This is a genomic window from Pseudomonas sp. RL_105y_Pfl2_101, assembly GCF_963970585.1.
In the GTDB taxonomy this organism is placed as follows: Bacteria; Pseudomonadota; Gammaproteobacteria; order Pseudomonadales; family Pseudomonadaceae; genus Aquipseudomonas.
In genome coordinates, this window is sequence record NZ_CAXAPG010000002.1 from 54,345 (window position 1) to 110,650 (window position 56,306).

The following is a 56,306-nucleotide window of genomic DNA, read 5'->3' on the forward strand; positions in this document are numbered from 1 at the left end:
CTGAAGTTCTTCAATGCCCAACTCAAGTACGCGGCGGAACCGGGCAAGTTCAACGTGCAGATCGGCCTGGACTCCCAGGAAGTGAAGCAGCAAAGTTTTGAGTTGCTCTAACCCAACAACACTGCATGACCCTGTGGGAGCGGGCTTGCTCGCGAAGACGGTGTATCAGTCAGCAAGTGAGTCTGCTGACACACCGCCCTCGCGAGCAAGCCCGCTCCCACATTGGGTTCCAGTGATTTCAAAGATTGCGGTTAGCCCCGCCGACCCAGCAGATTCACCACCAACCGATCCACCAACCCCCACGCCCGCTGCTTGAAGCGCTTCCACAACGGTCGGCGCTGCCAGGCGTCGAGGCTGACTTGCAGGCTCTGGGTGAAGTCCCGCTCAAAGCTGGCCGCCACTGCACGGCTGAGCCTGGAGTCCAAGGCTTCGAGGTTGGCCTCCAGGTTGAAACGCAGATTCCAGTGATCGAAGTTGCAGGAGCCGATGCTGACCCAGTCGTCCACCAGCACCATCTTCAGGTGCAGGAAACACGGCTGGTATTCGAAAATCTGCACGCCGGCCTTGAGCAGTCGCGGGTAGTAACGGTGCCCGGCGTAGCGCACGGACGGGTGATCGGTGCGCGGGCCGGTTAGCAGCAGGCGCACATCAATGCCGCGGGCGGCAGCCTTGCGCAAGGAACGGCGTACGTTCCAGGTCGGCAGGAAATACGGCGTCGCCATCCAGATGCGTTTCTGGCCGCTGTTCAATGCCCGGGACAGCGACTGCAGGATATCGTGATGCTGGCGGGCGTCGGCATACGCCACCCGGCCCATGCCCTCGCCCACCGGCGGTACGCGCGGCAGGCGCGGCAAGCCGAAGTTGGACGCCGGTTTCCAGGCTCGCCGATGGCGGTTGGCGAGCCACTGGCGGTCAAACAGCAACTGCCAGTCGAGCACCAGCGGGCCGACAATTTCCACCATCACTTCGTGCCACTCACTGCGGTCGTCGAGAGGATTCCAGAATTCATCGGTCACCCCGGTGCCGCCGACCACGGCCAGGCGTTGATCCACCAGCAGCAGCTTGCGGTGATCCCGGTAAAGGTTGCGCACCCAGCGGCGCCAGCTCAGGCGATTGTAGAAACGCAACGCCACCCCAGCCTCGATCAGACGCTTGCGCAGGGCCAAGGTAAACGCCAGGCTGCCGTAGTCATCGAACAGACACCGCACACGAACGCCACGCTCGGCGGCCTGCACCAGCGCCTGAACCATCGCCTCGGCGCAAGTGCCCGCTTCCACCAGATAGAGTTCCAGCTCGACCTGTTCCTGGGCACGGGCGATTTCCACCAGCATGCGCGGGAAGAACTGCGGGCCATCGATCAACAGCTCGAAGCGATTGCCTTCACGCCAGGGAAATACCGGGCCACTCATATCAGCGCGCCGTGAAAATCAGCACCGCATTCACTGGCACCGAGAGGCCGATGGCCGACAACCCGGCCAGGTTTCGCAGCTTTTCCAGCCCCGGCACCAGATCGAAATCCGCAGCGTTGAGCACCACCGGCTCCAGGGTCACCACTTGGAAACGGCGCTCGTCCAGGCGCGTGGCCAGCAACTCGACGGGGTAATCATGCTGCTTGCCGTGCAGGTTCACCGTCAGCGGCAGGCGCAATTCCAACTGCGCGCCGTTGGCCAGGTCCTGGATCGGCGCCAGGTCGATCTTTGCGGTGACAGTGGCTTCGGCAAATTGCTTGATCTCGAACAGCTCGGCCCGCATGCGCTCATCGCGCAGGGGAATGCCACCGTTGATGGACTCAAGTTCCACTTCCAGGCGCGCCAAGCCCTCGGGCTGGACTTGACCGTGCAGCACCAGGAACCGCTGGACCTCGGAAACGTTGCCGTTTTTGCTGCTGATAAACGACAGCCGCGACGACTCGCCGTCCAGGTACCAGTTGGCCTGGGCTGGTAGCGCGGCGCAGGCCAGCAGCAAGCTGGCGGCAGCGTGAGGGAAAAACCGCTTGAACATACACACTCGCAGGGCACATAAACCTGTGGCGAACCTTAACCGGGCCGAGGGCGCTTGCAAACTGTCTGTTGCAACAACTGCCCAGCAATACAGAGAACCTGGGGTGAAGGGGTTTATCTGTGGGAGCAAGGCCATGTTGCCAAAGGTTGGTTCAGGGCTCCAACCGACACCCCTGCCGCGCCCCCATCCACCGCGCGCTGTTGCTACGCCCCAACCCGCTGACGGTGATGCGTTTCGCTTCAGCGGTCTCGAGAAAATCACTGGTGGGCACTGACTGCTGCACATAACCACGGCAATACTCGGCCGGTTGCTGCATCACGTAGCGACACGAGCAATATTCCTTGGCGGTGTAGGCGCTGATGATGTCGGGAAAGGTCCGCAATGCCACCCGCTCCAGCCAGACCCAACTGAACAGGACGATGAGCAGCCCCGACAGCAGGCTAAGCAACACTCTGCGCTTCATGGCTGCACCGTCCCGGCGAACGCCGCTATGGCGCGCTTGAGCAGTTCGTTATGGCGATAGCTGCCGTCGCGGTCGTCGCCATAACGCACGATCACCAGTTTGGCGCTGGGGATAATGTACAGCGCCTGGCCCCAATGGCCCAGCGCGGCAAAGGTATCCGCTGGCGCATCGGGCCAGGGGTGGATCGCCGGATCGGCGGCGCGGTTGAGCCACCAATGCCCACCGGGCACGGCTTCATCCTGGCCGGCCTGGAAGTGGGCGAACGGCTGGCGATTGAACGCGACCCACGCCTTGGGGATCAGTTGCCGTTCGCCCCAGCGACCGTCCCGCTGCATCAACAACCCGACACGCGCTAGGTCTCGCGCGGTGAGGTAGGCATAGGACGATCCCACGAACGTGCCGCTGGCATCGGTTTCCCAGGTGGCGTGGTGGATGCCCAGGGGTTCGAACAAGGCCGTCCAGGGGTAGTCGGGGTAGCGCGCCGGGCCGACGATGGTTCTCAAGGCCGCCGCCAGTAGGTTGCTGTCACCGCTGGAATAACGGAACGCCTGCCCCGGCGGGTTGACGCTTGCATGCTGCGCAGTGAACGCCGCCATGTCATGACGCCCACGGGTATAAAGCATCGCCACCACCGAAGAGTTAAGCGGCGCGTATTCGTAGTCTTCCTGCCAGTCCAGGCCGGAGGCCCAGTGGAAAAGATCGGCCAGGGTCAGGCCCGGGTGCCGGCTCAGTAGCGGGTAGTACTTGGCTGCCGGATCATCCAGGGCAAAGCGCTTTTCCCCGTAGGCCACGCCGAACACTGTCGCCAGCAGGCTTTTGCTGATGGACCAGCTCAGGTGCGGGGTCTGGGCAGTGGTCGGGCCGGCGTAGCGTTCGTAGACCCGCCGACCGTCCTGGATCACCAGCAGCGCATCGGTGCGGATGCCCTCGCGGCTCGCATCGTCCCGGGGTGGGAAGGCGTATTGCGCCAAGGCTTCGATGGCCGGCCCGCTCGGGGTCGGGCCACTTGACCATTGCTCGCCGGGCCAGTCTTCGGCGTGGACGCTCATGCTGAGCAACAGCAGCGGGATCAGGAACCAGCCTTTGGACATGCTCGGGGCTCGCAGGATTGAACCTTCAGAGCCTATTCAGACTTGATGACAGTTTCGAGGCTTGTGTCGACAGTCCCAATGCCTTGGCCAAGCGCTTGGCCCGCGCCCCCGCCGCAATCTCCATCACCCCTTTATCCCGCTGCCACATCTCGTGCCACACCGCAGGCCCGGCGTTCAACGCATCGTTCAGTTCGCCGTCGAGCCCCTGGAACTGAGCGAACAACCCGCCCAGCAGCACATGCCCGGCCGCACTGGAAGGGTTATGCCGACTCACCTCCGCGCAACCGGCGAGCAACGCCAGCAGGCGCAATTGCAACGCTTGGGGCCAGGCACACTCTTGCCCGACGCCATGCAACCAGGCGGTCATCGCGCTGAGCACATAAAGGTCTTCCAGGGTGCGGAACGGTTTGACGTAGGCGTCCCAACCGTCGCCTGCCAGTAACTCGCACAGCGCGCCGTCGAGCAGGACGCGGCCATGGCTGATGTCCGGCATCAGGGCAATGGCGGGCAGTTTTTCCAGGGTTACGCCGGGCTCACCCGCATAGGCCACGGCCAAGTTCAGCCGTGGCGTTTCACCGGGTGCTTCGCAGCGAGCGGCAATCAGCAGCCACTCGGCGGCGTCGCCAGCGGTGACGAAATCCTTGCGTCCACTCAGGCGCAAGTCGTCGAGGCGGGTTTGCATGTCCGCCGGGCGCAGGCGGCGCTGTTCGGTGGCACACAAGGCGCCGAGGCTCGGGGGGGCGCTGGGCCAAAGCACCCGCAGCGCCGCCTGGTACCCCACCAGGAACGCCAGTCCCGGTGTCGCCATCAACCGCGCCCCGGTTACGGCCAGCTCGAACGGCGTTACCGGCCCCAAGCGTTGCAACAACGCTGAATATCCTTCGGCCAGGTCCGGATGGGCGGGCAGGCGCTCGCCGCGTTCGATCAGGGTGTGCCAAGGCATGAGAGGGCTCCTTGAAGGCTGTCATATAAGCATCACCAAAGCTTCATGGCGATGACACCGGGGCTACATAGCCTGACTTTGCACAACATGGCCGCATAAAGAAAGTCGATTGGCTCACCCCTAGACGGTGGACAGCCCGCACGGAGATTCGCTATGACCCAGATCGCCCGCATCAGCGACACCGGCAATGAACGCCGCCTGCAAGCCGAACGCCTGATCGGCGCCCAAGCCTTGCAAGAAGCACAGGCCCTGCGTTTCAACGTCTTCAGCGGCGAATTCAACGCCAAGCTCAAGGGCGCGGAAATGGGTCTGGACATGGATGACTATGATGTTCACTGCGCCCACATCGGGGTACGCGACCTGAACACCGGCCGCCTCGTGGCGACCACTCGCCTGCTCGACCACCAGGCCGCCAGCAGCCTGGGCCGGTTCTACAGCGAAGAAGAATTCAGCCTCCACGGCCTGGTCCATCTCAAGGGCCCGATCCTGGAAATCGGCCGTACCTGCGTCGACCCGGCCTATCGTAACGGTGGCACCATCGCGGTGCTCTGGGGCGAACTGGCCGAAGTCCTGAACGAAGGTAGCTACAGCTACCTGATGGGCTGCGCGAGCATTGCGATGCAGGACGGCGGTATCCAGGCCCAGGCGATCATGCAGCGTCTGCGCGAACGCTACCTGTGCACCGAACACCTGCAAGCGGTACCAAAAAAACCCTTGCCGACCCTGGACGTGCCGTCCAACGTCATCGCCGAGATGCCGCCACTGCTCAAGGCCTACATGCGCCTGGGCGCGAAGATTTGCGGTGAGCCGTGCTGGGACGAGGATTTCCAGGTGGCCGACGTGTTCATCCTGCTCAAGCGCGACGAACTCTGCCCGCGCTACGCCCGCCACTTCAAGGCAGCGGTCTGATGAGCCGGCTGCGGGTGTACGCGCGAATCGCGCGAGTATTGCTGGTGGTGACGCTGGGCCTGAGCATGGCCTGCGTGTTCGGCCTGTTTGAACGTGCCGGGATCGCCAACTCGATGGTCCGTCGCCAGCGCTGGTCGCGGTTCTTCATGGCACGGCTGAGCCGTGCCCTGCCCTTTTCAGTCACCGTCCACGGTCAACTGCCGCAACGGCCGATGCTGTGGGTCAGCAACCATGTGTCCTGGACCGACATCCCGTTGCTGGGGATGCTCACGCCGCTGTCGTTCCTGTCCAAGGCCGAAGTGCGCACCTGGCCGGTCGCCGGATGGCTGGCCGCCAAGGCCGGCAGCCTGTTTATCCGGCGCGGTTCGGGTGACAGCCAATTGATCCGCAAGCAAATGAGTCGCCATCTGGAACAGGCCCATCCGTTGCTGATGTTCCCGGAAGGCACCACCACCGATGGTCGCACCCTGCGCACCTTCCATGGTCGCTTGTTGTCGGCGGCCATCGATGCCGATGTCGCGTTGCAGCCGGTGGCGATCCGTTACCTGCGCAACGGTGAACCGGATTCACTGGCACCGTTCATTGGCGATGATGATTTGCTGTCGCACCTGATGCGGCTGTTCGCCAACGATCGCGGCGACGTCGAAATCCATCTGCTGGAGCCGATTGCCTGCCATGGCCAGGAGCGTGCGGCGCTGGCGTTTCAGGCGCAGCAGGCGGTGCACAGGGCGTTATTCGGCGAGATGCCAGAGAAACAGCAAGCGCCGATGCGACCTGCTGCGATTGCGGCCTGATTCGGATTTCTGTGAAGCCCCGTTGTGGGCTTGCTCGCGAAGACGGCAGTACATTCAACACAGATGTTGACTGACCCAGCGCCTTCGCGAGCAAGTCGAGCGCCGAACCGCCGCTCCCACATTTAGTTATTTGGTGTGACCTGGTTCAGCGCAAAATCCTGCAACTGCGGATAGAACAACCGAAAGTCTTCGCTCAACGGTTCATAGAGCCTGACCAGCTCTTCCTTCGCCCCGGCCAGTTCCTCTGGCCGGGACAGGCGCCGCGAGATGCCACGCAATACTTGCCCGATCACTTCGAACTCTCGATAAGACCCCAGCCAGTCATCCGCCGCCATGTACGGTGCTATATGCGCCAAGCGTCCCGGCAGTTGCGGTTCGGCGGCGAGGACTTGATAGACCTGGGAGGTGAATTCCATCAGCGGACCCTCGCCGTACAACGTCCAATCCCGCGCTAGGCAATGGTCGAAAAACACATCCAGCACGATCCCGGCATAACGCCGCCGAACCGTGGAAAAACGTGACAGGGCGATATCCACCAACGGGTGGCGGTCGGTGTACATGTCGATGCGTCGATGCAAAGCAATCGCCGCCTCGATCCGCGGGTCGAATTGCCCTTGAAGCGGCCCTTTGACGAAATCGCCATAAAGACTGCCGAGCAGTTGTTCCCGGCCAGGGCCGCCGAGGTGTAGGTGCGCGAGATAGTTCATGGTCCGCAGCTTAGCACCACCCCGCCAATATCGTTATAACCCGATATAGCGATCTTCTCGATGCTCAGATCAAATCCATATTTGTATATCGTAAAATAACGATTTAAGGTTCGTTCCATCGCGATATAGCGTTTTACTCACTCCGAGCTTGCCACCATGACCCTCGACCTCGACGAAATAATAAAAGCCCTGGCGCACCCAGTACGGCGAGACATCCTCAACTGGCTCAAAGACCCCAAGGTCCAGTTCCCCGAACAGTTGCACAACCACGAATTCGGCATTTGCGCCGGACAGATCGACCAGCGTTGCGGCCTGTCGCAATCCACGGTGTCTGCGCACTTGGCGGTGTTGCAACGGGCGGGGCTGATCACCAGCCAGAAGGTCGGTCAATGGCACTTCTTCAAACGCAACGAGGACCTGATCCAACAGTTCCTCAAGCAAATGAGCCAAGAGCTCTGACCTGACAAGGATCCATCATGCCCCTCTCACTCCTGATCCTGGCCCTGAGCGCATTCGCCATCGGCACCACCGAGTTCGTCATCATGGGCCTGTTGCCCGACGTGGCGGCGGACCTGGGCGTGTCGATTCCCGGTGCCGGCTGGCTGGTGACCGGCTACGCCCTGGGCGTGGCCATCGGTGCGCCGTTCATGGCCCTGGCCACCGCGCGACTGCCGCGCAAGGCCGCGCTGGTGGCGCTAATGGGGATCTTCATCATTGGCAACCTGCTCTGCGCCGTCGCAAGCGACTACAACGTGCTGATGTTTGCGCGCGTCGTCACCGCCCTGTGCCACGGTGCGTTCTTCGGCATCGGTTCGGTGGTTGCCGCCGGCCTCGTAGCGCCGAACAAGCGTGCCTCGGCCGTGGCCCTGATGTTCACCGGCCTGACCCTGGCCAACGTGCTCGGCGTACCGCTGGGTACCGCATTGGGCCAGCAAGCCGGTTGGCGTTCGACCTTCTGGGCGGTGACTGTCATTGGCGTAGTTGCGCTGATCGGCCTGATCCGTTTCCTGCCGGCCAAGCGCGATGAAGAAAAACTCGACATGCGTTCGGAACTGGTATCACTCAAAGGCGCCGGCCTGTGGCTGTCCCTGAGCATGACCGCGCTGTTCTCCGCCTCGGTATTCACCCTGTTCACCTACGTCGCCCCGCTGCTGGGTGAAGTAACCGGCGTATCGCCCCGTGGCGTGACCTGGACCCTGGTGCTGATCGGCCTGGGCCTGACCCTGGGCAACATCATCGGCGGCAAGCTGGCGGACAAAAGCCTGGCGAATACGCTGATGGGCGTCTTCCTGACCATGGCGGTGGTGTCCACCGTATTGAGCTGGACCAGCGTGGCGCTGATCCCGACCGAGATCACACTGTTCCTCTGGGCCACTGCCTGCTTCGCCGCGGTGCCGGCACTGCAGGTCAATGTGGTGACCTTCGGCAAAGACGCGCCCAACCTGGTTTCCACCCTGAACATCGGCGCCTTCAACATTGGCAACGCCTTGGGCGCCTGGGTCGGCGGCAGCGTCATCGACCATGGCCTGGGCCTGACGGCAGTGCCCCTGGCGGCGGGCGCGCTGGCCGTGCTGGCGCTGCTGGTCACCCTCATCACTTTCCGCCAGGGCGCTCATGCCGACCTGGCACCTGCCACTCACTGACTTTTAATCCTTCACTTGCGAGGTTGTATTTCATGGCGACAATTTTCGACCCCATCAAACTCGGCGATATCGAGCTGAAGAACCGCATCATCATGGCTCCGCTCACGCGCTGCCGCGCTGACGCAGGCCGCGTACCCAATGCCTTGATGGCCGAGTACTACGTGCAACGCGCCTCCGCCGGCCTGATCCTCAGCGAAGCCACCTCGGTCACGCCGATGGGTGTGGGCTATCCGGACACCCCGGGCATCTGGTCCAACGACCAAGTGCGCGGCTGGTCCAACGTCACCAAGGCGATCCACGGCGCTGGCGGCAAGATCTTCCTGCAACTGTGGCACGTGGGCCGGATCTCCCACCCGTCGTACCTGAACGGCGAAACCCCGGTGGCGCCCAGCGCGATTCAGCCCAAAGGCCACGTGAGCCTGGTGCGTCCGCTGGCCGACTTCCCGACCCCACGCGCACTGGAAACCGCTGAAATCGCCGACATCGTCGATGCGTACCGCGTCGGTGCCGAGAATGCCAAGGCCGCCGGTTTCGACGGTGTGGAAATCCATGGCGCCAACGGCTACCTGCTCGACCAGTTCCTGCAAAGCAGCACCAACCAGCGTACCGACAGCTACGGCGGCGCCTTGGAAAACCGAGCCCGCCTGCTGTTGGAAGTGACCGACGCGACCATTGAAGTCTGGGGCGCCGGCCGGGTTGGCGTGCACTTGGCACCACGCTCCGACTCCCATGACATGGGGGACGAGAACCGCCTGGAAACCTTCAGATACGTAGCTCGCGAGCTGGGCAAGCGCGGCATCGCCTTCATCTGCTCCCGTGAGAAGGAAGGCGATGACAGCATCGGTCCGCAACTCAAGCAGGCTTTCGGCGGCCCATACATCGCCAATGAACGCTTCACCAAGGACAGCGCCAATGCCTGGCTGGCCGAGGGCAAGGCCGATGCCGTTGCCTTCGGAGTGCCGTTCATTGCCAACCCGGACCTGCCGGCACGTTTGAAAGCCGATGCACCGTTGAACGAAGCGCATCCGGAAACGTTCTATGGGAAAGGGCCGGTGGGTTATATCGATTATCCGGTGATGTAAATAACCTGCACTAATAAAAAGCCCCGACTTTAAATAGCCGGGGCTTTTTTATGACTTAAATATTTAGTCAACATCAATGGGTTTTAAAACAAACCGTCACCCCTCATATTGTTCTCGTTGCCCCAAACAAACAGTCGACCAACAACTTTCAATAACCGATACAGAGAGAACAATATGAGTAATACCCCACAAACAACCGAACAAAGCCAACCGACCGATTCGACAGAACTGGAAAGACTCCATGAATATTACGACAAGCATATCCAAGCCCTGGAGGCCGCACCGAGCCAACGGAACAAGACCCGATTCATTCTGAAGGTCATAAACAATTCCGAGCGGGGTCTCGCTGTCAGTGAACATAGCCTTAATCTAAACGCCGAAATCCTGGCGTCCCTGCAACTATCCGATAAAGATGTCATCGCGTTCGCACAGGACTTCCCTTATATCCGCAACCTGGGTTCGCCCAGCAAGACCCTATATCGCCACTTTATTGTATTCGGCGACCAGACACGGGGAGCACGCGTTGAATTTGGTTTGCGTGTGAACACTACGTTCGGTGTCTTTACCCCAACGATAACACCGGTGCGAACGTGCAAAGTTACGTCTATAGGTGCTACCCCAATCGCTTGCACTGCGCGAATCACACGCGCATTACAGACAGAACCCTACAGCTTCAGCATGGAGGTCACGCTGGGCTGATCAATTCACTTCAGGCGTAGCGATGGATCAACCGGAAGCTTGGCGGCACGTCAGCGCAACAATTTCAGTACAAAATTTAGCCCTGACCCTCTATCAGCGCTCCTGTATGGCCTTATAAAGTATCCCGCCCATGGCAACCATGACGGCGTACGACCGGGTTCGGCTATTGACACAAACCGGCGCAATTACGCATTTTGTTTCATTTGCGCAGGCTGGGGCTCAAGTGCAGCATGTCCAGCCCGATCTCTACCCATCGCTCGGCCTCAGCCGCCAGGGCGAAGCTGTCAGGAGCCAGTAGCCACTGGTACAAGATGCCGTCGATGTAGGCATGAATGGCAACTGCCGCCCTTTCGGGATTCAGATCATCCGGCAACTGGCCGCGTTTCATCGCATTTCGCAACGACAGGGCAATGCGCACATTGCAGTCGAGGCTGACCTCGCGTCGCTGCTGGCGCAAATCGCACATTTCATCGGTGAATTCACACTTATGGAACAGGATCTCATTAATACGCCGGGTTTTCGGGTCCAAGGCCACCTGCTGGAACAAGCGCACCAGCAGCTTGCGAATACAGCCCAGCGGGTCAAGTTCCTCTTCATTCTCACTGGCACGGGCCAACTCATCGAGCGGCTCGTGCAGGGTATCGAGCATGGCCTGGAGCAGGTCCGCCTTGTTGCTGAAATGCCAATAGATGGCGCCGCGCGTCACTCCGGCCAGTGTCGCGATATCGGCCAAGGTCGTACGCGCCACGCCTCGCTCGAAAAAAGCCTTTTCGGCCGCTTCGAGTATCTGGCTGCGAGTCTCTTGGGCTTCCTCTTTGGTACGACGGACCATGGCAGTAAACACCTCAATCAGGATGCGTCAGCAATGCGTAAGAATCAGCTGAACAAAGTATGGGGCGACGTTTCTTTGGAACGCGTCCCCGATCTACTCAGGCCTTTGTCAGGCTTTTGTAAATCCCGATATTACGCAATTCGGCTGTTTACAAACAGCCGTGTACGTAAGTATATTTCTTAGCATCCTATTAATTCAATTACTGCTGCTTTTTTACCTTTCCACTTTTCGAGTGCGCCCGTTGCGCGCCTGAACCCGAGGATTTCCATGCAATTCAAGCCAGCTGTTACTGCCCTGGTTACTGCCATCGCCCTGGCATCGCTGCTCAGCGGATGCAAAAAGGAAGAGGCTGCCCCTGCTCCTCCGCCTCCTCAGGTCGGCGTCGTAACCCTCAAGACCCAGCCCTTCACCCTGACGTCGGAGCTTCCGGGGCGCACCAGCGCATTCCGCGTCGCGGAAGTACGGCCACAGGTCAACGGCATCATTCTCAAGCGCCTGTTCAAGGAAGGCGCTGACGTCAAGGCCGGTCAGCAGTTGTACCAGATCGATCCGGCCGTCTATGAAGCGACCCTCAAGAGCGCCGAAGCCAACCTGCGTTCCACCAAGTCGATTGCCGACCGCTACAAGCAACTGGTGGATGAACAGGCGGTGAGCCGTCAGGAATACGACACCGCCATGGCCAATCGCCTGGAGTCGGAAGCCAATTTGCAAACCGCCCAGATCAATGTGCGCTACACCAAGGTCTACGCACCGATCTCCGGCCGTATCGGCCGCTCCTCGGTGACCGAGGGAGCACTGGTAAGCAACGGTCAGGCCGACGCGCTGGCGACCATCCAGCAATTGGACCCGATCTATGTCGACGTGACGCAGAGTTCGGTCGAACTGCTACAACTGCGCCGCGAGCTGGAAAGCGGTCGTTTGCAAAAGGCCGGTGAAAACGCTGCCATGGTCAAGCTGACCCTGGAAGACGGTAGCCAGTACCCGCACGAAGGCACGTTGGAGTTCTCCGAAGTCTCGGTCGACCAAACCACCGGTTCCGTGACCTTGCGCGCCGTGTTCCCCAACCCTGACCACACCCTGCTGCCGGGCATGTTCGTCCATGCACAATTGCAGGCGGGGGTGAACAGCGCGGCGATCCTGGCACCGCAGCAAGGCGTGACCCGTGACCTCAAGGGTATGCCGACCGCCCTGGTCGTTGGCGCTGACAACAAGGTGGAACTGCGTCAGCTCAAGGCCAGCCGTACCGTCGGCAGCCAATGGCTGATCGAAGACGGGCTCAAGGCCGGCGATCGCCTGATCACCGAAGGGTTGCAGTTCGTACGCCCGGGCGTGGAAGTCAAAGCCACCGAAGCCACTAACGTCGATACCAAGAACCCGGCCCCCGCTCAGGCAGCTGATAAAGCAGCCGGCGGCAAAGGGGAGTAAACCATGTCGAAATTTTTTATCGACCGTCCGATTTTCGCCTGGGTGATTGCCCTGGTGATCATGCTGGTCGGGGCTCTATCGATCCTCAAGTTGCCGATCAACCAGTACCCGAGCATCGCGCCGCCAGCCATTGCGATCCAAGTGACCTACCCGGGCGCCTCCGCGCAAACCGTGCAGGACACCGTGGTGCAGGTGATCGAGCAACAGCTCAACGGTATCGACAACCTGCGTTACGTCTCCTCGGAAAGTAACTCCGACGGCAGCATGACCATTACGGCGACCTTCGAACAAGGCACCAACTCCGATACCGCGCAGGTCCAGGTCCAGAACAAGTTGAACCTGGCCACCCCGCTGCTGCCGCAAGAAGTGCAGCAACAGGGGATCCGCGTGACCAAGTCAGTGAGAAACTTCCTGATGGTGATCGGCGTGGTGTCGCGCGACGGCAGCATGACCCGGGAAGACCTGTCCAACTACATCGTGTCCAACATGCAGGACCCGATCTCGCGGACCGCTGGTGTCGGTGACTTCCAGGTCTTCGGTGCCCAGTACGCAATGCGAATCTGGCTCGACCCGGCCAAGCTGAATAACTACAACCTGACCCCGGTGGATGTAACGACCGCCATTTCCGCGCAGAACGTCCAGATCGCGTCCGGCCAACTCGGCGGCCTGCCTGCCCTGCCCGGTCAGCAACTGAACGCCACCATTATTGGCAAGACCCGCCTGCAGACCGCCGAACAGTTCAAGGCCATCTTGCTCAAGGTCAATCCGGACGGCTCGCAAGTGCGTGTCGGCGACGTGGCGGATGTCGCCCTGGGCGGCGAGAGCTACAGCATCAATGCCCAGTTCAACGGCGCCCCGGCCTCCGGTCTGGCAGTGAGACTGGCCACCGGCGCCAACGCCCTCGACACGGCCAAAGCCCTGCGCCAGACCGTCGAAGATCTCAAGCCGTTCTTCCCGCAAGGCCTGGAAGTGGTGTTCCCCTACGACACCACACCGGTGGTGAGCGAGTCGATCAAGGGTGTGGTTGAAACCCTGATCGAAGCGGTCGCACTGGTGTTCCTGGTGATGTTCCTGTTCCTGCAAAACTTCCGCGCCACCATCATCACCACGATGACGGTGCCGGTGGTACTGCTCGGCACTTTCGGGATCCTCGCGGCATTCGGCTTCAGTATCAACACTCTGACCATGTTCGGCATGGTGCTGGCCATCGGTTTGCTGGTGGACGATGCCATCGTCGTGGTGGAGAACGTCGAACGGGTCATGAGCGAAGAGGGCCTGTCACCCAAAGAAGCCACCAAGAAATCCATGGGCCAGATCCAGGGCGCCCTGGTGGGTATCGCCCTGGTGCTGTCTGCGGTGCTGCTGCCGATGGCGTTTTTTGGCGGCTCCACCGGCGTGATCTACAAGCAGTTCTCCATCACCATCGTCTCGGCCATGACCCTGTCGGTACTGGTGGCCCTGATTTTCACTCCGGCCCTTTGCGCCACCATGCTCAAGCCCATTCCCAAGGGTGAGCACGGCACGCCGAAACGCGGTTTCTTCGGCTGGTTCAACCGCACCTTCGACCGCGGCGTCAGAAGCTACGAGCGCGGCGTGGGCAACATGCTCAAGCACAAGGCGCCGTACCTGCTGGCCTATGTGATCATCGTGGTCGGCATGGTCTGGCTGTTCACCCGCATCCCAACGGCGTTCCTGCCGGAAGAAGACCAGGGCGTGCTGTTTGCCCAAGTACAGACACCGGCCGGTTCCAGCGCCGAGCGGACCCAGGTGGTGGTGGACAATATGCGCGAGTTCCTGCTGCGTCCAAGCAAGGATGGCGGTGAAGGCGATGGCGTGGCCTCCGTGTTCACCGTGACCGGCTTCAACTTCGCCGGTCGTGGCCAGAGCTCCGGCCTGGCGTTCATCATGCTCAAACCGTGGGAAGAGCGTGACGCTGAGAACACCGTGTTCAAAATCGCTGGCCGCGCCCAGCAACACTTCTTCACCTTCCGTGACGCAATGGTGTTCGCCTTCGCTCCGCCGGCGGTGATGGAACTGGGTAACGCCACCGGTTTCGACGTGTTCCTGCAGGACCGCGCCGGCATCGGCCATGAGAAGTTGATGGAAGCCCGTAACCAGTTCCTCGGCATGGCTGCCCAGAGCAAGATTCTGTCCCAGGTGCGTCCGAACGGCCTGAACGACGAGCCGCAGTACCAGTTGGAAATCGATGACGAGAAGGCCAGCGCCCTGGGCATCACCCTCTCGGACATCAACAGCACCCTGTCGGTTGCCCTAGGCAGTAGCTATGTGAACGACTTCATCGACCGTGGTCGGGTGAAGCGAGTGTACGTCCAGGGTCAGCCGAACGCGCGCATGAGTCCCGAAGACCTGCAGAAGTGGTATGTGCGCAACAGCGCCGGGACCATGGTGCCGTTCAGCGCATTCGCCAAAGGCGAGTGGGTCTACGGCTCGCCGAAGCTGGCCCGTTACAACGGCGTGGAAGCGATGGAAATTCTGGGGGCGCCGGCTCCGGGTTACTCCACCGGTGAAGCCATGGCCGAAGTCGAAGCCATCACCCAGAAGCTGCCGGCCGGCGTCGGTATTTCCTGGACGGGCCTGTCCTACGAGGAGCGTCTGTCCGGCTCCCAGGCACCAGCGTTGTACGCCTTGTCGCTGCTGATGGTATTCCTCTGTCTGGCGGCGCTGTATGAAAGCTGGTCGATTCCGATCGCGGTCATGCTCGTGGTACCACTGGGTATCATCGGTGCCTTGATGGCGACCAGCCTGCGCGGCCTGTCCAACGACGTGTACTTCCAGGTGGGCTTATTGACGACCATCGGTCTGGCGGCGAAAAACGCCATTCTGATCGTGGAGTTCGCCAAGGAACTCCACGAACAGGGCCGCACACTGGTGGAAGCCGCCATTGAAGCCTGTAGGATGCGTCTGAGGCCGATCATCATGACGTCCCTGGCGTTCGTCCTCGGCGTGGTGCCGCTGGCGATTTCCACCGGCGCAGGTTCAGGCAGCCAGCACGCCATCGGCACCGGTGTAATCGGCGGTATGTTGACCGCCACCATCCTGGCGATTTTCTGGGTGCCATTGTTCTTCGTGACCGTGTCGTCGATAGGCCGTCGCAGAAACACCGACCTGCACGACACTCCTGAAACTTCCAAAGAGGCTGGCCAATGAGCAAGTCGCTACTCTCCCTGACCATCGCCGCCGTACTCAGCGGTTGCTCGCTGATCCCCGACTATCAGCGACCCGAAGCACCGGTCGCGGCGCAATACCCGCAAGGGCCGGCCTACGAGTCGGCCAATGCGCCCGACCAGGCCGCCGCCGAGCAAGGCTGGAAACAGTTTTTCCATGACCCGGCATTGCAACAGCTGATCCAGGTCGCCCTGGAAAACAACCGTGACCTGCGTGTCGCAGCGCTGAACATCGATGCCTATGCCGCGCAATACCGCATCCAGCGCGCGGACCTGTTCCCGGCGGTCTCGGCCACCGGCTCCGGCAGCCGCCAGCGGGTGCCGGCACGGGCTTCGCAAACCGGTAACGCGGCGATCAGCAGTTCGTACTCGGCCACCCTGGGTATCAGCGCCTATGAACTGGACCTGTTCGGTCGGGTTCGCAGCCTGAGCGAGCAAGCGCTGCAAAGCTACTTCGCCACCGAAGAAGCCCGTCGCAGCACCCAGATCAGCCTGGTGGCCAGCGTCGCCAACGCCTACCTGACCTGGCAAGCCGACAAGGAACTGCTCAAGCTGACCCAGGAAACCCTCGGGGCCTACGAGCAAAGCTTCAAGCTGACCTCGCGCAGCGCCGAAGTCGGCGTAGCCTCGGCCCTGGACCTGAGCCAGGCTCGCACCGCGGTGGAAAACGCCCGCGTGCAACGGGCCCGCTACACCCGCCAGGTCGCCCAGGACGAAAATAACCTGACCCTGCTGCTGGGCACCGGCCTGCCGGCCAACCTGAACTCGCAACCGCTGAGCGATGACCTGCTCAGCGAAGTGCCGGCCGGGTTGCCGTCGGACCTGCTGCAACGTCGTCCGGACATCCTCCAGGCCGAACGCAACCTGCTGGCCGCCAACGCCAACATCGGCGCCGCGCGGGCTGCGTTCTTCCCGAGCATCAGCCTGACGGCCAACGCCGGTACCCTGAGCCCGGACCTGTCCGGCCTGTTCAAGGGCGGTTCGGGCACCTGGACCTTCGCGCCGCAAATCAACCTGCCGATCTTCAACGCCGGCAGCCTGCGAGCGAGCCTGGACTACGCCAAGGTCCAGAAAGACATCAACGTCGCGCAGTACGAGAAGTCGATTCAGACCGCGTTCCAGGAAGTCTCCGACGGCCTGGCCGCGCGCCAGACCTACAACGAACAGTTGCAGGCCCAGACCGACTTCGTCGCCGCCAACCAGGACTACTACCGCCTGGCCGAGCGTCGCTACCGCATCGGCGTCGACAGCAACCTGACCTTCCTCGACGCCCAACGCCAGTTGTTCAGCGCACAACAGTCGCTGATCACTGACCGCCTTGCGCAACTGACCAGTGAGGTCAATTTGTACAAGGCATTGGGCGGTGGTTGGAATGCCGAGACGGGCAAGAACGAACCGGTGGCGGAGAAAGCGCCGCCACTGAAGTTGTTCTGATTTGAAGTCTGAACGCTGAAACACAAAGCCCACCGGAAGGTGGGCTTTGTGTTTGTGTGTTTTAACGCCGGCCTGTATGGGAGCAAGGCTTGCCCGCGATAAAAGCGATGCGGTCTTTCAGGAACCTAGGCGCCTGTTTCGCGAGCAAGCTTTGCTCCCACAGCCCAGCGGGGCGATGCGACGTTTCACTGCATCTCCTCGCCCTACTTGGTTAACGCGGGTCCACGAGATCCAGCGCTTGATTGGCCAACAACTCACTCAAGTCAATCATCTGTGCCACGCCGAGCGCGACATGCCGGGGGAGCCTTTCAGATCGAACGTCAGGTCGTTGACCATGGCACTGGCTGAGGCCAGGGTTTCGCTGAGATTTGCTAGTAGGCACTCGGTGTCGAGGGTGTCGGGACCAGCCACAAATCTTGTGGGAGCGAGCTTGCTCGCGAAGAGGCCGGAGCATTCCGGCATAGAATCTCCCACAGGAGGATCAGTGCCGAGCACAAAATTTGTGCTCACTGAAGATCCCGTGTGGGAGCAACACTTGCTCCGACACGGATTGGCGGTGGATCTCAAGCCCGCGATTCGACGCCCAGTTCATCCCACACCGACTCGGCCAGGTGAAAGGTGGCATTGGCCGCCGGAATGCCGCAGTAGATGGCGCTCTGCATGATCACTTCCTTGATCTCGCTGCGGCTCACGCCGTTATTGGCGGCGGCGCGCAGGTGCAGCTTGAGTTCTTCATTGCGGTTCATGCCGATCAGCATGGCCAGGGTAATCAGGCTGCGGGTATGGCGCGGCAGGCCCGGGCGAGTCCAGATATCACCCCAGGCGTGGCGGGTGATCATCTCCTGGAATTCGCTGTTGAACTCGGTCAGGGCATTGAGGCTGCGATCGACGTGGGCGTCGCCCAGCACCGCGCGGCGCACTTGCATGCCTTCGTCGTAACGTTGTTTCTCGTCCACAAAAAACTCCTCAGGCACGGCCAGAATCAAGCAGGAAATCCAGCACCCGCGCGCTGAACGCGGCACCGGCCTGGACGTTAGACAGGTGAGCGGCGTAGAACTCGGCGTACTCAGCCCCACGGACCCGCTCCTGGATAAAGTGCCCTCCCGACGGCGGCGTCACGGCATCTTCGGTGCCAGCGATCACCAGCAGCGGCACGCGGATCGACGACAGTTGCTCGCGAAAATCGGCATCACGCACCGCGGCACAGTTGGCCGCATAACCCTGGGGCGAGGTGGAAGCGAGCATGTCGGTGATTTTTTTTGCCGCCGCAAGCTGGGCCTCGGCAAAGTCGGGGGTAAACCAACGGGCAATCGAGGCATCGCGCAGCGCCACCATCGCCGCCTTGCCGTCGCGCAACACGGTTTCGATGCGCGGGTTCCACACCGACGGATCGCCGATCTTGGCGGCGGTGTTGCACACCACCAGTTTGTGCAGCCGCTCGCCAGCATTGATCCCCAGCCACTGGCCGATCAACCCGCCCATGGACAAGCCACAGAAATGCACCTTGTCGAGGTTCAACTGATCAAGCATCGCCAGCACATCGCGGCCCAGTTGTTCGATGCTGTACGGTCCTTCGGTGACCAGCGACTGACCATGGCCGCGCGTGTCGAAGCGCAGCACGCGAAAGTGTTCACTGAAGGCCGCGACCTGTTCGTCCCACATGTGCAGATCGGTGCCCAGGGAATTGGAGAGCAGCAACACAGGGGCGTCTTTCGGCCCATCAAAACGATAGTTCAGATCGCCCTCGGCGAGTTTGACGAGTCCCACAACAATCTCCTTTCAGGCGTTCAAGGCAAGGTGTTCGGCCACGGCCCGGGCGACCCAGGTCTGGGCTTGTCCGAGGTAGTGCGCCGGGTCGAGCAGATGATCAAGCTCGGTCGCCGATAGCTGCGCAGTGACCTGAGGTTCATCCCCCAGCACATCGCGCAAATGCCGTTGCTCGGCCACGGCGCGCTTGCAACATTGCTCCAGCAGATGGTGTGCCGTGTCGCGCCCGACACGCTGGGCCAGGACGATGCTCACCGCTTCGGCCAGCACCAACCCCTGGGTCAGTTCCAGGTTGCGGGCCATGCGTGCCGCGTCCACTTCCAGCCCTTCGGCCAACAGCCGCGCCTGTTGCAAGGCACCGGATACCAGGCAGCAGATCTCCGGCAGGGTTTCCCATTCGGCGTGCCACAGGCCCAGGCTGCGCTCGTGTTCCTGGGGCATGGCGCTGAACAGCGTCGACAACAAGCCAGGCACTCGCGTCGCCGCACCGATCAGCACTGCCGCCCCCACCGGGTTGCGCTTGTGCGGCATCGTGGACGAACCGCCCTTGCCCGGTGCCGACGGCTCGAACGCTTCGCCGGCCTCGGTCTGCATCAACAGGCTGATGTCGCGGCCCAGCTTGCCCAGACTGCCGGCGATCAACCCCAGTACCGCGCCGAACTCCACCAGGCGATCGCGCTGGGTGTGCCACGGCTGTTCCGGCAGGTTCAGTTGCAATTCGGCGGCCAGGGCTTCGGCGACAGGCAGCGCCTGTTCACCCAACGCGGCGAGCGTCCCGGAGGCACCGCCGAATTGCAGTACCAGCAAGCGCGGCTTGAGTTCTTTCAAACGTTGGCGACTGCGGGTGATCGCCCCCAGCCAACCGGCGATTTTCATCCCCAGGGTCACCGGCGTGGCGTGCTGCAGCCAGGTGCGCCCGGCCAGTGGCGTGGCGGCGTAGCGTTCGGCTTGTCGGGCCAGGGTGATCGCCAGTTGCGCCAGCTCCGCCTCGATCAAGCCCAACGCCTGGCGCAGTTGCAGCACCAGCCCGCTGTCCATCACATCCTGACTGGTGGCGCCCAGGTGCACGTAGCGTTCCGCCTCGGCGCTCTCGATGGCGATGCGCTTGCCCAACGCCTTGACCAACGGGATCGCCGAATTGCCGGCGCTGGCGATCGCTTCGCTCAATGCCGAAAAATCGTACAGCTGGGCCCGGCAGGCGTTCTCGATCGGCGCCACCGCATCCTGGGGGATCAAACCTACCTGCGCCTCAGCCCGGGCCAGCGCGGCCTCGACATCCAGCATGGCCTGGACCCGCCCCGCATCACAGAACACCTCGCGCATGTCGCGGGCCGTGAAGTAGGCATCGAACAGCTGATTGCCCGGTCGTTCGCTCATAAACAGTCCTTGAGTGCGCCGGCCTCACGGCCGGTGCGGTTGGGTCAAAGGTCGTGGTGCAAATACGCCGGCTGCTTGGGCAGGCGCAGGCTGCTTGGGCAGGCGCAGGCTGAACAGGAACGCCACCCCCATCATCACCGTGACATACCCGTAAAAGGTGTTCTTCACACCCTGGGTCTTCTGGCTCAAGGCAACGTACTCGGCCGAACCGCCAAAAATCGCATTGGCCACCGCGTAGGCCAACCCTACTCCCAGTGCCCGCACTTCAGGTGGAAACATTTGCGCGCTTTTACCAGGCCGCTGATAGAGGTGTAGAAACTGACGATCGCCAGCGCCAACGTAATCAGGACAAACGCCAGGAACGGGCTGCTGGCGGCGCCCTTGTTCTCGCGCATTTCCTTGCTGCTGGTTTCCGTCAGGGAGTTTCGCAGGAACAGCGGTGCCCAGTAGGTGGGCAGGCAAGCGATGAGCAACGAGCCCAAGCACATCATCAGCACCGAGATCATCATCGAACTCTTGCGCCCGTGACGGTCCGCCACCCGGCGCGAAATAAATCGCGCAAAACCCATAGACGTAGAAATCGAACCATTCGACCAGGTTACCGGATGAGGCACCGACGATGGCGAAGATACGCTTGCTGCGTTCTTCACCGGTGTAGTGGCTGATTGGGATGGCCATGGGTTGCTCACTCGTTGGGGACTGACGAAGTCTAGACACGCTTAGTAATAGCCCCGTTCCACAAACAGACATTCAAGCAGCAGCGCCTGTACCGCCGCCATCGCGAGCAAGCTCGCTCCCGTAGGAGCTGTCGAGCGAAGCGAGGCTGCGATCTTTTCCCAATCACTTGAGTTTCAAGTGAAAGATCAAAAGATCGCAGGCTTCGCCAGCTCCTACAAAGCCAGCGGGAGCAAGGGATTCACTCAATAATCGAAGAACACCGTCTCGGCATCCGCACCCTGCAGGATCACATTCCACTGGTACACGCCCGACGCATCGGGTTTGCTCACGATCGTGGCGCGACGCTCCTCGGGTACGCAGGCCAGCAGCGGGTCGGTTTCGTTGGCCTGTTCACCGTCGAAGTAGATGCGCGTCAGCAAATGCTTGACCAGCCCGCGCGCGAACACCAGCACCACCAAGTGCGGTGCCTGGGTCGTCCCCTTCAACCCTGGCACGCTGCCCGGCTTGATGGTGGTGAATCGGAAGCGCCCTTCGGCATCCACCGGCACTCGGCCAAAGCCTTCGAAGTGCGGGTCCAAGGGTTTGTCCTGGTCGTCTTCCGGATGAGCGTATTTACCGGCGGCATTGGCCTGCCAGACTTCCAGCATCGCGTCGTTGACGAACTGACCATTGCCGTCGACCACCTGACCGGTGATCGCTACGCGTTGGCCGAGGGTTTCGGCGACGGTCAGGTCTTCGCGGTTCAGCCAGGTCAGGCCAATGTGGTAGTAAGGGCCAACGGTGTGGGACGTGGTGGCGGTGAGCGTCATCTTATTTCTCCATCGGCGTGGCATCGCGGCCGCGCAAGACGATGTCCCAGCGGTAACCGAGGGCGTAGTGAGGGACGGTTTTTTCCAGGTCGAAACGGGCGATCAGGCGTTCCTTGGCGCGGGTGTCCGGTACGCAGTTGTAGATCGGGTCGTAGGCCAGCAACGGGTCGCCAGGAAAATACATCTGCGTCACCAGCCGCGTCAGAATGCTCGGTCCGAACAGCGAGAAATGGATATGCGCCGGGCGCCAGGCGTTGTGGTGGTTACCCCACGGATAGGCGCCAGGCTTGATGGTCTGGAACTGATACCAGCCGTTGGCGTCGGTGACGGTGCGACCGGTGCCGGTGAAATTCGGGTCCAGCGGCGCGTCATGGTTGTCACGGTCATGGTTGTAGCGACCGGCGGCGTTGGCCTGCCAGATCTCCACCAGGATGCCCGGCACCGGCTGGCCATGCTCATCCAGCACGCGCCCGTGAATGATGATCCGCTCCCCCAGCGGCTCGCCGGCATGCTGGGCGGTCAGGTCGTGGTCCTTCTCTTGCACGCGGTCGGCACCGACAGTCGGACCGGTAATTTCCGACAGCGAATGAGGTAGGAACACCAACGGCTTGGACGGCGAGCGCAGGTTGGTGGACTGGTACGGTGGGTGCAGATATTCCGGCTGGGTGCCCGCTTGGGGGCGACGATAACCAGGTTTGTCAGTCATGCAGCGTTCCTCGATTTCTTATTAGTAGAACGACGCGTCAGACGCGTTCGATCGCCAGCGCCAGCCCTTGGCCGACGCCGACGCACATGGTCGCCAGGCCTTTCTTGCCGCCGGTCTTTTCCAGTTGGTGTAGCGCCGTCAGCACCAACCGCGCCCCGCTCATGCCCAGAGGATGGCCGAGGGCGATGGCACCGCCATTCGGGTTGACCTGGGGTGCATCGTCCGCCAGACCGAGGTCGCGCAACACCGCCAGGCCCTGGCTGGCAAACGCTTCGTTGAGTTCGATCACATCGAAATCCGCAACCGCCAGGCCCAGGCGCTCAATGAGCTTGCGCACCGCCGGCACCGGGCCAACGCCCATCACTCGAGGAGCCACGCCGGCACTGGCCATGCCCAGCACTTTGCCGCGGGGCGTCAGGCCGTGCTTCTTCACCGCTTCGGCCGACGCCAGGATCAGTGCAGCCGCGCCATCGTTGACTCCCGAGGCGTTGCCGGCAGTGACGGTCTTGTCGGAGCCGTTGACCGGTTTGAGTTTGCTCAGGGTTTCCAGCGTGGTATCGGCGCGAGGATGCTCATCCTGCTCGACCACGGTTTCACCTTTTTTATGGGTGATCCGCACTGGAACGATTTCTTCGGCAAAAAAGCCTGCCGCCTGGGCCGCTGCCGTGCGCTGTTGGCTGCGCAAGGCGAAAGCATCCTGGTCAGCGCGGGACACGGCGTAGTCATCGGCCACGTTATCAGCGGTCTGCGGCATCGCGTCCACACCGTACTGGGCTTTCATCAATGGGTTGATGAAACGCCAGCCGATGGTGGTGTCTTCCAGCTTCATGTTGCGGGAAAACGCCGCGTCGGCTTTGCCCATCACGAACGGCGCTCGGGACATCGACTCCACCCCACCGGCGATGGCCAGTTCCATCTCACCGCTGGCGATGGCACGGGATGCGGTGCCAATGGCATCCATGCCCGAGGCGCAAAGGCGGTTGAGGGTCACGCCGGGAATGCTTTCCGGCAGGCCCGCCAACAGCAGCGCCATGCGCGCCACGTTGCGGTTGTCTTCGCCGGCCTGGTTGGCACAACCGAGAAACACTTCGTCCACCGCGCTCCAGTCCACCGATGGGTTGCGCTCCATCAGCGCCTTGATCGGCACGGCCGCCAGGTCGTCGGCGCGCACGGCGGACAAACCGCCGCCAAACCGACCGATAGGGGTTCGAATCGCATCACAGATATAAACGTCGCGCATCAGGCTTCTCCCGGTGCCTGGCCGTGGGCCGCCGCGGTACGAGCTTCCAGGTCGCGCAGTGCGCGCAGCTCCACCTCGGTCGGCTCGGCGGTGGTTTGCACCTGGTCGGCGAAACGGATCGCCCACCCGGTGGCCGCAATGACTTGCTCTCGGGTCACGCCGGGGTGCAACGCGGTGACCACGAACTCATGGGTGCCGGCTTCCGGTTCCATAATGCACAAGTCGGTGATGATACCGACGGGACCGGCGCCCGGCAGGCCCAGGCGTTTGCGCGAATCACCGCCTTCACCGTGGCCGACTGAAGTGATGAAATCCAGCTTGTCGACAAACGAGCGAGCCGACTGCTTGAGGATGATCAACACACTCTTGGCAGAGCCGGCAATTTCCGGCGCGCCACCGGCACCCGGCAGGCGAACTTTCGGTTGATGGTAATCACCCACCACGGTGGTGTTGATGTTACCGAAACGGTCGACCTGGGCTGCGCCTAGGAAACCGACGTCGATACGCCCACCCTGCAGCCAGTAGCGAAAAATCTCACCGGTCGGCACGACAGTATCGGCGGTTTCCGCCAGCTCACCGTCACCGATGGACAGCGGCAGTACGCTGGGCTTGGCACCGATCGGGCCGGATTCGTAGATCAGCACGACGTCCGGCGACGAGGTCAGCCGCGCCAGGTTGGCCGCTTTCGACGGCAGACCGATGCCGACGAAGCACACGGCATTGTTCTTCAAGCGACGCGCCGCGGCGACGGTCATCATTTCGTTGGTGGAGTAGGTCATGGTTTCACCTGCGAAGCGGCTGCCAGTCTGGCCTGGAATTCACTGAAGTCTTTAGTGCCATGGATGTATTCGTTGATCCATGCGGTAAAGGTCTCACGGTCCCGGGCGATCGGATCCCACGCCTGGTAGAAACGGTTGTCACGCTCGGTGTAGCCGTGGGCGTAGGACGGATGGGCACCACCCGGCACGAGGCACACGGCGCTCAATGCCCAGGTCGGCAGTACACAAGCGTTCATCGGTGCATTGAGGTCGTCGACGATTTCTTCCACGGTGACGATGCAACGCTTGGCGGCCAGGGCCGCTTCTTTCTGCACACCGAGGATGCCCCACAGCAGCACGTTGCCCTTGCGGTCGGCTTTCTGGGCGTGGATCACCGTGATGTCCGGGCGCACCGAAGGTACAGCGGCCAATACTTCACCGGTGAAGGGACAGGTCACGCTCTTGATCAGCGGGTTGACCTTCGGTAAGTCGGAACCGGCGTAGGCCCGCAATACCGCGAACGGCAGCCCGGAGGCACCGGCGACGTAGGCGTTGGCCAGGTCGGCGTGGCTGTGTTCCTCGATCTCCAGCGGGCGCGGCCATTGTTTTTCCACGGCGTCACGCAAGCGGTGCAGCGACCCTACGCCAGGGTTGCCGCCCCAAGAGAAAATCAACTTGCGAGCACAACCGGCGCCGATCAACTGGTCATAGATCAGGTCAGGCGTCATGCGGACCAGGGTCAGATCTTTCTTACCCTGACGAATGATTTCATGACCCGCCGCCGTAGGAATCAGGTGAGTGAAGCCTTCGAGCGCGACGGTATCGCCGTCGTTGACGAATTGCTTCACCGCGGCGTGCAGCGAAAGGATTTCAGCCATGGGGCAGGCTCCCGTTTTCCAGTAGACCGACATGAAGAAAAAGGCGCGAGGTTAAGCGCCGGAGTGACTGAAGATTAAGCCTGGGGGAAAAGCCAAACAATCCGATAATCGACTGAGTGTTCGTTTATCGAACAGATTGTTGTTTGGCTATCGATCTATCCAAGTGCACAGAACCCTGTGGGAGCCTTGCATGCCACCATTTGTCTTACACAGGGTCATGCCGTTGGCTCAGGTCGCATCCGCATGACTGACCATGCCCTTGATCACCACTGCCGTGGTCGCCAGAGCTGCCGGGATGACCAGGGCGGTCAGGACCTGTTCGAAGTTCCAGCCCAGGCCCAGCAGGGTCGCGCCCATCCAGGCGCCGAGGATCGCGCCGAAACGACCGATGCCCAGCATCCACGAGACACCGGTGGCGCGGCCTTGGGTCGGGTAGAAACGCGCGGCCAGCGAAGGCATCGCCGATTGCGCGCCGTTGACGCACATGCCGGCCACCAGCACCAGGGTGGCGAGTAAGGTGATGTTACCCAGGCTCTGCCCCACCGCGTAGGCAAACACCCCGGCCATCAGATAGAAAATGCCGATGACCTTGTGCGGATTGAACCGGTCCATCGCCCATCCCACGCCTACTGCGCTCAATACGCCGCCGAATTGAAACAGCGCACCGATAAACGCTGCCTGCTCCATGCTCGCGCCGCTGTCGCGCATCAGGGTCGGCAGCCAACTGGTCAACAGGTAGACGATCACCAGGCCCATGAAATAGGTCAGCCACAGCAGCAAGGTGCCAGCGCTGTAGGTACCAGAGAAGATCACCGCCAGCACATTGCGGGCTTTTACGGTTTTCTGTTCCGGCACACTGAAACTCGCCGCTTGGGCGACCGTGTTCGGTTCGATCGGTGCCAGGGTCTTGCGCACCTTGTCGGTGCCGCGATTGCGCACCACCAGGTAACGCGCCGACTCCGGCAGCCAGAACAGCAACACGACCGCCAGGATCAACGGCAGGATCCCGCCAATCAGCAGCAGGCTGTGCCAACCGAATGCCGGTATCAGCTTGGCGGAGATGAAGCCACCGCCGGCCATGCCCAAGTTGAAGCCGCAGAACATGCCGGTCACCAACAGGGATTTCTTGCGTTCCGGGGTGTATTCCGACAGCAAGGTGGTGGCGTTCGGCATCCCGGCGCCTAATCCCAGGCCGGTCAGGAAACGCAATACCAACAATTGATCGACGTTGGCGCTGTAAGCCGACGCCAGGCTGAACGCGCCGAACAGCAGGACCGCGCCCACCAGTACGACTTTTCGCCCGAAGCGGTCAGCCAGCGGCCCTGAGCCCAGTGCGCCGAACACCATGCCGATCAGCGCGGCGCTCATCACCGGGCCAAGGCTGGCGCGGTCGATGCCCCAGTCCTGGGACAACGCCGGGGCGATGAAGCCCATGGCCGCTGTATCGAGGCCGTCGAGGAAAACAATCAGGAAACAGAGAATCACCACCCGCCACTGGTAGCGCGAAATGGGCTGGGCATTGATGAAGGACTGCACATCGAGGCAGTTGCCTACGGAGGTCTGGGGTTGATTCATTTTATTTTTATTCCACGCGATAAACGCAGGCGAACGATCAGGGACCGGCGAAACACGCCGGATGACGCTGCGCGACATTAATGAGGGCAGGCAAATACCGTCAATTCATCGCCGCCGACTGTGTGCGTTTATCGAACAGCTTAAGTGAACAATTGCGCGCTCAAGTCGCGACTGGCCCCCAGCAGGCCCGGCAGGAAGCGCTGTTCCAGCTCATTGCGGCTGACCCGCCCGGCATGGGTACTGACATTCAGCGCCGCGACCACCTGCCCGGAAGCGTCGTACACCGGCACGGCAATCGAACGCAGGCCCTGCTCCAGTTCCTGGTCGACGATGCACCAGCCTTGCTGTCGTACCTGTTCCAGGCATTCAAGCAATGCCTCGGGGGTGTGCAAGGTGCGGCTGGTCTTGGCTTGCAGATCGACGTGGTCCAGGTAGTCACGCAACGAAGCATCATCCAGGGCCGCCAGGAGAATTCTGCCCATCGAGGTGCAATAGGCTGGCAGACGCCCTCCGACCGACAGATCGACCGAAATAAGGCGCTGGGTGGTGGCTGACCTGGCGATATAGAGGATGTCGTCGCCTTCGAGCGTCGCCATGTTGCAGGCTTCGTGCAATTGCTCGCTCATGCGGTCCAGGTACGGCTGGGCAGAAACGGCCAGGGGCGTCGAGGACAGATAGGCGTGCCCCAGGGTCAGCACTTTGGGCAGCAGCGAATAGGTCCGTCCGTCCGTGGTGGCGTAGCCAAGCTTGATCAAGGTATGCAAGCAACGTCTGACGGCGGCGCGAGGGATTTCCGTGCGATGACTGATCTGGGCGATGGTCAGGTGCCGCTTGCGTTCCTGGAAGGCCTGGACCACGGCCAATCCGCGGGCCAGGGACGTCATGAAATCAGGATCGCCGGTCAGGGCCTGGATCCGCTTGGCCGGCGAGGCGACGATCGGTGGCGCGACTGAAGTGAAAGCATTGCGCAATTGGTCGTTCATGTCTGGTCCTTCCACGGGAATGACGGCTATTACAAGCGGCTGCCCGACGGACAGACAAGGGTCGGACCGCCAACAGCGTTCGATTATCGAACCGACAACCGATAATCGCAATCCTCCCCCGTGTCATGAATTCGTCGCCGTCGAACGCTCGACAACAAGTTGAGCGAAAGTGACAAGCGATGTGACGTGAAGGTGTGAGCGATATTGAACTTGTCGCCTTGAACGGCCTCAGGATATCGGCACTAGCAAGCATCTTCTGAAACCTGATTGACACAAGTTTGCACATACAAACATCGATTCACACAACAACAGGCCTCTTTAAATTTTTCCCGATAGTGTTATTCAGCTGGACCGCTATAATGCAATTCAGCGACGGTGCGGCCAATCGACCGCTCCCGTACGCAGGCACCTTGGTTAAGACTTGGCGCCCGAAGCACCTTTAGGGTCGCTTCCCCTGTATTGGCAACAACACGAAGCCCTGATGCTACGTCAGCTGTCAGCTCTGGTGCCGTGGCCGTCTGCATGTCTACATGCAGTGCGTATCACCAGATTCCATTTCAATTAATTAGGTAAAACTGTGACGAAAGACGAACTGCGCGCGGAACTTGAGCGCCAGGAACAACGTTACAAGGAAGTTTACGGCGGGGAAGTCACCACCTACGCCGCGCAACCTGAACCGGAACGCAAACCCTGGCGTAAGCGCGCCACCGTTCAGGATCAGGCCTTCACCCAGGAACTCCAGAAAATGGAAAAAGAACTCAAACCCGAAGAGCAGTGACGCTTTGGGCCTGATGTTCTTGTGAAGAGGTCTCCGGCCGCCACCCAGGCCGGGAGCCGCAGCCGCGCCCGCCATGAGCGGGCCGCCATCCGCTCCCGTCCGACGGGCGGGAAGGGTCATGGCCGACCTTCTTTCAGATATTTCATACAACCACCCGTAGTGCTTCACAGCGGGCGGCGATCAGGTTCCGGGACACTTTGCGCCCCTGAATCAAAGGGTTACGCACCCCGCGAAAAACCTCGTACCAGAGTCATTCCTACAAATTATTTCGTTGAAGAATGTTACCGATGAGCAGGCAATGCATCGATTGCCAAGGTTTTCTGGCATAATCGCGCCCCCTTACGACCGGGTCAGAAAACCTTCATGATCGATTTATTCAGCGGACTGGATGCTTGGGTGCTTGTGAGCCTCTTGCTCGCCCTGGCTTTTGTCCTCGCCTTCGAGTTCATCAACGGCTTTCATGACACCGCTAACGCGGTTGCCACTGTTATCTACACCAAAGCCATGCCGCCTCATCTGGCGGTGTTCTTTTCCGGTGTGTTCAATTTCCTCGGCGTGCTGCTGGGCGGTGTGGGGGTGGCGTATGCCATCGTTCACTTGTTGCCCGTGGAGCTGCTGATCAATGTGAACACCGGACACGGGCTGGCCATGGTGTTTTCGCTGCTCGCAGCGGCCATTACCTGGAACCTGGGCACCTGGTACTTCGGTATCCCGGCGTCCAGTTCCCACACGTTGATCGGTTCGATCCTCGGCGTGGGTCTCGCCAACGCGTTGATCAACGGTATCCCGTTGGCCGACGGGGTGAACTGGCAGAAGGCGATCGATATCGGCGCCTCCCTGGTGTTCTCGCCCATGGCCGGCTTTCTGGTCGCAGCCTTGGTGCTGATCGGCCTGAAATGGTGGCGTCCGCTGTCGAAGATGCACAAGACACCGGAACAGCGCCGCAAGCTCGACGACAAGAAGCACCCGCCGTTCTGGAATCGCCTGGTGCTGGTGATTTCGGCCATGGCCGTCAGCTTTGTCCACGGCTCCAACGATGGCCAGAAAGGCATCGGCCTGATCATGCTGGTACTGATCGGTATCGTGCCGGCGCAGTTCGTACTCGACCTGGGCAGCACCACCTACCAGATAGAGCGGACCCGTGACGCGACTCTGCACCTGAGCCAGTTCTACCAACGCAACAGCGAGTCCCTGGGAGAATACCTGGCGCTGGGCAAAAGCGTGAAAGGCGATCTGCCAGAGAAGTTCCGTTGCAATCCGCAGCAGACCGAACCCACCATCGATGCCCTGCTCGACACACTCAAAGGCGTGGCGGACTACCATTCGCTGCCGTCGGAAAGACGTATCGAGGTTCGTCGCTACCTGCTCTGCCTGGACGACACGGCGAAGAAGGTCGGCAAGCTGCCAGGCCTGGCAGCCCGTGAGAAAGACGACCTGAACAAGCTGCGCAAGGACCTGACCGCCACCACCGAATACGCCCCGTTCTGGGTAATCCTGGCGGTCGCCCTGGCACTGGGTCTGGGCACCATGGTCGGCTGGAAGCGTGTGGTACTGACCATCGGCGAGAAGATCGGCAAGCAAGGCATGACCTACGCCCAGGGCATGTCAGCGCAGATCACCACCGCGTGCATGATCGGCATGGCGAACATCTTCAGCCTGCCGGTTTCCACCACCCACGTACTGTCCTCGGGCGTGGCTGGCACCATGGTCGCGAACAAGAGCGGCCTGCAAGGTGGCACCGTGCGCACCATCCTGCTGGCCTGGGTGCTGACCCTGCCAGCAACGGTGGCGCTGTCGGCCGGGCTGTTCTGGCTGGCGTCCAAGGCCCTGGGCAGCTGATTCCAGCGGCTCAAAAAAGAAGGTGCGATCCTTGCGGGTCGCACCTTTTTTTATGCCTAACGCTGAACAACTTGTGGGAGCGGGCTTGCTCGCGAAAGCGTCGGTTCAGTCAGCTACTCAGTGGCTGACATACCGCTTTCGCGAGCAAGCCCGCACCCACAGTTGTTTTGTGCCGAACAGGGGAAATTTGCCAAAAAAAATGGGCGACCGAAGTCGCCCAAAATGCCTTGCGTGCTCGTTGTAGCCGGAAAGACCTACGGTTTTTTCCGCTTGTGTGCGTCTTTCCAGATGAATAATCCAAAGCCTGCGAAAAACACGACCATGAGGCCAACCGTCAACACTCCGGCAAACACCACATTATCGAAAAACATGACTGGCCTCCTGGTCTTGTCCCTGTTGCGATGGGTTCAAGTTAACCAATCAGGCCTGGATAAAAATTGACCGGGGTCAATAGCGCCCGCAACGGGGTGAAAAGGTGGGGAAATAACTGATCTGCATCAATGGATCGAGGGGGCTCAGCGCTTTTTCGGTTTGCTTTTCGGCTTTTTCTTGGGCTTGCCCAACGGCATGGCCTGCTCGAAAGCTTGGCGGACTTCATTGAGGCGTTTTTCGTTGAGGTCGTGAACGCGCTTGGCGCGCTCGGCACTGAGGTCGATCAGCTTGTCGTCTTGGCTCATGGCGTCTGGGCATCGTGCAGTGAATTGCGGATGCGCCCATGATGCGGGCTGTTGGCGGCGTTGACTAGCCTGCGTACGTCGGCAGACACCTGAATCATATCTGGATATCGACCCACAAGCCCTGGCGCGACTCTTCGTCTATCAGCGGCACCACCGGCACAGTGTTGTCGGCGTTGAGTTCGGTACCCGGTATGGCCAGGTGCTCTTCAGGGTCTTCATCGGCCTCGCGGCGGCGCCTGTTGCGTTCATGCTGGCGACGTTGTTCCTCGCGCAACAGCAGCGCAGCCTCTTCCGGGTCGCGGTTTTGCAGGTCGATGGTGCTTTCGTTGGAGCTTTGCTGCACCGGGACCACGGGCGGTATGTCCGGTCGCTGGCGAACCGGATCCTGTTGAGCGGTGATGGGTACGGCGCTCAAAGGGAGAATGGGTGGCAACATAAAGGTCTCCTGTCTTCAGGTTGTCGGCTGGAAAAGTGGCAGCTTGAACCGCCGGTCCGAAACTTGTGACCCAGTTGGTATTGCAGCAATCCCCTGGTCCGAGCTTGTTTGATCGCAGGGCAAGCGTAAGTTCCGTGCCGTCGCTAACGAATCAGCGTACGTAAATCCTTTGGTCTGAGGGATCCTTCCGTTAATATAACCGGCTTTTTCAAGGCGGGAGTCAGGCAGCATGGCGCAGCAGTATCAACCGGGGCAACGCTGGATCAGTGACAGCGAAGCCGAGTTGGGTTTAGGCACCGTTCTGGCACAGGACGGCCGCTTGTTGACCGTGCTCTATCCGGCCACTGGCGACACTCGCCAGTACGCGCTACGGAATGCGCCGCTCACCCGTGTACGGTTCTCGCCAGGCGATGTGATCACTCACTTCGAAGGCTGGAAAATGACCGTACGCGAAGTCGATGACGTCGACGGGCTACTGGTCTACCACGGCCTCAACGAGCAGAACGAAGTCGTCACCCTGCCCGAAACCCAACTGTCGAACTTTATCCAGTTCCGCCTGGCGAGCGACCGTCTGTTCGCCGGCCAGATCGACCCGTTGGCCTGGTTCTCCCTGCGTTACCACACCCTGGAACACACCAGCCGCCAGTTGCAGTCTTCGCTTTGGGGCCTGGGCGGCGTCCGTGCCCAGCCAATCGCCCACCAATTGCACATTGCCCGTGAAGTGGCCGACCGCATTGCGCCGCGGGTGTTGCTGGCGGACGAAGTGGGCTTGGGCAAGACCATCGAAGCCGGCCTGGTCATCCACCGACAACTGCTGTCCGGCCGTGCCAACCGCGTCCTGATCCTGGTGCCGGAAAACCTCCAGCACCAATGGCTGGTGGAAATGCGTCGGCGCTTCAACCTACAGGTCGCGCTGTTCGACGAAGAACGCTTCATTGAAAGCGATGCCGGCAACCCGTTCGAAGACACTCAACTGGCCCTGGTGGCGCTGGAATGGCTGGTGGACGACGAGAAGGCCCAGGACGCGCTGTTCGCCGCTGGCTGGGACCTGTTGGTGGTCGACGAGGCCCATCACCTTGTGTGGCACGAAGATCAGGTCAGCCCGCAGTACGCGCTGGTCGAACAACTCGCCGAGACGATCCCGGGCGTGCTGCTGCTGACCGCGACCCCGGAACAACTGGGCCAGGACAGTCACTTTGCCCGCCTGCGCCTGTTGGACCCGAATCGCTTCCACGACCTCAAGGCCTTCCGCGCCGAGAGCGAAAACTATCGCCCGGTGGCCGAAGCCGTGCAGGAGCTGCTGGACAAAGGCCGTCTCTCGCCTGAGGCCCACAAGACCATCCAAGGCTTCCTGGGCAATGAAGGTGAAGCCTTGCTGACCGCGGTCAGTGATGGCGATGTCGAAGCCAGTGCCCGCCTGGTGCGCGAACTGCTGGACCGCCACGGCACCGGCCGCGTGCTGTTTCGCAACACCCGCGCCGCCGTGCAGGGCTTCCCTGAGCGCAAGCTGCACGCCTACCCGCTGCCATGCCCGGACGAGTACCTCGAGTTACCCCTGGGCGATCACCCCGAGCTGTACCCGGAAGTCAGTTTCCAGGCCCTGCCGGACGCCAGCGAAGAAGAACGCTGGTGGCGTTTCGACCCTCGGGTCGAGTGGCTGATCGACACCCTGAAGATGCTCAAACGCACCAAAGTGCTGGTGATCTGTGCCCACGCCGAAACTGCCATGGACCTGGAAGACGCCCTGCGCGTGCGTTCCGGCATCCCGGCCACGGTGTTCCACGAAGGCATGAATATCCTGGAGCGCGACCGCGCAGCGGCCTATTTCGCCGACGAAGAGTTTGGTGCCCAAGTGCTGATCTGCTCGGAGATTGGCAGTGAAGGCCGTAACTTCCAGTTCGCTCATCACTTGGTGCTGTTCGATCTGCCGGCGCACCCGGACTTGCTCGAGCAACGTATCGGTCGTCTGGATCGGATCGGCCAGAAGCACACCATCGAGCTGCATACCCCGTACCTGGAAACCAGCCCGCAGGCGCGGCTGTTCCAGTGGTATCACGAAGCGCTGAATGCCTTCCTCAACACCTGCCCGACCGGCAACGCCTTGCAGCATCAGTTCGGCCCGCGCCTGCTGCCATTGCTGGAAGAAGCCGACGATGGCCAGTGGCAAGCCCTGATCGACGAGGCCCGCAGCGAACGCGAGCGCCTGGAGGCCGAGCTGCACACCGGTCGCGACCGTTTGCTGGAGCTCAACTCCGGCGGTGCCGGTGAAGGCGATGCGCTGGTGGAAGCCATTCTCGAGCAAGACGACCAGTTTGCCCTGCCGATCTACATGGAAACCCTGTTCGACGCCTTTGGTATCGACAGCGAGGATCATTCGGAAAACGCGCTGATCCTCAAGCCAAGCGAAAAAATGCTCGACGCCAGCTTCCCGCTGGGCGACGACGAAGGCGTGACCATTACCTACGACCGCAACCAGGCGCTGTCGCGCGAAGACATGCAGTTCATCACCTGGGAGCACCCGATGGTGCAAGGCGGCATGGACCTGGTGCTGTCCGGTTCCATGGGCAACACCGCCGTGGCGCTGATCAAGAACAAGGCCCTCAAGCCCGGCACCGTGTTGCTGGAACTGCTCTACGTCAGTGAAGTAGTGGCCCCGCGCTCGCTGCAACTGGGCCGCTACCTACCGCCGGCCGCCCTGCGCTGCCTGCTGGACGCCAACGGCAACGACCTGGCCGCCCGAGTCTCGTTCGAAACCTTGAACGAGCAGCTCGAAAGCGTGCCCCGCGCCAGCGCCAACAAGTTCATCCAGGCTCAACGCGACCTGCTCACGCCACGGATCAACGCCGGCGAAGAAAAGATCGCCCCACGCCACGCCGAACGCGTGGCCGAGGCCCAACGTCGCTTGGCCGCCGATACCGACGAGGAACTGGCACGCCTGACCGCCCTGCAAGCGGTCAACCCAACCGTGCGTGACAGCGAACTGGTGGCCCTGCGCCAACAACGCGAGCAAGGGCTGGCGATGCTTGAGAAGGCGGCGTTGCGCTTGGAGGCGATTCGGGTGTTGGTGGCGGGCTGAGTTTGGCTGGATTCCCGATATGGGTCCCCGCTGTGGTGCTTTTATCGGGTGTATATCCGTTGCTGCGGTAACGGATATACACACCAAACGATGCCCCCTCAAGGACTGTAATACCCCACCGCCACCAGAAAATGCCCGACCTTCTTCAGGTACGCATGCTTGTCCTCGACCTTGCCGGTCACCGGGTTCTTCCAACGATACTCATACTCCCCCACATCCTGCTTGCCGATCATGGTCAGGATCGGCTCCCCCACCGGCTTGCCATCGGGGTCCTTGACCTTGGCAAAATCGGTATTGATCAAGCGCAGGTTCGTACCGTGGCCGACATACCGCCGGGTATTGAGGTCAACCACAAAGACATACAGGTCATCCTGCAAATAACCGCCCTTGAGGGAATTGACCGCCGCCAGCGTGGCTTTCTCGTTTTTCAGCAGATCGCTCGAGGCTTTGTCCAACAGCGCCCGGGCCTGTTCGGCGGAAGCCCGTGGCAGGTAGTAGCCGACGGCCAGGATTCGTTCGCCGACGCGCTGGAAGTACACGTGCTTGCGCTCGACCTTGCCGTCCGACCAGTTCTGCCAACGGTACTCGGCTTGCTGGATGCCACTGGCCTCAGGAGTTTTCAAGGCATCCTTGAACGCTTTGCGCAGGTCCGGGCCTAGCACTTCGGACACGTCTCGCCCGATCAGCGCCGAGGAAGGCCCGCCACTGGCGAGCATCACACCCTGGGTATTCACCACGAATACGTAGCGATCCTTGTCGACGAACTCCCCTTGGCGACTGAAGGCGGCAAAGGCTTTGTCGCCATTGTCGTGGTAATAGGCCAAGGCCTTTTCCAGCAGCGAGCGGGCCGCCTGGCCGTCATCCGGTGTCGCGGCATGAACCGGTGCCAGCCCCAGCACAAGCATTGCGCCCAGCCAGGCCATTCTGTGAAAAAAAACCATATGCGCGCCCCTCGTTCTTGTTGGTGTTTCAAGAGCGTAGACGGCGCGGGGGAGTAGGAGCTGACGAGTGCAACGAGGCTGCGATCTTTTCCCACACAATTGAGTCTTGAGCGAAAAGATCAAAAGATCGCAGCCTTCGGCAGCTCCTACAGGGGTAGGCGCGGGCCGAACATCAGGTCCACTCAGACTTATTGACCGCGGAGTTGCTGCTGCAAGTTCTGAATCTGCGCTTGTAAGGTGTTGATGTTGCGGGTGACCTGGCCGCGGAAGGCATCGAACTCGGCAGTGCTACCGCCCTTATCCTGCTGGCTCTTGAGCACGATCACGTCCTGCTCCAGGCGGTCGATGGCCGAGTTGGAGGTGGCTCTTTTCAGGGCGGTGATATCGGCACCGATGCTCTTGAGCTGAGCATCCAGGGCACCACCCTCGCCTTGGTTTTTCAGGGCGGACACTTCAGTCGCCAGCGTCTTGACCTGGGCTTGGAGCTCCGTGTTGGTAGCTTGCAACTGAGTGTTGGTGTTCTGCTGTTCAGTGGCCTGGGCAATGAGCTGGGCCAGTTCCTTGTCCAGGTCGGCGGACGGACCGAACGTGGCTTGCTGCAGTCTGTATTGCTCCTGCAACTTGCTGTCGAATTGCTTGCCCTGATCCTGCAGCTTGCTTTCCAACTGCTTGATCTGCAGTTTCAAGGCCTCACTGTCGCTCATCACATTGGACTGGCGGGCGACGACCTTGCCAGAAAACTCCTGCAGTCGTCCCGCCGCATCTTCACTGATCCGCGCGAAGCTCTCCTGGGTGGCCACCAGTTGCTGCTCCATCAGGGAAATCTGCTGAAAGCTCCACCAAGCCAGGAAGCCGAACGCACACAGCAGCGCGCCGACCAGTGCCCACAGCGGCCCGGTGCTGGGCCCCTTGACCTTGGCCGTGGCAACGGGCGCCGGGCGCGCTTGCAGGTGAGGCTGGCGGTTGGGCAGGAAATCATCGTCATCGGGAATGTCGGCCCGCATCCGCAGGCTCGGTACATCATCGAAGTCGTCGTTGGCATCGTTACGCATGGGCATGGTTCAACCTTTGGGAAACCGGTGATGGCTTGATGCGGTGAGTATAACCCCCTCGCCCGCCGCACCGATTGACCCCGAACCTGGCACTCGGTTCATGACGGGGCGATCAGCGGGCAGTTTGGACCTTCCACCAGGCACAAAATTCATCGAGGGCGGTCCACAGACTGACCCGCGGATCGTAATCGAGATGGTGCCGGGCCCGGCTGATGTCCAAGGTGAAATTTTTGTTCATGACCTGCATGCCCAGGCGCGACAGCGTCGGCTCGGGGCGGCCCGGCCACAATTTGCAGAAACCTTCATTCAGGGCCGCGATGCTGTAAGCCAAGCCGTAGGAACGATAACGCCGGACCTGTGGGACTTCCATCTGGCGCATCACATAATTGACCACATCCCACAGCGGAACCGGTGCCCCATTACTGATGTTATAGGCCTTGCCCAACGCTGAATCGGTAGCCAGCAGGCTGCTGAGCAGCGCTTCGTTGAGGTTTTGCACGCTGGTGAAATCCACTTTGTTCAGCCCGTTGCCGACAATCGCCAGGCGCCCCTTGCGCTGCATTTTCAACAGACGCGGAAAAATACTCATGTCACCGGCGCCGGTCACGAACCGCGGGCGCAGGGCCAGCACTTCGAGGCCGAACTCCTGGGCGCCGAAGACTTTCTGCTCGGCCAGGTACTTGGTGGCAGCGTAAGGGTGCTTGAAGCGCTTGGGCACTTGTTCTTCAGTCAACCCGAGGTGGTCACGACCGTCGAAGTAGATGGACGGCGAGGACAGATGAACCAGGCGGCGAACCTTTTGCTTGAGGCAGGCCTCGACGACATTTTCCGTCACCTGGACATTGCCTTGGTGGAAATCCTGGTAGCGCCCCCAAAGCCCCACAGAGCCGGCGCAATGCACCACGGCTTCGACATCCAGGCACAAATCGCGGGCCAGCAGCGGGTCGCTCAGATCCCCTTGGACAAACTGTGCACCGCGACGCACCAGGTGCTCTACGCTCTCGGCCCGGCGACCATTGACCCGTACATCCAGGCCTTGCTCCAGGGCGAAACGCGCGAAGCGCCCGCCAATGAAGCCGCTCGCGCCGGTGACCAGAATTTTCATGAATGCTCCTAAGAAATGCGGTTACGAGCCTCGCACTACAACCTGCAAATTTATCTGTGCGCCGCTTTTACCTGCTGCTTGACGTCTATTGCGCCTCCCAAGGCACCAGCCACTGCCGGGAGGCGCGGATCAACTGTTCGGTCAACAAGCCGAGCAACTGCCCGCCATTGCGCCAATGATGCCAGTAGAGCGGCACATCGATCGGTTTATCTGCCAACAATTCCACCAGCACGCCGCGTTCCAGCTGTTCGCGCACTTGCAGCTCCGGCACAAGCCCCCAGCCCAGTCCGACTTCAGCAAGACGAATAAAACCTTCGGACGAGGGGCACAGATGGTGCTCGAAACCGCCGTCCACGCCCACCGACGCGAGGTAGCGGTGCTGCAGGAAATCATCCGGGCCAAACACCAATGCTGGCGTACGGGCCAGTTGATCAGCCCGCACCCCACCGGGGAAATGCCGGGCGATGAACGCCGGGCTGGCCAGCGCCCGGTAACGCATCGCCCCCAGCAAAATACTGCGGGCGCCCGCCACCGGACGTTCGCTGGCACAGACACACGCCGCCACTTCACCGGCGCGCATGCGCTTGAGGCCAACGGTCTGGTCCTCCACCACCAGGTCGAGCAACAGGTGCTGCTCGGCGCAGAAATCGCCTACGGCCGCCGCCCACCAGGTTGCCAGGCTGTCGGCGTTCAAGGCGATGCGCAAACGCTCGGGCAAGCCCTCTTCATCCAGGGCCGGCACCAGGCTTTGCAGGTCACGCTCAAGCAGCCGCACCTGTTGCACGTGATTGAGCAATCGTCGGCCGATTTGCGTAGGTGCCGGCGGCGTGGCACGTACCAGCACGGGCTGGCCGACGCGTGCTTCCAACAGTTTGATCCGTTGGGAAATGGCCGATTGCGACAAACCCAACACCTGGGCCGCGCGCTCGAAACCGGCCTGCTCGACCACGGCAGCCAAGGCAGAAAGCAATTTATAATCGAACATCAGTTTTCCTAATGAGCAATCAGTAATATTGGTTTTTCTTATACATCTCTTGCCAGGAGAATGACCAGCATTCGTACACCAACCGGGAATCAAACCTATGTGGCAAAGTTATTTGAATGGCCTGCTGGTGGCCCTTGGGCTGATCATGGCCATCGGCGCCCAGAACGCATTTGTGCTGGCCCAAAGCCTGCGCCGCGAACATCATCTGCCCGTGGCGGCGCTGTGCGTCACGTTCGATGCGCTGCTGATCGCCGCCGGGGTTTTCGGCTTGGCGACCTTGCTGGCCCAGAGTCCGTTGCTGCTGTCGATTGCCCGCTGGGGCGGTGCGGCGTTCCTGCTCTGGTACGCCAGCCTGGCCCTGCGCCGGGCCTGCTCGAAGCAAAGCCTGCAACAGGGGGAAAACCAAGCCGTACGCTCGCTGCGGGCGGTGCTGCTCAGCGCCCTGGCGGTGACGCTGCTCAACCCCCACGTCTACCTCGACACCGTGCTGCTGATCGGTTCCCTCGGTGCCCAGCAGAGCGTGCCCGGCGCCTATGTCGTGGGCGCGGCCAGTGCCTCGCTGCTGTGGTTCTTCACCCTGGCTTTCGGCGCCGCGTGGCTGGCCCCCAGGCTGGCTCGTCCAAGCACCTGGCGGATCCTCGACCTGCTGGTGGCAGCGATGATGTTTACCGTGGCGGTGCAATTGATCGTCAACGGCTGATTATTCCAAACCGCTCTGGAACCTCTATTCCACACAGTTGTTGCGTGGTTATGCCGCACCCCCGGTGCTATGATCCGACTCCTGCGCCGCAAAGAGTACAAACTCCCCGGCGCTAGTCTGGCCGCCCGTGATCGGCCTTGCGCTCACCGCAACTGACCTGATTAGGAGAATCACCATGGCTTTCGAATTGCCGCCGCTGCCCTATCCACACGATGCACTGCAGCCGCACATCTCCAAAGAGACTCTGGAATACCACCACGACAAGCACCACAACACCTATGTCGTGAACCTGAACAACCTGGTGCCTGGCACCGAGTTCGAAGGCAAGACCCTGGAAGAAATCGTCAAGACTTCCTCGGGCGGCATCTTCAACAACGCCGCTCAGATCTGGAACCACACCTTCTACTGGAACTGCCTGGCGCCAAACGCCGGCGGTCAACCAACCGGCGCGCTGGCTGAAGCCATCAACACGGCCTTCGGTTCGTTCGACAAGTTCAAGGAAGAATTCAGCAAGACGTCCATCGGCACCTTCGGTTCCGGTTGGGGCTGGCTGGTGAAAAAGGCTGACGGTTCCCTGGCCCTGGCCAGCACCATCGGTGCCGGCAACCCGCTGACCAGCGGCGACACCCCGCTGCTGACTTGCGACGTGTGGGAACACGCCTACTACATCGACTACCGCAACGTTCGTCCGAAATACGTCGAAGCATTCTGGAACCTGGTCAACTGGAAATTCGTCGCCGAGCAGTTCGAAGGCAAAGCCTTCACCGCCTAAGCGTCGATGCCAGACAAGAAAACCCGGCGTCGTGCCGGGTTTTTTTTGCCGGGCAAAAATGACCACAGGCCAATACCTCGAGTCTGGAACCCCAAGAAAAAATCCCTGGAGACCTCAAGTTGCGGCCCCTTCCAACCGACACAATGGTCGTAGAGCAATCACTCTGGAAAAAACGTACACCGCTCAGGTTTCAAGCGAAAAACCTTGTGTTTGATTGTCCCTTTGACTGACATCACAGGATTGCCAATACTCATGGCAACTTGACGCTACCCGCACGGAACAAGGAACCACTCTTTGAAGCTGGAACTCAAGAACAGCTTGTCTGTGAAGTTGCTCCGGGTCGTGCTCCTCTCGGCATTGATCGTTGGCATGGTCTTGAGCTGCGCCCAGATCGTGTTCGATGCCTACAAAACCAAAAAGGCCGTCGCCAGTGACGCCCAGCAGATCCTCGATATGTTCCGCGATCCTTCGACCCAGGCCGTCTACAGCCTGGACCGGGAGATGGGCATGCAAGTGATCGAGGGCCTGTTCCAGGACGAAGCCGTACGCATGGCTTCCATTGGCCATCCCCGCGAAACCATGCTCGCCGAAAAAGCCCGGCCCTTGCAGCACTCCGAAAGCCGCTGGCTGACTGACCTGATCCTGGGCCAGGAGCGCACCTTCACCACGCAACTGGTGGGACGCGGGCCCTATAGCGAGTATTACGGCGACCTGAGCATTACCCTCGACACCGCCACCTACGGCGAGGGCTTCATCGTCAATTCGGTGATCATTTTCATTTCCGGGATGCTGCGGGCCCTGGCCATGGGGTTGGTGTTGTACCTGGTCTATCACTGGCTGCTGACCAAACCGTTGTCGCGGATCATCGAGCACCTGACCGAAATCAACCCTGATCGCCCCAGCGCGCACAAGATCCCGCAGTTGCGCGGCCACGAACAAAACGAGCTGGGCCTGTGGATCAATACGGCCAACCAACTGCTCGAATCCATCGAACGCAACACGAACCTGCGCCACGAAGCGGAAAACAGCCTGCTACGCATGGCCCAGTACGACTTCCTCACCGGCCTGCCCAACCGCCAGCAACTGCAACAGCAACTGGACAAGATCCTGGTGGACGCCGGGCGCCTGCAACGTCGGGTGGCGGTGCTGTGTGTTGGGCTGGATGACTTCAAGGGCATCAACGAACAGTTCAGCTATCAGACCGGCGACCAGCTGCTGCTGGCCCTGGCCGATCGACTGCGTGCCCACAGTGGCCGGCTCGGCGCACTGGCGCGGCTGGGGGGCGATCAGTTCGCCCTGGTCCAGGCCGACATCGAACAGCCTTACGAGGCCGCTGAACTGGCCCAGAGCATCCTCGATGACCTGGAAGCGCCGTTCGCCATCGACGATCAGCAAATCCGCCTACGGGCCACCATCGGTATCACCCTCTTCCCCGAAGACGGCGACAGCACCGAGAAACTGTTGCAGAAAGCCGAGCAGACCATGACCCTGGCCAAGAGCCGCTCGCGCAATCGCTACCAGTTCTACATCGCCAGCGTCGACAGCGAGATGCGCCGCCGTCGCGAACTGGAGAAAGACTTGCGCGAGGCCCTGTCCCGCGAGCAGTTCACCCTGGTGTACCAGCCGCAGATCAGCTACCGAGACCTGCGAGTAGTGGGCACCGAGGCCCTGATCCGCTGGCACCATCCCGAGCACGGCCTAGTGCCACCGGACCTGTTCATTCCCCTGGCCGAGCAGAACGGTACCATCATCGCCATCGGTGAATGGGTGCTGGACCAGGCTTGCAGGCAATTGCGCGAATGGCACGACCAGGGCTTCCTCGACCTGCGCATGGCGGTCAACCTGTCGACGGTGCAACTGCACCACGCCGAACTGCCGCGGGTGGTGAACAATCTCCTGCAAATGTACCGGCTGCCACCGCGCAGCCTGGAGCTGGAGGTTACCGAGACCGGTCTGATGGAAGACATCACCACCGCTGCCCAGCATTTGCTGAGCCTGCGCCGCTCTGGAGCGCTGATTGCCATCGATGACTTCGGGACCGGCTATTCATCGCTGAGCTATCTCAAGAGCCTGCCGCTGGACAAGATCAAGATCGACAAGAGCTTCGTCCAGGACCTGCTCGACGACGAGGACGATGCAACCATCGTCCGGGCCATCATCCAGTTGGGCAAGAGCCTGGGGATGCAGGTCATTGCCGAAGGCGTCGAGACGGTCGAGCAGGAAGCCTACATCATCGCCGAGGGCTGCCACGAAGGTCAGGGGTATTACTACAGCAAACCACTGCCGGCACGGGAATTGGGCCTTTACCTGAAGCAGGCCGAACGCAGCAAGGTTTCCATCATCTGATTCCGCCCGGGCGCCAGCCTTTGTAGGAGCTGGCGAAGCCTGCGATCTTTGGTTCGTTCGCTTTGGATTCAAGCGTCAGTGAAAAGATCGCAGCCTCGCTTCGCTCGGCAGCGCCTACAGACGCTACCTTAGGCGGCAATCTCCCATCATTAAATAAGAAATATTTACACCTACAACCCTTTACACATAATGCAAATCTTTCGCATTATGTCGCAGTTTTGCGCACACTCGCGCCCGTCCCATCCATTACCGAAGCAGGATGTTCGCCATGATTCGTATGCCCCTGGCTACCGCCAGTCTGCTGGCCATCGCTATTTCCCTCGCCGGTTGCGGCGAAGGCAAAGACAAGGCCTCCGCGCCGCAAGCGCCAACGCCTGCCGCCAGCACCGCGGCACCGGTCGCCCCTGCTGCTGCCGGAAAAATCGACGAAGCTGCCGCCAAGGCCGTTGTCGCGCACTATGCCGACATCGTCTATGCCGTCTACAGCGATGCCGAATCCACAGCGAAAACCCTGCAAACCGCCGTCGACGCGTTCCTGGCCAAGCCGAACGCCGAGACCCTGAACGCCGCCAAGGCTGCCTGGGTCGCCGCACGCGTGCCTTACCTGCAAAGCGAAGTGTTCCGCTTCGGCAACACCATCATTGACGACTGGGAAGGCCAGGTGAACGCCTGGCCCCTGGACGAGGGCCTGATCGACTACGTCGACCAATCCTACGCGCACGCCTTGGGTAACCCGGGCGCCACCGCCAACATCATCGCCAACACTGAAGTCCAGGTCGGCGAAGACAAGGTCGACGTGAAGGACATCACCCCGGAAAAACTCGCCGGCCTGAACGAGCTGGGCGGTTCCGAGGCCAACGTCGCCACCGGTTACCACGCCATCGAGTTCCTGCTGTGGGGCCAGGACCTCAACGGCACCGGCCCTGGCGCGGGCAACCGCCCGGCGTCCGACTACCTGCAAGGCGCTGGCGCCACAGGCGACCACAACGACCGTCGTCGTGCCTACCTCAAGTCCGTGACCCAACTGTTGGTCAACGACCTGGAAGAGATGGTCGGCAACTGGAAACCCAACGTGGCCGACAACTACCGCGCCACCCTGGAAGCCGAGCCCGCCGAAAACGGCCTGCGCAAGATGCTGTTCGGCATGGGCAGCCTGTCCCTGGGTGAACTGGCGGGCGAACGCATGAAGGTGTCCCTGGAAGCCAACTCGCCAGAAGACGAGCAGGATTGTTTCAGCGACAACACCCACAACTCGCACTTCTACGATGCCAAGGGCGTACGCAACGTGTACCTGGGCGAATACACCCGCGTCGACGGCACCAAGATGACCGGCGCGAGCCTGTCGTCCCTGGTCGCCAAGGCCGATCCGGCCGCGGACACCGCGCTCAAGGCCGACCTGGCCGACACCGAAGCCAAGATCCAGGTCATGGTCGATCACGCCAACAAAGGTGAGCACTACGACCAACTGATCGCCGCCGGCAACACCGCAGGCAACCAGGTCGTGCGCGACGCCATCGCCGCACTGGTCAAGCAGACCGGTTCGATCGAACAGGCTGCTGGCAAACTGGGCATCAGCGAGCTGAACCCGGACAGCGCTGATCACGAGTTCTGATCAACGCCGGCTGGCTGAAGGTTAACGCAGCCAGCCAAACCACAAAACCTGTGGGAGCGAGCTTGCTCGCGATAGGGGCTTAATCAGTCAACATCGATGTTGGCCGATTCTCCGCTTTCGCGAGCAAGCTCGCTCCCACATTGGTTTCCGATGCTCATAAAATGCGATGCACACCACAACTCCCACAGGGAGCGTTGCTTGTGGGTCATCATTGCAACCCCGCAAGCCGCCCCTCGATAAACCGCCGTTCCGGCAATTGCTGCGTCAACTCAAGCGCGCGTCGATACGCCGCCCTCGCCTCGTCCAATCGTCCCAGTTGACGACAGAATTGCGCCTGCGCCGAGTAGGCCAAGTGATAGTCGAGTAACTCCCCACGCCCCAGAATCGCCTCGACCAGGCGCAAGCCGGCTTCCGGTCCGTCGCGCTTGGCCAGGGCAGCGGCGCGGTTGAGTTCGATCACCGGAGACGGCACGGCCCTGAGCAGCACATCATAGAGTCCGACGATTTGCGGCCAGTCGGTCTGCTCTGCCGTCGGCGCTTCGGCATGCACCGCCGCAATCGCCGCTTGCAGGCAGTACGGCCCGAACCGGCGGGTCTTCAGCGCGGCCTCCACCAATGCACAGCCCTCGGTGATCATCTGGGCATCCCATAAAGATCGCGCCTGTTCATCCAGCAGAATCAGCTCACCGGTCGATGACGTTCGCGCCGGGCGCCGGGATTCGTGCAGCAACATCAACGCCAGCAACCCCATGACCTCTGCCTCGGGCAGCAACTCCATCAGCAGACGCCCGAGGCGGATGGCTTCGCGCGTCAGGTCTTCGCGGGTCAGCTCTGCGCCCATCGAGGCCGAATAACCTTCGTTGAACACCAGGTAGATCACCCGCAGCACGCTGTCCAGCCGTTCCGGCAGTTCCGCGCGGGACGGCACCTGGTAGGGGATCCTGGCATCGCGGATTTTCGCCTTGGCCCGCACGATGCGCTGGGCAATGGCCGCCGGAGCGGCGAGGAAAGCCCGGGCGATCTGCTCGGTGGTCAGGTCACAGACTTCCCGCAGCGTCAGGGGCACCTGGGCATCCGCTGCCAGGGCCGGGTGGCAACAGGTGAAAATCAGCCGCAGGCGATCATCTTCCACGTCTTCATCATTCCACGGGCCCTGCTCCAGCGCTTCGAGCTGGGCGATCAACATCGGCCGGGACGCGGCGAATCGCGCGCGCCGGCGCAAACTGTCGATGGCTTTGAAACGCCCGGCAGACACCAGCCAGGCCCGCGGGTTGTCCGGCACACCGTCGCGCTGCCAGCGCTCGAGCGCGATGAAAAAAGCCTCGTGCAAGGCGTCTTCGGCGAGGTCGAAGTCCCCCAGCAGGCGAATCAACGTCGCCAAGATCCGCCGCGAGTCTTGCCGATAAACCTGCTCAACCCGCGCCTTGACCGTTCCGGCCAACATCAGTCGCGCATGCCTTGGGGTCCCCTTTGGACCCGCAAGACGGGCTCGGTCCAGGTGCGGAAAGTCTTCTGACGCGGTGCGTCGATCATTCGGCTGATGGATAACGCGTAGGGGGCAGCTGCAAGGCTCATGAATAAAGTCCTGTTTGTATTTGTTGTTCAGGGATTCAGTTGGCGTACCGGTCGCACTTCGACGCAGCCGACCCGGGCCGCCGGGATATTACCGGCGACCTGGATGGCTTCGTTGAGGTCCTTGGCATCGATCAGGTAGAAGCCCGCCAGTTGCTCCTTGGTTTCGGCGAACGGGCCGTCGGTGATCGACAGCTTGCCGCCGCGCATGCGCACCGTGGTGGCGGTCTGCACCGACTCCAAGGCCTCGGCGGCCAGCATCCGCCCACTGCCCTGGATCGATTCGGCATAGGCCATGCACTCGGCGTCCTCCGGGCTGTCGGGCGAGTTGTGCAGCGTGTGTTCGTTGCTATACACCAGGCATAGGTACTTCATGGAAGGCTCCGTGATCGGACTGATCAACTATGGATGGCAGAATGAGGCTCAGCAAAAAAACTGACGATCAGGGTTGCAGGTCGAACAGCGCTGTCCCGGCCATTGGGTCGAACGGTGCAGACCAATGTTCATGGACGATCCGCCACTGCCCGGCTACACGCTGGTAGCAGGCCGTCACACGCATCCAGCAGGCCTGTTCCTCACCTTTTTCGTTGGTGCCGCCGCAATAGGCCAGCCAGTGGGCAAAAGCGATATTGTCGGCCGAGCTAATCTTGACCTGATGGAAGTCGAACTTGTGCGGGCCGGGGCACATTTCCATGCAGGCTTGCCAATGGGCCCGGTAAGCGGTCTTGCCCTTGAATTGCAAGGCCAGGATGGCATCGAACGAGACAATGTCTTCGTCATAGAGCGCCATGACCTTTTCGACGTCCTTGGCCATGACGGCTTGGCGATAGGTCTCGATCAAGGCCTGTATTTCGGTTTCAGTGGCTTGGGTATTCATGGTGATTCTCCGCAGCTTTTTTGTTGAAGACACCCTTTGTCGGTTGGAGAAACAGCGAATCGACACCCCAACAAAAATAATTCAAAGAAAAAAAAACGCTAGAATCCCAGCCCTATTCTGCCGGCAGACAACGGACGTTTTTTTGACCGCTCAGCTCGTACCCTACGAAAACCTGACCCCGCTTCAACGCGAACAGGTCAGCGCGATCGAAATCCACCTCGAACAGATCAAGTTCGCCGGCGATATCCACGGTGCCCTGCACACCCTGCTGTCCAAGCCCGGCCCCGGGGTCAAAGGGTTTGCGCTGTTGGCAGAAGAGGTACCGGTGGCCTTCCTGCTGCTTAAGCGCCCGCCGGTACTGCCCGCCTGGGCCAACGAACACAGCGCCACCCTGCATGCCCTGCAAGTGGACCACCGAGCCCAAGGCAAAGGTTATGGCAAGGCCTGCCTGCAGGCGCTGCCCGCCGTGGCGCGGGCCGCCTGGCCGGAAATCCGCGGGCTGGAACTCTCGGTCGACGCCGATAACGCCTCGGCCATCGGCCTGTACACCCGGCTGGGCTGGGTCGACAGTGGCGAGGCCTACAAGGGCCGCATCGGTTATGAGCGGCGGATGGGGTTGGTGTTCTGACACCTTGCCCCCGTAGGAACTGTCGAGCGAAGCGAGGCTGCGATCTTTCCACAGCCAATCAAGTCTTGAGCGACGTACAGAGCCAAGATCAAAAGATCGCAGCCTTCGGCAGCTCCTACACGGCGCCTGGACTTTTGAGCGGGATCCAGATCTCCAGGGTGCCTTCACCGGTCCTGGGGTTGAAGTCTTCGCTGTAGCGCTCGAACTCCGGCAATTGCGCCGCGGTATGACCGGAATGTGGCAGCCACTCGTTCCAGATGTATTGGAACGTGTCCGGTAGTTGTTTCAACGACCCCTTGTGTTCGAAGACGGCGTAATACCCCGACTGGATTTCGATCCAGCGGTATTGTTCCGGCAGACCAGCGAGCCGGCTGATTTCCACGCCAGCAATGTATTCGAACCCACCCTGCCCGTCCGGGTTACAAAACACGCCGTAGGTCACTTCATCTTTCTGCCCTGGCACCTTACCGAGCCAGGGCAGGAACTTTTCCCAGAGCAAAGGGATGTCTTGGGCAGTGTCCTGGGTAAAACGAGCACCAAAGCCGGCAATAAGCTGAAAACGCCCCTGTTCAAAGCGTGGTTCGGCTATGTAATCGCGTTTGAGCTTTTCCATGCAGTAACACTCCAGCAAACGTGAAGTCAGGCTTGGCAGTATAGAAGCCAAACCGTGATTGCCAGGGTCGTTTCGCCTGTCAAATGCCCGGCAAAGCACCGGCCCCGGCTTTTCCGACAAACTCGTTGTAGCCAGAAACAATCACGTATACCGCGAAATAGCAGAAGATCGCGGCGGATGCCCAATAGGAGTAACGCAACAGTTTATCTCCCAACAGTTTTCCGCCCTGGGTCGCCGCCAGACACAGGGCCGCGCACCACAGCAGTCCGGCGCAGAGAAAACCGCTGAGGAACAGCGCCGAGCTGAGCAAGGTTCCGCCGCCCGAACGAGCGATCAGCGAACCGCCCACCGCCGCAAACCAGAGGATGGCACTGGGTGATGACATGGCCAGGAAAATCCCGCGCAAGAACTCCTGGCGCGAGGAGTTACCCTGCACCTCGCCGGCCTCGGCCAGCACGGCGCTGTGATAGATCGCCGAATGGATCATCTTCGCCGCGAAATACAGCAACAGTCCCGAGCCACCCAGCCAGAGCACCCAACGCACCGCTTCGTATTGCAGCAGCACGGTCATGCCCGCCAGGGCCAGGACGGCGTAGACCAGGTCGCCCACGCAGGTGCCCAGGCCCAGGGCGAAACCCTGGAAGTAACCGCGCTGCATCGCCAGGGTGATCATCGCGATATTGGCCACGCCAATGTCCAGGCACAGGGAGAGACTCAGCAGAAAACCGCTGGAAAATTCCATCATTCATTCCGTTCGATTGGGTACAGCGAATTCAACTGCCCGCAGCCAGCGTTGATGGCTGGGTAGCGAGCTCGACAGTGTCGTCGAAAATAGTTGCGCGCCGCTACTGGACAATCGGCCATCAGCCCCCTTATCTTTCGCCGCAGGCCACCGCAGTGGCCAACGTCGCTCGGACGGTTCCGGGCGCTCACGTATCTCGAGGCAACAATGGCCGAACAAGGTTCGCCGCGCCGCTTTGCGCGCATCGATCGACTCCCCCCCTACGTATTCAATATCACTGCCGAGCTGAAGATGGCTGCGCGTCGGCGCGGCGAAGACATCATCGACTTGAGCATGGGTAACCCCGACGGCGCCACGCCCCCGCACATCGTGGAAAAACTGGTCACCGTCGCCCAGCGTGAAGACACCCACGGCTACTCCACCTCCAAAGGCATCCCACGCCTGCGCCGCGCCATTTCGCGCTGGTACAAGGACCGCTATGAGGTGGACATCGACCCGGAAACCGAAGCCATTGTCACCATCGGTTCCAAGGAAGGCCTGGCCCACCTGATGCTGGCAACCCTGGACCAAGGCGATACGGTGCTGGTGCCCAACCCCAGCTACCCGATCCATATCTACGGCGCGGTGATCGCCGGCGCCCAGGTGCGTTCGGTGCCGCTGGTACCGGGCGTGGACTTCTTCGACGAACTGGAGCGGGCCATACGCGGCTCGATTCCCAAGCCGAAGATGATGATCCTCGGTTTTCCCTCCAACCCCACCGCCCAGTGCGTGGAGCTGGACTTCTTCGAACGGGTCATCGCCCTGGCCAAGCAGTACGACGTCCTGGTGATCCACGACCTGGCCTACGCCGACATCGTCTACGACGGCTGGAAAGCCCCGTCGATCATGCAAGTGCCCGGTGCGAAAGACATCGCAGTGGAGTTCTTCACCCTCTCCAAGAGCTACAACATGGCCGGCTGGCGCATCGGTTTCATGGTGGGCAACCCGGAACTGGTCAATGCCCTGGCGCGGATCAAGAGCTACCACGACTACGGCACCTTCACCCCGCTGCAAGTGGCCGCCATCGCCGCCCTCGAAGGCGACCAGCAATGCGTGCGCGACATCGCCGAACAGTACCGCCAGCGCCGCAACGTGCTGGTCAAGGGCCTGCATGAACTGGGCTGGATGGTGGAGAACCCCAAGGCGTCGATGTACGTCTGGGCCAAGATTCCCGAAGCCTACGCCCACCTGGGCTCACTGGAATTTGCCAAGAAGCTGTTGGCCGAAGCCAAGGTCTGCGTCTCGCCGGGGGTGGGGTTCGGGGAATATGGGGATGATCACGTGCGCTTCGCGCTGATCGAAAACCAGGACCGAATTCGCCAGGCCGTGCGCGGGATACGCGGGATGTTCCGGGCGGATGGGTTGGTAAACAAACCTGGCGCCTGACGCAAAACCCAATGTGTGAGCGGGCTTGCTCGCGAAGACGGTGCATCAGTCATTATCTACTCGACTGACACACCGCCTTCGCGAGCAAGCCCGCTCCCACAGTTTGTTCAGCAGCGTTTATTAGACCACCAGCGACAGCAGCAGGATAAAGATCAACCCCACCACGGACAGGATGGTTTCCATCGCGGTCCAGGTCTTGAAAGTTTCGGCCACGGTCATGTTGAAGTACTGCTTGACCAGCCAGAAGCCTGCGTCGTTGACGTGGGACAGGATCAACGAACCGGCACCGGTCGCCAGCACCAGCAGCTCACGGTTCACACCCGGCATCATCCCCACCACTGGCACCACGATCCCGGCACCGGTAATGGTCGCCACCGTCGCCGAGCCTGTGGCAATGCGGATCACCGCAGCCACCAGCCACGCCAGCAGGATCGGCGAGATCTGCGCACTCACTGCCATGTGACCGATCACATCGCCCACGCCGCTGGTCACCAGCATCTGCTTGAAGCCACCACCGGCACCGATGATCAGGATGATCGCGGCGGTCGGCGCAAGGCTGGCGTCCAGCCATTTGAGCATCTGGTTGGCACCGATGCCCTGCTTGTAACCAAAGGTGTACAGCGACAGCAACAGCGCCAGCAGCAAGGCCGAGATCGGGTGGCCGATCATGTCCATCCAGGCGCGGAAGAGGTTGCCATCGGGCAGCGCTACGTCAGCAAAGGTCTTGAGCAGCATCAGGAATACCGGCGACAGCACGGTGATCAGGGTGATGCTGAAGCTTGGCAGTTCGGCGGAGTTCGTCTCACGGGACAGTTGGTCCACCAGTTCCTGGTTCGGATGACCGGGGATGTGTTTGGCAATGAACGTACCAAAGATCGGCCCGGCGATGATGGCTGTCGGCAGCGCTACGATCAGGCCATAGAGAATGGTCTTGCCGATGTCGGCGCCAAACACGCCAATCGCCAGCAGCGGCCCCGGGTGTGGCGGCACCAGGCCGTGGACGGCGGAAAGACCGGCCAGCAGCGGGATACCGATCTTGATGATCGACACGCCGGTGCGACGAGCAACGATGAACACCAGCGGGATCAGCAACACGAAGCCGATTTCGAAGAACAGCGGAATGCCCACCAGGAACGCGGCGAACATCATGGCCCACTGCACCTTGTCCTTGCCGAAAGCGCGAATCAGGGTCTGGGCGATCTGATCGGCCCCGCCCGACTCGGCCATCATTTTGCCGAGCATCGTGCCCAGCGCCAGGATGATGCCGACAAAGCCCAGCACGCCACCGAAGCCATCCTGAAACGCCTTGATGATGGTGCCGGTCGGCATGCCCGACGTCAGGCCAAGGAACGCGGCGGCGATGGTCAGTGCAATGAACGGGTGGAATTTGAATTTGGTGATGAGGATGATGAGTCCGATCACCGTGACCACTGCATCAAGCAGCAGAAACGTCTCGTGGGACATGCCGAACATGGGAGGTGTCTCCTGATTTGTTGTTGTTATTGAAGCAGTTATTGGTTAGCCGTCGGGGTAGCGCTATCTTTCTGACGCGCATTTTTTGAAAGTCAGCCGGCAAGCTTCAAACCATGGTCCAACCACCAGACGTAAGCCTGATGTGCCAGCTCCTCGACGCTGTGGCTGGACGCATCCAGAGCCAGGGTCAGGGGCTCGCCGACAGGGGATTCAAGGGTGGCAAACTGGCTGTCGATCAGGGTCGACGGCATAAAATGGCCGGGACGATGGGAAACGCGGTCGGCGGCCACTTCGGGGGTCAATTCAAGGAATACGAAGCCCAGGCCTGGCAAGGCGCTGCGCAGACGCTCGCGATAACTGTGCTTGAGGGCCGAGCAAGTCAGCACCGGGCGCTCGCCGGTGGCGTCGACACGGCGCAACTCATCGCACAGGCTGTCGAGCCAGCCGGCACGGTCGTCGTCGTTCAAGGGAATACCGGCGCTCATCTTCTGGATGTTGGCCGCAGGGTGAAAAGTGTCGCCTTCAATGGCAGCGGCGCCGCTCAACTGGCACAGCGCCTGGCTGACGCAAGTTTTGCCGCAACCGGCAACGCCCATGATGACCAGGGCGGTGATGGGATTATTCATATAACACCTCTGCGCGAAGACAGCGCTACCTTTGCCAGTTATGACACCGCAGCAAAAGCAGAAGTTGCCGACGCCTTCTTGTCATTTTTGTAGTTGCAGCCTGTTCGTTCACGACACCAGCACACAGGGATCAGGCAAACCCCACTTACGCATTTGCAGCCGCGTCGAGACAGCGCTACCTTAGTGCCTTGATTTTTGTTTGGCAAGCCGCCCTGATGACCGCCCCTAAAAACGATAAGAATACTCGCACTACCGGTCGCCCTACGCTCAACGAAGTCGCACGCCTGGCCGGTGTCAGCCCTATCACCGCCTCCCGTGCCCTGCGCGGCGTCAGCACCGTAGCCGTCGACCTGGTGGAAAAAGTCCGCCAGGCCGCCGTGGAGCTCAACTACGTCGTCAACCCCGCCGCCCGCGCCCTGGCTTCGGCCCAGAGCCATTCGGTGGTGGTGCTGGTGCCGTCATTGTCCAACTTGTTGTTCATCGACACCCTGGAAGCCATTCATCGGGTGCTGCGACCCAAAGGTTTCGAAGTGGTGATCGGCAACTACCACTACTCCCGGGACGAAGAAGAAGACCTGCTGCGCAACTACATGGCCTATCAGCCGCGTGGTTTGCTGCTGACCGGTTTCGACCGCACCGAAAGCGCCCGGCGCATGATCGAAGCCAGCAATATTCCCTGCGTGTACATGATGGAACTGGACCCCGGCGCGGGGCTCAACTGCGTCGGCTTTTCCCAGCTCAAGGCCGGCGAAACGGCGGCCGAGCACCTGATTTCAAAAGGCCGCAAGCGCCTGGCCTACATCGGCGCACAACTGGATCAACGCACCTTGCTGCGTGGCGAAGGTTTTCGCCGCGCCCTGCAGAAAGCCGGCCTGTATGACCCGGACCTGGAACTGCTGACCCCTCGCCCGTCATCGGTAGGCCTGGGCGGCGAATTGTTCCTGCAGTTGCTGGACAACCACCCCGATGTCGATGCGATCTTCTTCGGCAACGACGACCTGGCCCATGGCGCGTTGTTCGAGGCGCTGCGCTGCGGCATCAAGATCCCCGAGCAGGTCTCGGTCCTGGGCTTCAACGACCTGCCCGCGTCGGCTCACATGGTGCCGCGCCTGAGCAGCATCAGCACCCCACGGGAAGCCATCGGCCGTCGCGCCGCCGAACAGATGCTGACGCTGATGGCCGGCAACCGCATCGCGCAGCCAGTGGTGGACATGGGCTTTGAGCTCAAGGTCCGCGAAAGCACCTGAGCCGCCCCCCACCTGCACACCGGCGCGGTCGATCCATGCCGTCCGCCGGCAAGGGGTGGCCGCCCCGCTCGCCGCGTGCCTGTGCGCAACCCTTGGAATAGGGGCCTTGCGACGAGGGCATGGGAATTGCTCCTGCCCATCGCTCAGTCATTACCTACAGGTGTTCATCATGTTGGTCAGTGCAAAACAGCAAGCGATGGTCTTGCCACTCAAACGCCCGGGCGAAGATCCCACCGCCGAAGCCGCCAGCGGCCTGCAAAGTGCCGCGTTGCAGGCCTTGCGCAATAACATCCAGGCCCAGTCCAGCCAGAGCGCTAGCCAGGTCCAGGAGTCCTCCACCCGTCAAGCCACGCAGCAGGTCAACGCCGCCACCGCCATCAGCGACAAGGTGGACGAGGCGCTCGCCAAGACCCGCGTGCAATTGCAGACCGTTGCTTCACCAGCGTCCGAAGAACCCACGACGCTTGGCGGCTCTGCGACGGCAGAATTCAAGGACTACATGAGCAAGGCGCCCGAAGAGCGCCTGCGCGACAGCATCCTTGAAGAAATGGGCATTACCCGGGAAGAGTTGGAGGCGATGCCGCCAGAGAAGCAAATGGCGGTCAGCCAGGCAATTGCCCAGCGCATGCAGGACAAGGCGAGAATGGCCCAGGTCGAGAAAACCCAGCAGAGCGGCGCGAGCGACAACGCGTCGGTCGTGGACACCTTCCTCGCAGCCCTCTGAGCGCGGGCAGCACGTCAATAACAATGCATCAGCAGTGTTGAGCGGGGTATCGCCGCCCCGACTCAAACCTGCGACCAACCGAAACGACAGCGGTTCAATGCCCGAACAGGTTCACCTTCTTGGCCTTTTTGTCGGCGCGTTTTTCGTCGGCAGTCTTCGCCGGTTTTTTCTTTGCCGCTTTTTTTGAATCCATGCCTTTGGCCATGATACGTACTCCACTCATACGGGATGTGAAGTCAGGTATACACCTATCGCCGCACCTGCGTTCTTTTATAATCGCCCTCCCCTTATCGCCACGACCCTGCCATGTCCAAAATCCATTACGCAGCGCTCGAAAACTCGCTTTGGCCGCTGATGAACAAGTTTTATCGCGCCCACCAATCCTCGATGAAAGCCGTGCGTGACGCACAGCTTTGGGTGGCGCGACGCGATGAGATCGTCGCCGCCCTGTGCCTGCGGCCAGTGTCGGGTGGGCATTGGTTGACAGGGTTGTTCGTCGACCCGGCGTACCGCGTACAAGGCGTCGCCGCACGGTTGATCGCCGAAGCGGTGAACGGCGTGAATGAGCCGGTGTGGCTGTTCTGCCACCCGGACCTGCGCGGTTTTTATGAGCGGCGTGGTTTCAGCTTCGACCCCGAACTGCCCTATGCGATGGCCGAACGCCTGAGCCGGTATGCGCGCAGCAAGCCGATGATTGCGATGGGGCTTGTACCAAATACACAATCCTGAAGTGCAATACAGATCCAATGTGGGAGCAACTGTCTTGGATGGTTTATTTAGCCATCCTTTCCAGGGACAGCAAGACGCCCAAAAGTTCTGTGGTGGATTATCAATCGTCGGCCGTGGGGTCCAGGTCCGGGAACATCACCTCGGTAAACCCGAACTTGCTGAAATCACTGATACGCGACGGGTACAAGCGCCCGATCAGGTGATCGCACTCATGCTGCACCACCCGCGCATGAAAGCCCGACGCGTAACGCACGATAGGCTCGCCCTTGGGATCGAAGCCTTCGTAGCGGATGTGCTGGTAGCGCTCGACCGCCCCACGCAGGCCCGGCACTGACAGGCAACCTTCGAACCCCTCCTCCATCTGCGGGCCCAGGGGGGTAATCAGCGGGTTGATCAGGATAGTCTGGGGCACGGCCTCGGCGTCGGGGTAACGCTCACTGTGCTCGAAGCCGAAGATCACCAACTGCAGGTCCACGCCGATTTGTGGTGCCGCCAAGCCGACACCGCCGACGCTTTCCATGGTCTGGAACATGTCGTCGATCAATTGCCACAACGCTGGGCTGTCAAACATTTCGGCAGGCACCGACGGGGCAATGCGCAGCAGGCGTTCGTCGCCCATTTTCAGGATGTCGCGGATCATGGTCGGGCTTCATCAGGGTGGGGATGAGGGATGGAATGGTCGCGGCCCAGGCCCGACACATGCTGTTTTTCGTGCTCGCCCGCGCTCTTTTCGCCCGGGTTCTTGCCCTCGGTAGACATGTGTTCGATCACCGCATTCATCTCAGCACCGAGCAGCAGCACTGCCGAAGAAATATAGAAATACAGCAACAACACGATGATCGCACCGATGCTGCCATACATGGCGTTGTAGTTGGCAAAGGTCTTGACGTAAAACGCGAAGCCCAGGGAGGCGATGATCCACACCACCACCGCCAGCACCGACCCCGGTGTGATGAAGCGAAACTCCTGCTTGACGTCGGGCATCACGTAATAGATCAGCGCCACCGCCACCATCAGCAAGATCACGATCACCGGCCAGCGCACGATCGTCCAGAGCGTGACGATGAACTCCTCCAAGCCGACCTGGGCCGCAATCCAGCCCATCACCTGTGGCCCGAGCACCATCAGCGCCGCAGCGGCCAGCAACATGCCGGCGATGCCGACGGTGTAGAAAATCGACAGCGGAAAGCGCTTCCAGGCCGGGCGGCCTTCCACCACATCGTAGGCGGCGTTCATCGCGCTCATCATCAGCCGCACGCCCGCCGAGGCGGTCCATAACGCAATGACGATACCCACCGACAACAACCCGCCCTTGGATTGCTGGAGCTGGTCGATCACCGGGTTGACCTGCT

Annotated in this window: 55 protein-coding genes and 3 pseudogenes (2 of these 58 cut by a window edge); 22 read left to right on the forward strand and 36 right to left on the reverse strand. The window is 61.1% G+C overall.

Translation table 11 applies throughout. From position 1 onward, the window contains the following. Window positions 1-111, forward strand: partial view of a beta-glucosidase BglX gene (gene bglX / locus AACY31_RS02895; protein WP_339475771.1) — the final stretch only. 2,181 nt of this gene lie to the left of the window's left edge; the window shows 111 of its 2,292 coding nt (coding positions 2,182-2,292); the start codon falls outside the window, past its left edge; its stop codon occupies window positions 109-111. Window positions 112-251: 140 nt separating this feature from the next. Here the strand turns inward: bglX and AACY31_RS02900 are convergent, their stop codons facing one another. From AACY31_RS02900 to AACY31_RS02920, 5 genes are all read right to left on the reverse strand, one after another. After that, window positions 252-1,409, reverse strand: a complete 1,158-nt coding sequence (locus AACY31_RS02900) for a phospholipase D-like domain-containing protein (RefSeq protein WP_339475773.1) — start codon at window positions 1,407-1,409, stop codon at window positions 252-254. Between the two features lies 1 nt (window position 1,410). Next, window positions 1,411-2,001, reverse strand: coding sequence for a YceI family protein (locus AACY31_RS02905; protein ID WP_339475776.1), 591 nt, complete (start codon window positions 1,999-2,001; stop codon window positions 1,411-1,413). Window positions 2,002-2,152: 151 nt separating this feature from the next. Then, the gene (locus tag AACY31_RS02910; RefSeq protein ID WP_339475779.1) at window positions 2,153-2,464 is read right to left on the reverse strand and encodes an amidase; all 312 of its coding nucleotides are present in this window, start codon (window positions 2,462-2,464) and stop codon (window positions 2,153-2,155) included. Then, the gene (locus AACY31_RS02915) at window positions 2,461-3,555 is read right to left on the reverse strand and encodes a serine hydrolase domain-containing protein (RefSeq protein ID WP_339475781.1); all 1,095 of its coding nucleotides are present in this window, start codon (window positions 3,553-3,555) and stop codon (window positions 2,461-2,463) included. The genes AACY31_RS02910 and AACY31_RS02915 overlap by 4 nt, the downstream gene beginning before the upstream one ends. A 25-nt stretch (window positions 3,556-3,580) precedes the next feature. Then, entirely contained in the window at window positions 3,581-4,498 is a 918-nt protein-coding gene (locus tag AACY31_RS02920; RefSeq protein WP_339475783.1) for an acyl-CoA dehydrogenase, read from the reverse strand. Between the two features lie 153 nt (window positions 4,499-4,651). Here AACY31_RS02920 and olsB point away from each other — a divergent pair, with 153 nt between their 5' ends. After that, complete coding sequence (olsB, locus tag AACY31_RS02925) at window positions 4,652-5,407, forward strand: L-ornithine N(alpha)-acyltransferase (RefSeq protein ID WP_339475785.1); 756 nt, start codon at window positions 4,652-4,654, stop codon at window positions 5,405-5,407. After that, window positions 5,407-6,201, forward strand: a complete 795-nt coding sequence (locus AACY31_RS02930; RefSeq protein ID WP_339491495.1) for a lysophospholipid acyltransferase family protein — start codon at window positions 5,407-5,409, stop codon at window positions 6,199-6,201. Before olsB ends, AACY31_RS02930 begins: the two co-directional genes overlap by 1 nt. A gap of 122 nt (window positions 6,202-6,323) precedes the next feature. Here the strand turns inward: AACY31_RS02930 and AACY31_RS02935 are convergent, their stop codons facing one another. After that, complete coding sequence (locus AACY31_RS02935; RefSeq protein WP_339475789.1) at window positions 6,324-6,908, reverse strand: acyl carrier protein phosphodiesterase; 585 nt, start codon at window positions 6,906-6,908, stop codon at window positions 6,324-6,326. Between the two features lie 156 nt (window positions 6,909-7,064). Between AACY31_RS02935 and AACY31_RS02940 the strand changes: the two genes are divergently transcribed. The 4 genes from AACY31_RS02940 to AACY31_RS02955 all read left to right on the forward strand — a co-directional run bounded on the left by AACY31_RS02940 (window position 7,065) and on the right by AACY31_RS02955 (window position 10,332). Next, on the forward strand, window positions 7,065-7,367 hold the full coding sequence (locus tag AACY31_RS02940) for an ArsR/SmtB family transcription factor (protein ID WP_339475792.1): 303 nt from the start codon (window positions 7,065-7,067) through the stop codon (window positions 7,365-7,367). Between the two features lie 17 nt (window positions 7,368-7,384). Further along, window positions 7,385-8,551 carry an MFS transporter gene (locus AACY31_RS02945; protein WP_339475795.1) on the forward strand — a complete coding sequence of 389 codons (1,167 nt, stop codon included), beginning with the start codon at window positions 7,385-7,387 and terminating at the stop codon, window positions 8,549-8,551. A 32-nt stretch (window positions 8,552-8,583) separates the two neighbouring features. Further along, window positions 8,584-9,633, forward strand: a complete 1,050-nt coding sequence (locus AACY31_RS02950) for an alkene reductase (protein ID WP_339503831.1) — start codon at window positions 8,584-8,586, stop codon at window positions 9,631-9,633. A gap of 174 nt (window positions 9,634-9,807) precedes the next feature. Continuing rightward, window positions 9,808-10,332: a hypothetical protein gene (locus AACY31_RS02955; protein WP_339503833.1), complete on the forward strand. Its 525-nt coding sequence runs from the start codon at window positions 9,808-9,810 to the stop codon at window positions 10,330-10,332. Window positions 10,333-10,531: 199 nt separating this feature from the next. Here the strand turns inward: AACY31_RS02955 and AACY31_RS02960 are convergent, their stop codons facing one another. After that, on the reverse strand, window positions 10,532-11,164 hold the full coding sequence (locus AACY31_RS02960) for a TetR family transcriptional regulator (RefSeq protein ID WP_339475802.1): 633 nt from the start codon (window positions 11,162-11,164) through the stop codon (window positions 10,532-10,534). 267 nt (window positions 11,165-11,431) lie between these two features. Between AACY31_RS02960 and AACY31_RS02965 the strand changes: the two genes are divergently transcribed. The 3 genes from AACY31_RS02965 to adeC are packed head-to-tail and all read left to right on the forward strand — an operon-like array spanning window position 11,432 to window position 17,208. Then, window positions 11,432-12,589, forward strand: coding sequence for an efflux RND transporter periplasmic adaptor subunit (locus AACY31_RS02965; protein ID WP_339475805.1), 1,158 nt, complete (start codon window positions 11,432-11,434; stop codon window positions 12,587-12,589). Between the two features lie 3 nt (window positions 12,590-12,592). Further along, complete coding sequence (emhB, locus tag AACY31_RS02970; RefSeq protein ID WP_339503835.1) at window positions 12,593-15,757, forward strand: efflux RND transporter permease subunit EmhB; 3,165 nt, start codon at window positions 12,593-12,595, stop codon at window positions 15,755-15,757. Further along, entirely contained in the window at window positions 15,754-17,208 is a 1,455-nt protein-coding gene (gene adeC, locus AACY31_RS02975; RefSeq protein WP_339475811.1) for an AdeC/AdeK/OprM family multidrug efflux complex outer membrane factor, read from the forward strand. The genes emhB and adeC overlap by 4 nt, the downstream gene beginning before the upstream one ends. Before the next feature lie 211 nt (window positions 17,209-17,419). Here adeC and AACY31_RS28835 read toward each other — a convergent pair. From AACY31_RS28835 to pcaR, 12 genes and pseudogenes are all read right to left on the reverse strand, one after another. Continuing rightward, window positions 17,420-17,718: pseudogene (locus tag AACY31_RS28835) on the reverse strand (DUF6124 family protein). 53 nt (window positions 17,719-17,771) lie between these two features. Further along, a complete protein-coding gene (gene pcaC / locus AACY31_RS02985; protein ID WP_025212299.1) occupies window positions 17,772-18,164 on the reverse strand; it encodes a 4-carboxymuconolactone decarboxylase in 393 nt (130 codons plus the stop codon). Window positions 18,165-18,174: 10 nt separating this feature from the next. Beyond that, window positions 18,175-18,975, reverse strand: coding sequence for a 3-oxoadipate enol-lactonase (gene pcaD, locus AACY31_RS02990; protein WP_339475816.1), 801 nt, complete (start codon window positions 18,973-18,975; stop codon window positions 18,175-18,177). A 12-nt stretch (window positions 18,976-18,987) separates the two neighbouring features. Next, window positions 18,988-20,352, reverse strand: coding sequence for a 3-carboxy-cis,cis-muconate cycloisomerase (locus tag AACY31_RS02995; protein ID WP_339475819.1), 1,365 nt, complete (start codon window positions 20,350-20,352; stop codon window positions 18,988-18,990). Between the two features lie 24 nt (window positions 20,353-20,376). Then, window positions 20,377-21,030 (reverse strand): annotated as a pseudogene (locus AACY31_RS28840) (hypothetical protein). Window positions 21,031-21,272: 242 nt separating this feature from the next. Continuing rightward, the gene (pcaG, locus tag AACY31_RS03010; RefSeq protein ID WP_339475821.1) at window positions 21,273-21,839 is read right to left on the reverse strand and encodes a protocatechuate 3,4-dioxygenase subunit alpha; all 567 of its coding nucleotides are present in this window, start codon (window positions 21,837-21,839) and stop codon (window positions 21,273-21,275) included. Window position 21,840: 1 nt separating this feature from the next. Next, the gene (gene pcaH / locus AACY31_RS03015) at window positions 21,841-22,545 is read right to left on the reverse strand and encodes a protocatechuate 3,4-dioxygenase subunit beta (RefSeq protein ID WP_339475824.1); all 705 of its coding nucleotides are present in this window, start codon (window positions 22,543-22,545) and stop codon (window positions 21,841-21,843) included. A 37-nt stretch (window positions 22,546-22,582) separates the two neighbouring features. Beyond that, window positions 22,583-23,788 carry a 3-oxoadipyl-CoA thiolase gene (gene pcaF / locus AACY31_RS03020; RefSeq protein ID WP_339476463.1) on the reverse strand — a complete coding sequence of 402 codons (1,206 nt, stop codon included), beginning with the start codon at window positions 23,786-23,788 and terminating at the stop codon, window positions 22,583-22,585. Then, window positions 23,785-24,564 (reverse strand): CoA-transferase subunit beta, encoded by a 780-nt coding sequence (locus tag AACY31_RS03025; RefSeq protein WP_053178376.1) that lies wholly within the window; start codon window positions 24,562-24,564, stop codon window positions 23,785-23,787. Before AACY31_RS03025 ends, pcaF begins: the two co-directional genes overlap by 4 nt. Further along, entirely contained in the window at window positions 24,561-25,421 is an 861-nt protein-coding gene (locus AACY31_RS03030; protein WP_339503838.1) for a CoA transferase subunit A, read from the reverse strand. Before AACY31_RS03030 ends, AACY31_RS03025 begins: the two co-directional genes overlap by 4 nt. Window positions 25,422-25,649: 228 nt before the next feature. Then, window positions 25,650-26,996, reverse strand: coding sequence for an MFS transporter (locus AACY31_RS03035; RefSeq protein ID WP_339475838.1), 1,347 nt, complete (start codon window positions 26,994-26,996; stop codon window positions 25,650-25,652). Window positions 26,997-27,136: 140 nt separating this feature from the next. Continuing rightward, window positions 27,137-27,979, reverse strand: a complete 843-nt coding sequence (pcaR, locus tag AACY31_RS03040) for a pca regulon transcriptional regulator PcaR (RefSeq protein ID WP_339475841.1) — start codon at window positions 27,977-27,979, stop codon at window positions 27,137-27,139. A 577-nt stretch (window positions 27,980-28,556) separates the two neighbouring features. Here pcaR and AACY31_RS03045 point away from each other — a divergent pair. Next, entirely contained in the window at window positions 28,557-28,757 is a 201-nt protein-coding gene (locus tag AACY31_RS03045; protein ID WP_339475844.1) for a hypothetical protein, read from the forward strand. A gap of 363 nt (window positions 28,758-29,120) precedes the next feature. Then, window positions 29,121-30,596: an inorganic phosphate transporter gene (locus AACY31_RS03050; RefSeq protein ID WP_339475846.1), complete on the forward strand. Its 1,476-nt coding sequence runs from the start codon at window positions 29,121-29,123 to the stop codon at window positions 30,594-30,596. A 254-nt stretch (window positions 30,597-30,850) separates the two neighbouring features. Here the strand turns inward: AACY31_RS03050 and ccoM are convergent, their stop codons facing one another. From ccoM to AACY31_RS03065, 3 genes are all read right to left on the reverse strand, one after another. Then, complete coding sequence (gene ccoM, locus AACY31_RS03055) at window positions 30,851-30,967, reverse strand: cytochrome c oxidase subunit CcoM (RefSeq protein WP_014336959.1); 117 nt, start codon at window positions 30,965-30,967, stop codon at window positions 30,851-30,853. Window positions 30,968-31,111: 144 nt separating this feature from the next. Further along, a complete protein-coding gene (locus AACY31_RS03060; protein WP_265066463.1) occupies window positions 31,112-31,273 on the reverse strand; it encodes a hypothetical protein in 162 nt (53 codons plus the stop codon). Window positions 31,274-31,367: 94 nt separating this feature from the next. Then, a complete protein-coding gene (locus tag AACY31_RS03065; RefSeq protein WP_339475857.1) occupies window positions 31,368-31,709 on the reverse strand; it encodes an aspartate-semialdehyde dehydrogenase in 342 nt (113 codons plus the stop codon). 229 nt (window positions 31,710-31,938) lie between these two features. Here AACY31_RS03065 and rapA point away from each other — a divergent pair, with 229 nt between their 5' ends. Then, complete coding sequence (gene rapA / locus AACY31_RS03070) at window positions 31,939-34,785, forward strand: RNA polymerase-associated protein RapA (protein WP_339475859.1); 2,847 nt, start codon at window positions 31,939-31,941, stop codon at window positions 34,783-34,785. Window positions 34,786-34,883: 98 nt separating this feature from the next. On the opposite strand, the gene AACY31_RS03075 is transcribed toward rapA, so the two are convergent. The 4 genes from AACY31_RS03075 to AACY31_RS03090 all read right to left on the reverse strand — a co-directional run bounded on the left by AACY31_RS03075 (window position 34,884) and on the right by AACY31_RS03090 (window position 38,868). Next, entirely contained in the window at window positions 34,884-35,726 is an 843-nt protein-coding gene (locus tag AACY31_RS03075; RefSeq protein ID WP_339475862.1) for a cache domain-containing protein, read from the reverse strand. A gap of 188 nt (window positions 35,727-35,914) precedes the next feature. After that, complete coding sequence (locus tag AACY31_RS03080) at window positions 35,915-36,784, reverse strand: ATPase (protein WP_339475865.1); 870 nt, start codon at window positions 36,782-36,784, stop codon at window positions 35,915-35,917. A gap of 106 nt (window positions 36,785-36,890) precedes the next feature. Beyond that, on the reverse strand, window positions 36,891-37,883 hold the full coding sequence (locus tag AACY31_RS03085) for an NAD-dependent epimerase/dehydratase family protein (protein ID WP_339475867.1): 993 nt from the start codon (window positions 37,881-37,883) through the stop codon (window positions 36,891-36,893). An 85-nt stretch (window positions 37,884-37,968) separates the two neighbouring features. Next, on the reverse strand, window positions 37,969-38,868 hold the full coding sequence (locus AACY31_RS03090) for a LysR family transcriptional regulator ArgP (RefSeq protein WP_339475870.1): 900 nt from the start codon (window positions 38,866-38,868) through the stop codon (window positions 37,969-37,971). 97 nt (window positions 38,869-38,965) lie between these two features. Between AACY31_RS03090 and AACY31_RS03095 the strand changes: the two genes are divergently transcribed. The 4 genes from AACY31_RS03095 to AACY31_RS03110 all read left to right on the forward strand — a co-directional run bounded on the left by AACY31_RS03095 (window position 38,966) and on the right by AACY31_RS03110 (window position 44,298). After that, window positions 38,966-39,568 (forward strand): LysE/ArgO family amino acid transporter, encoded by a 603-nt coding sequence (locus AACY31_RS03095; protein ID WP_339503841.1) that lies wholly within the window; start codon window positions 38,966-38,968, stop codon window positions 39,566-39,568. 175 nt (window positions 39,569-39,743) lie between these two features. Beyond that, on the forward strand, window positions 39,744-40,340 hold the full coding sequence (locus tag AACY31_RS03100; protein ID WP_339475874.1) for a superoxide dismutase: 597 nt from the start codon (window positions 39,744-39,746) through the stop codon (window positions 40,338-40,340). A 294-nt stretch (window positions 40,341-40,634) separates the two neighbouring features. After that, the gene (locus AACY31_RS03105; protein ID WP_339475876.1) at window positions 40,635-42,686 is read left to right on the forward strand and encodes a putative bifunctional diguanylate cyclase/phosphodiesterase; all 2,052 of its coding nucleotides are present in this window, start codon (window positions 40,635-40,637) and stop codon (window positions 42,684-42,686) included. A 268-nt stretch (window positions 42,687-42,954) separates the two neighbouring features. Further along, entirely contained in the window at window positions 42,955-44,298 is a 1,344-nt protein-coding gene (locus AACY31_RS03110) for an imelysin family protein (RefSeq protein WP_339475878.1), read from the forward strand. A 208-nt stretch (window positions 44,299-44,506) separates the two neighbouring features. On the opposite strand, the gene AACY31_RS03115 is transcribed toward AACY31_RS03110, so the two are convergent. From AACY31_RS03115 to AACY31_RS03130, 4 genes and pseudogenes are all read right to left on the reverse strand, one after another. Next, a complete protein-coding gene (locus AACY31_RS03115; protein WP_339475880.1) occupies window positions 44,507-45,742 on the reverse strand; it encodes an RNA polymerase sigma factor in 1,236 nt (411 codons plus the stop codon). Window positions 45,743-45,750: 8 nt separating this feature from the next. Further along, window positions 45,751-45,873: pseudogene (locus AACY31_RS03120) on the reverse strand (polyketide cyclase); the annotation flags it as partial. Window positions 45,874-45,900: 27 nt separating this feature from the next. Further along, window positions 45,901-46,245: a YciI family protein gene (locus tag AACY31_RS03125; RefSeq protein ID WP_003198606.1), complete on the reverse strand. Its 345-nt coding sequence runs from the start codon at window positions 46,243-46,245 to the stop codon at window positions 45,901-45,903. A gap of 67 nt (window positions 46,246-46,312) precedes the next feature. Then, window positions 46,313-46,747: a YybH family protein gene (locus AACY31_RS03130; protein WP_339475885.1), complete on the reverse strand. Its 435-nt coding sequence runs from the start codon at window positions 46,745-46,747 to the stop codon at window positions 46,313-46,315. Window positions 46,748-46,889: 142 nt separating this feature from the next. Between AACY31_RS03130 and AACY31_RS03135 the strand changes: the two genes are divergently transcribed. After that, window positions 46,890-47,375: a GNAT family N-acetyltransferase gene (locus AACY31_RS03135; RefSeq protein WP_339491512.1), complete on the forward strand. Its 486-nt coding sequence runs from the start codon at window positions 46,890-46,892 to the stop codon at window positions 47,373-47,375. Between the two features lie 115 nt (window positions 47,376-47,490). Here the strand turns inward: AACY31_RS03135 and AACY31_RS03140 are convergent, their stop codons facing one another. Next, the gene (locus tag AACY31_RS03140) at window positions 47,491-47,988 is read right to left on the reverse strand and encodes a GyrI-like domain-containing protein (protein WP_339475891.1); all 498 of its coding nucleotides are present in this window, start codon (window positions 47,986-47,988) and stop codon (window positions 47,491-47,493) included. Between the two features lie 79 nt (window positions 47,989-48,067). Continuing rightward, complete coding sequence (locus AACY31_RS03145; protein WP_339475893.1) at window positions 48,068-48,730, reverse strand: LysE family translocator; 663 nt, start codon at window positions 48,728-48,730, stop codon at window positions 48,068-48,070. 207 nt (window positions 48,731-48,937) lie between these two features. Between AACY31_RS03145 and alaC the strand changes: the two genes are divergently transcribed. After that, window positions 48,938-50,155 carry an alanine transaminase gene (gene alaC, locus AACY31_RS03150; protein WP_207966956.1) on the forward strand — a complete coding sequence of 406 codons (1,218 nt, stop codon included), beginning with the start codon at window positions 48,938-48,940 and terminating at the stop codon, window positions 50,153-50,155. Between the two features lie 120 nt (window positions 50,156-50,275). Here the strand turns inward: alaC and AACY31_RS03155 are convergent, their stop codons facing one another. Both AACY31_RS03155 and AACY31_RS03160 read right to left on the reverse strand, forming a co-directional pair. Next, window positions 50,276-51,628 (reverse strand): GntP family permease, encoded by a 1,353-nt coding sequence (locus tag AACY31_RS03155; protein WP_339475902.1) that lies wholly within the window; start codon window positions 51,626-51,628, stop codon window positions 50,276-50,278. Between the two features lie 92 nt (window positions 51,629-51,720). Next, the gene (locus AACY31_RS03160; protein WP_339475905.1) at window positions 51,721-52,254 is read right to left on the reverse strand and encodes a gluconokinase; all 534 of its coding nucleotides are present in this window, start codon (window positions 52,252-52,254) and stop codon (window positions 51,721-51,723) included. 215 nt (window positions 52,255-52,469) lie between these two features. Between AACY31_RS03160 and AACY31_RS03165 the strand changes: the two genes are divergently transcribed. The 3 genes from AACY31_RS03165 to AACY31_RS03175 all read left to right on the forward strand — a co-directional run bounded on the left by AACY31_RS03165 (window position 52,470) and on the right by AACY31_RS03175 (window position 54,954). Continuing rightward, window positions 52,470-53,501 carry a LacI family DNA-binding transcriptional regulator gene (locus AACY31_RS03165; RefSeq protein WP_339475908.1) on the forward strand — a complete coding sequence of 344 codons (1,032 nt, stop codon included), beginning with the start codon at window positions 52,470-52,472 and terminating at the stop codon, window positions 53,499-53,501. Between the two features lie 169 nt (window positions 53,502-53,670). Beyond that, complete coding sequence (locus tag AACY31_RS03170; protein ID WP_339475911.1) at window positions 53,671-54,225, forward strand: hypothetical protein; 555 nt, start codon at window positions 53,671-53,673, stop codon at window positions 54,223-54,225. Window positions 54,226-54,531: 306 nt separating this feature from the next. Then, window positions 54,532-54,954, forward strand: coding sequence for a GNAT family N-acetyltransferase (locus AACY31_RS03175; protein ID WP_339475914.1), 423 nt, complete (start codon window positions 54,532-54,534; stop codon window positions 54,952-54,954). A 100-nt stretch (window positions 54,955-55,054) separates the two neighbouring features. On the opposite strand, the gene def is transcribed toward AACY31_RS03175, so the two are convergent. Together def and AACY31_RS03185 are read right to left on the reverse strand one after the other, a co-directional pair. Further along, window positions 55,055-55,594 (reverse strand): peptide deformylase, encoded by a 540-nt coding sequence (def, locus tag AACY31_RS03180; protein ID WP_339475917.1) that lies wholly within the window; start codon window positions 55,592-55,594, stop codon window positions 55,055-55,057. Next, window positions 55,591-56,306, reverse strand: partial view of a YihY/virulence factor BrkB family protein gene (locus AACY31_RS03185; protein ID WP_057448927.1) — the 3' portion only. It continues 235 nt past the right edge of the window; the window shows 716 of its 951 coding nt (coding positions 236-951); its start codon lies off the right edge, out of view — the gene reads right to left on this strand; it ends in the stop codon at window positions 55,591-55,593. Before AACY31_RS03185 ends, def begins: the two co-directional genes overlap by 4 nt.

Bases quoted from the DNA above. Each gene is read 5' to 3' on its own strand.
- AACY31_RS03095 (WP_339503841.1), top strand. From the start codon at position 38,966: ATGTGGCAAAGTTATTTGAATGGCCTGCTGGTGGCCCTTGGGCTGATC.
- AACY31_RS03145 (WP_339475893.1), bottom strand. From the start codon at position 48,730: ATGGAATTTTCCAGCGGTTTTCTGCTGAGTCTCTCCCTGTGCCTGGAC.
- AACY31_RS03085 (WP_339475867.1), bottom strand. From the start codon at position 37,883: ATGAAAATTCTGGTCACCGGCGCGAGCGGCTTCATTGGCGGGCGCTTC.
- AACY31_RS03065 (WP_339475857.1), bottom strand. From the start codon at position 31,709: ATGTTGCCACCCATTCTCCCTTTGAGCGCCGTACCCATCACCGCTCAA.
- AACY31_RS03050 (WP_339475846.1), top strand. From the start codon at position 29,121: ATGATCGATTTATTCAGCGGACTGGATGCTTGGGTGCTTGTGAGCCTC.
- pcaG (WP_339475821.1), bottom strand. From the start codon at position 21,839: ATGACGCTCACCGCCACCACGTCCCACACCGTTGGCCCTTACTACCAC.
- AACY31_RS02935 (WP_339475789.1), bottom strand. From the start codon at position 6,908: ATGAACTATCTCGCGCACCTACACCTCGGCGGCCCTGGCCGGGAACAA.
- alaC (WP_207966956.1), top strand. From the start codon at position 48,938: ATGGCCGAACAAGGTTCGCCGCGCCGCTTTGCGCGCATCGATCGACTC.
- AACY31_RS03160 (WP_339475905.1), bottom strand. From the start codon at position 52,254: ATGAATAATCCCATCACCGCCCTGGTCATCATGGGCGTTGCCGGTTGC.
- AACY31_RS03175 (WP_339475914.1), top strand. From the start codon at position 54,532: ATGTCCAAAATCCATTACGCAGCGCTCGAAAACTCGCTTTGGCCGCTG.
- AACY31_RS03170 (WP_339475911.1), top strand. From the start codon at position 53,671: ATGTTGGTCAGTGCAAAACAGCAAGCGATGGTCTTGCCACTCAAACGC.
- AACY31_RS02960 (WP_339475802.1), bottom strand. From the start codon at position 11,164: ATGGTCCGTCGTACCAAAGAGGAAGCCCAAGAGACTCGCAGCCAGATA.
- AACY31_RS02940 (WP_339475792.1), top strand. From the start codon at position 7,065: ATGACCCTCGACCTCGACGAAATAATAAAAGCCCTGGCGCACCCAGTA.
- pcaH (WP_339475824.1), bottom strand. From the start codon at position 22,545: ATGACTGACAAACCTGGTTATCGTCGCCCCCAAGCGGGCACCCAGCCG.
- AACY31_RS03075 (WP_339475862.1), bottom strand. From the start codon at position 35,726: ATGGTTTTTTTTCACAGAATGGCCTGGCTGGGCGCAATGCTTGTGCTG.
- ccoM (WP_014336959.1), bottom strand. From the start codon at position 30,967: ATGTTTTTCGATAATGTGGTGTTTGCCGGAGTGTTGACGGTTGGCCTC.
- AACY31_RS02915 (WP_339475781.1), bottom strand. From the start codon at position 3,555: ATGTCCAAAGGCTGGTTCCTGATCCCGCTGCTGTTGCTCAGCATGAGC.
- AACY31_RS03030 (WP_339503838.1), bottom strand. From the start codon at position 25,421: ATGGCTGAAATCCTTTCGCTGCACGCCGCGGTGAAGCAATTCGTCAAC.
- AACY31_RS03035 (WP_339475838.1), bottom strand. From the start codon at position 26,996: ATGAATCAACCCCAGACCTCCGTAGGCAACTGCCTCGATGTGCAGTCC.
- AACY31_RS03060 (WP_265066463.1), bottom strand. From the start codon at position 31,273: ATGAGCCAAGACGACAAGCTGATCGACCTCAGTGCCGAGCGCGCCAAG.
- AACY31_RS03080 (WP_339475865.1), bottom strand. From the start codon at position 36,784: ATGCCCATGCGTAACGATGCCAACGACGACTTCGATGATGTACCGAGC.
- AACY31_RS03110 (WP_339475878.1), top strand. From the start codon at position 42,955: ATGATTCGTATGCCCCTGGCTACCGCCAGTCTGCTGGCCATCGCTATT.
- AACY31_RS02995 (WP_339475819.1), bottom strand. From the start codon at position 20,352: ATGAGCGAACGACCGGGCAATCAGCTGTTCGATGCCTACTTCACGGCC.
- AACY31_RS03155 (WP_339475902.1), bottom strand. From the start codon at position 51,628: ATGTTCGGCATGTCCCACGAGACGTTTCTGCTGCTTGATGCAGTGGTC.
- adeC (WP_339475811.1), top strand. From the start codon at position 15,754: ATGAGCAAGTCGCTACTCTCCCTGACCATCGCCGCCGTACTCAGCGGT.
- pcaR (WP_339475841.1), bottom strand. From the start codon at position 27,979: ATGAACGACCAATTGCGCAATGCTTTCACTTCAGTCGCGCCACCGATC.
- AACY31_RS02955 (WP_339503833.1), top strand. From the start codon at position 9,808: ATGAGTAATACCCCACAAACAACCGAACAAAGCCAACCGACCGATTCG.
- AACY31_RS03140 (WP_339475891.1), bottom strand. From the start codon at position 47,988: ATGGAAAAGCTCAAACGCGATTACATAGCCGAACCACGCTTTGAACAG.
- AACY31_RS02965 (WP_339475805.1), top strand. From the start codon at position 11,432: ATGCAATTCAAGCCAGCTGTTACTGCCCTGGTTACTGCCATCGCCCTG.
- olsB (WP_339475785.1), top strand. From the start codon at position 4,652: ATGACCCAGATCGCCCGCATCAGCGACACCGGCAATGAACGCCGCCTG.
- def (WP_339475917.1), bottom strand. From the start codon at position 55,594: ATGATCCGCGACATCCTGAAAATGGGCGACGAACGCCTGCTGCGCATT.
- AACY31_RS03025 (WP_053178376.1), bottom strand. From the start codon at position 24,564: ATGACCTACTCCACCAACGAAATGATGACCGTCGCCGCGGCGCGTCGC.
- AACY31_RS02950 (WP_339503831.1), top strand. From the start codon at position 8,584: ATGGCGACAATTTTCGACCCCATCAAACTCGGCGATATCGAGCTGAAG.
- AACY31_RS03090 (WP_339475870.1), bottom strand. From the start codon at position 38,868: ATGTTCGATTATAAATTGCTTTCTGCCTTGGCTGCCGTGGTCGAGCAG.
- AACY31_RS03125 (WP_003198606.1), bottom strand. From the start codon at position 46,245: ATGAAGTACCTATGCCTGGTGTATAGCAACGAACACACGCTGCACAAC.
- AACY31_RS02930 (WP_339491495.1), top strand. From the start codon at position 5,407: ATGAGCCGGCTGCGGGTGTACGCGCGAATCGCGCGAGTATTGCTGGTG.
- AACY31_RS02920 (WP_339475783.1), bottom strand. From the start codon at position 4,498: ATGCCTTGGCACACCCTGATCGAACGCGGCGAGCGCCTGCCCGCCCAT.
- AACY31_RS02945 (WP_339475795.1), top strand. From the start codon at position 7,385: ATGCCCCTCTCACTCCTGATCCTGGCCCTGAGCGCATTCGCCATCGGC.
- AACY31_RS03115 (WP_339475880.1), bottom strand. From the start codon at position 45,742: ATGTTGGCCGGAACGGTCAAGGCGCGGGTTGAGCAGGTTTATCGGCAA.
- AACY31_RS02905 (WP_339475776.1), bottom strand. From the start codon at position 2,001: ATGTTCAAGCGGTTTTTCCCTCACGCTGCCGCCAGCTTGCTGCTGGCC.
- AACY31_RS03100 (WP_339475874.1), top strand. From the start codon at position 39,744: ATGGCTTTCGAATTGCCGCCGCTGCCCTATCCACACGATGCACTGCAG.
- AACY31_RS02900 (WP_339475773.1), bottom strand. From the start codon at position 1,409: ATGAGTGGCCCGGTATTTCCCTGGCGTGAAGGCAATCGCTTCGAGCTG.
- rapA (WP_339475859.1), top strand. From the start codon at position 31,939: ATGGCGCAGCAGTATCAACCGGGGCAACGCTGGATCAGTGACAGCGAA.
- AACY31_RS02910 (WP_339475779.1), bottom strand. From the start codon at position 2,464: ATGAAGCGCAGAGTGTTGCTTAGCCTGCTGTCGGGGCTGCTCATCGTC.
- AACY31_RS03130 (WP_339475885.1), bottom strand. From the start codon at position 46,747: ATGAATACCCAAGCCACTGAAACCGAAATACAGGCCTTGATCGAGACC.
- AACY31_RS03165 (WP_339475908.1), top strand. From the start codon at position 52,470: ATGACCGCCCCTAAAAACGATAAGAATACTCGCACTACCGGTCGCCCT.
- emhB (WP_339503835.1), top strand. From the start codon at position 12,593: ATGTCGAAATTTTTTATCGACCGTCCGATTTTCGCCTGGGTGATTGCC.